Annotated in this window: 58 protein-coding genes and 1 pseudogene (1 of these 59 running past the window's edge); 36 read left to right on the top strand and 23 right to left on the bottom strand. The window is 37.9% G+C overall.

Annotated elements, in window-relative coordinates:
* A protein-coding gene (locus tag AC4NPH_RS26135; RefSeq protein WP_013055288.1) for an NAD(P)-dependent oxidoreductase crosses the window boundary here: on the bottom strand, nt 1-54 show its beginning. The gene continues 567 nt to the left of window position 1, outside the view; the window shows 54 of its 621 coding nt (coding positions 1-54); it begins with the start codon at nt 52-54; its stop codon lies beyond the left edge, outside the window.
* A 185-nt stretch (nt 55-239) separates the two neighbouring features.
* Here AC4NPH_RS26135 and AC4NPH_RS26130 point away from each other — a divergent pair, with 185 nt between their 5' ends.
* On the top strand, nt 240-1505 hold the full coding sequence (locus AC4NPH_RS26130; RefSeq protein ID WP_013055289.1) for a hemolysin family protein: 1266 nt from the start codon (nt 240-242) through the stop codon (nt 1503-1505).
* A 65-nt stretch (nt 1506-1570) separates the two neighbouring features.
* On the opposite strand, the gene AC4NPH_RS26125 is transcribed toward AC4NPH_RS26130, so the two are convergent.
* Nucleotides 1571-1789 carry an alpha/beta-type small acid-soluble spore protein gene (locus AC4NPH_RS26125; RefSeq protein WP_013055290.1) on the bottom strand — a complete coding sequence of 73 codons (219 nt, stop codon included), beginning with the start codon at nt 1787-1789 and terminating at the stop codon, nt 1571-1573.
* Nucleotides 1790-2159: 370 nt separating this feature from the next.
* Here AC4NPH_RS26125 and AC4NPH_RS26120 point away from each other — a divergent pair, with 370 nt between their 5' ends.
* A complete protein-coding gene (locus AC4NPH_RS26120; RefSeq protein WP_013055291.1) occupies nt 2160-2324 on the top strand; it encodes a hypothetical protein in 165 nt (54 codons plus the stop codon).
* A 24-nt stretch (nt 2325-2348) separates the two neighbouring features.
* Here the strand turns inward: AC4NPH_RS26120 and AC4NPH_RS26115 are convergent, their stop codons facing one another.
* The 7 genes from AC4NPH_RS26115 to AC4NPH_RS26085 form a co-directional block, all read right to left on the bottom strand.
* Nucleotides 2349-3458, bottom strand: coding sequence for an ABC transporter ATP-binding protein (locus tag AC4NPH_RS26115; RefSeq protein ID WP_029320758.1), 1110 nt, complete (start codon nt 3456-3458; stop codon nt 2349-2351).
* A 139-nt stretch (nt 3459-3597) separates the two neighbouring features.
* The gene (locus tag AC4NPH_RS26110; protein WP_013055293.1) at nt 3598-4500 is read right to left on the bottom strand and encodes a PucR family transcriptional regulator; all 903 of its coding nucleotides are present in this window, start codon (nt 4498-4500) and stop codon (nt 3598-3600) included.
* Nucleotides 4501-4529: 29 nt separating this feature from the next.
* Nucleotides 4530-4739 (bottom strand): YheE family protein, encoded by a 210-nt coding sequence (locus AC4NPH_RS26105; protein ID WP_098315379.1) that lies wholly within the window; start codon nt 4737-4739, stop codon nt 4530-4532.
* Nucleotides 4740-4805: 66 nt separating this feature from the next.
* Entirely contained in the window at nt 4806-5966 is a 1161-nt protein-coding gene (locus AC4NPH_RS26100; RefSeq protein ID WP_098315380.1) for a YheC/YheD family endospore coat-associated protein, read from the bottom strand.
* Nucleotides 5963-7312 (bottom strand): YheC/YheD family endospore coat-associated protein, encoded by a 1350-nt coding sequence (locus tag AC4NPH_RS26095; RefSeq protein WP_013055296.1) that lies wholly within the window; start codon nt 7310-7312, stop codon nt 5963-5965. The genes AC4NPH_RS26100 and AC4NPH_RS26095 overlap by 4 nt, the downstream gene beginning before the upstream one ends.
* A 4-nt stretch (nt 7313-7316) precedes the next feature.
* A complete protein-coding gene (locus tag AC4NPH_RS26090) occupies nt 7317-8396 on the bottom strand; it encodes a YheC/YheD family endospore coat-associated protein (protein WP_013055297.1) in 1080 nt (359 codons plus the stop codon).
* A complete protein-coding gene (locus tag AC4NPH_RS26085; RefSeq protein WP_041816495.1) occupies nt 8393-9739 on the bottom strand; it encodes a YheC/YheD family endospore coat-associated protein in 1347 nt (448 codons plus the stop codon). Before AC4NPH_RS26085 ends, AC4NPH_RS26090 begins: the two co-directional genes overlap by 4 nt.
* A 187-nt stretch (nt 9740-9926) precedes the next feature.
* On the opposite strand from AC4NPH_RS26085, the gene AC4NPH_RS26080 reads away from it, so the two are divergent.
* From AC4NPH_RS26080 to AC4NPH_RS26050, 7 genes are all read left to right on the top strand, one after another.
* On the top strand, nt 9927-10277 hold the full coding sequence (locus AC4NPH_RS26080) for a YlbF/YmcA family competence regulator (RefSeq protein ID WP_013055299.1): 351 nt from the start codon (nt 9927-9929) through the stop codon (nt 10275-10277).
* A 179-nt stretch (nt 10278-10456) separates the two neighbouring features.
* Nucleotides 10457-11335, top strand: a complete 879-nt coding sequence (locus AC4NPH_RS26075) for a Cof-type HAD-IIB family hydrolase (protein ID WP_013055300.1) — start codon at nt 10457-10459, stop codon at nt 11333-11335.
* Nucleotides 11336-11485: 150 nt separating this feature from the next.
* Nucleotides 11486-11644 carry a hypothetical protein gene (locus AC4NPH_RS26070; RefSeq protein WP_013055301.1) on the top strand — a complete coding sequence of 53 codons (159 nt, stop codon included), beginning with the start codon at nt 11486-11488 and terminating at the stop codon, nt 11642-11644.
* A 130-nt stretch (nt 11645-11774) separates the two neighbouring features.
* On the top strand, nt 11775-13277 hold the full coding sequence (locus AC4NPH_RS26065; RefSeq protein WP_176532969.1) for a coproporphyrinogen III oxidase: 1503 nt from the start codon (nt 11775-11777) through the stop codon (nt 13275-13277).
* Nucleotides 13278-13392: 115 nt separating this feature from the next.
* Nucleotides 13393-15006, top strand: coding sequence for a long-chain fatty acid--CoA ligase (locus AC4NPH_RS26060; protein ID WP_013055303.1), 1614 nt, complete (start codon nt 13393-13395; stop codon nt 15004-15006).
* A 5-nt stretch (nt 15007-15011) separates the two neighbouring features.
* The gene (locus AC4NPH_RS26055; RefSeq protein ID WP_013055304.1) at nt 15012-15815 is read left to right on the top strand and encodes an enoyl-CoA hydratase; all 804 of its coding nucleotides are present in this window, start codon (nt 15012-15014) and stop codon (nt 15813-15815) included.
* A 112-nt stretch (nt 15816-15927) separates the two neighbouring features.
* Nucleotides 15928-16200, top strand: a complete 273-nt coding sequence (locus AC4NPH_RS26050; protein ID WP_013055305.1) for an HU family DNA-binding protein — start codon at nt 15928-15930, stop codon at nt 16198-16200.
* A gap of 40 nt (nt 16201-16240) precedes the next feature.
* Here the strand turns inward: AC4NPH_RS26050 and AC4NPH_RS26045 are convergent, their stop codons facing one another.
* Nucleotides 16241-16426 (bottom strand): YhzD family protein, encoded by a 186-nt coding sequence (locus tag AC4NPH_RS26045; protein ID WP_013055306.1) that lies wholly within the window; start codon nt 16424-16426, stop codon nt 16241-16243.
* Between the two features lie 141 nt (nt 16427-16567).
* Here AC4NPH_RS26045 and AC4NPH_RS26040 point away from each other — a divergent pair, with 141 nt between their 5' ends.
* The 5 genes and pseudogenes from AC4NPH_RS26040 (at nt 16568) to AC4NPH_RS26020 (ending at nt 20397) form a co-directional block, all read left to right on the top strand.
* Nucleotides 16568-17467 carry an ABC transporter ATP-binding protein gene (locus AC4NPH_RS26040; RefSeq protein WP_098197352.1) on the top strand — a complete coding sequence of 300 codons (900 nt, stop codon included), beginning with the start codon at nt 16568-16570 and terminating at the stop codon, nt 17465-17467.
* Nucleotides 17460-18713, top strand: a complete 1254-nt coding sequence (locus tag AC4NPH_RS26035; protein ID WP_013055308.1) for an ABC transporter permease — start codon at nt 17460-17462, stop codon at nt 18711-18713. The genes AC4NPH_RS26040 and AC4NPH_RS26035 overlap by 8 nt, the downstream gene beginning before the upstream one ends.
* Before the next feature lie 148 nt (nt 18714-18861).
* Nucleotides 18862-19075, top strand: a pseudogene (locus AC4NPH_RS26030) (hypothetical protein).
* 132 nt (nt 19076-19207) lie between these two features.
* Nucleotides 19208-20149: a 3'-5' exoribonuclease YhaM gene (gene yhaM / locus AC4NPH_RS26025; protein ID WP_013055309.1), complete on the top strand. Its 942-nt coding sequence runs from the start codon at nt 19208-19210 to the stop codon at nt 20147-20149.
* 65 nt (nt 20150-20214) lie between these two features.
* Nucleotides 20215-20397, top strand: coding sequence for a sporulation YhaL family protein (locus AC4NPH_RS26020; protein ID WP_013055310.1), 183 nt, complete (start codon nt 20215-20217; stop codon nt 20395-20397).
* Between the two features lie 42 nt (nt 20398-20439).
* On the opposite strand, the gene AC4NPH_RS26015 is transcribed toward AC4NPH_RS26020, so the two are convergent.
* Nucleotides 20440-21363 (bottom strand): peptidylprolyl isomerase, encoded by a 924-nt coding sequence (locus AC4NPH_RS26015; RefSeq protein WP_491939243.1) that lies wholly within the window; start codon nt 21361-21363, stop codon nt 20440-20442.
* Nucleotides 21364-21670: 307 nt separating this feature from the next.
* Here AC4NPH_RS26015 and AC4NPH_RS26010 point away from each other — a divergent pair, with 307 nt between their 5' ends.
* Together AC4NPH_RS26010 and AC4NPH_RS26005 are read left to right on the top strand one after the other, a co-directional pair.
* Nucleotides 21671-21760, top strand: a complete 90-nt coding sequence (locus tag AC4NPH_RS26010; protein ID WP_078081447.1) for a YjcZ family sporulation protein — start codon at nt 21671-21673, stop codon at nt 21758-21760.
* A 36-nt stretch (nt 21761-21796) separates the two neighbouring features.
* The gene (locus tag AC4NPH_RS26005; protein WP_016762974.1) at nt 21797-21892 is read left to right on the top strand and encodes a YjcZ family sporulation protein; all 96 of its coding nucleotides are present in this window, start codon (nt 21797-21799) and stop codon (nt 21890-21892) included.
* Nucleotides 21893-21927: 35 nt separating this feature from the next.
* Here AC4NPH_RS26005 and AC4NPH_RS26000 read toward each other — a convergent pair whose 3' ends face one another.
* Nucleotides 21928-22107, bottom strand: a complete 180-nt coding sequence (locus AC4NPH_RS26000) for a hypothetical protein (protein ID WP_013055312.1) — start codon at nt 22105-22107, stop codon at nt 21928-21930.
* Between the two features lie 476 nt (nt 22108-22583).
* Here AC4NPH_RS26000 and AC4NPH_RS25995 point away from each other — a divergent pair, with 476 nt between their 5' ends.
* Nucleotides 22584-22928, top strand: a complete 345-nt coding sequence (locus tag AC4NPH_RS25995; protein WP_013055313.1) for a DUF1878 family protein — start codon at nt 22584-22586, stop codon at nt 22926-22928.
* A gap of 3 nt (nt 22929-22931) precedes the next feature.
* Here the strand turns inward: AC4NPH_RS25995 and AC4NPH_RS25990 are convergent, their stop codons facing one another.
* Together AC4NPH_RS25990 and AC4NPH_RS25985 are read right to left on the bottom strand one after the other, a co-directional pair.
* Complete coding sequence (locus AC4NPH_RS25990) at nt 22932-23528, bottom strand: HTH-type transcriptional regulator Hpr (protein ID WP_014461677.1); 597 nt, start codon at nt 23526-23528, stop codon at nt 22932-22934.
* A gap of 113 nt (nt 23529-23641) precedes the next feature.
* Nucleotides 23642-24037 (bottom strand): YtxH domain-containing protein, encoded by a 396-nt coding sequence (locus AC4NPH_RS25985; RefSeq protein ID WP_013055314.1) that lies wholly within the window; start codon nt 24035-24037, stop codon nt 23642-23644.
* A 73-nt stretch (nt 24038-24110) separates the two neighbouring features.
* Between AC4NPH_RS25985 and yhzF the strand changes: the two genes are divergently transcribed.
* A complete protein-coding gene (yhzF, locus tag AC4NPH_RS25980; protein WP_473964686.1) occupies nt 24111-24329 on the top strand; it encodes a membrane protein YhzF in 219 nt (72 codons plus the stop codon).
* A 257-nt stretch (nt 24330-24586) separates the two neighbouring features.
* On the opposite strand, the gene AC4NPH_RS25975 is transcribed toward yhzF, so the two are convergent.
* Both AC4NPH_RS25975 and serC read right to left on the bottom strand, forming a co-directional pair.
* A complete protein-coding gene (locus AC4NPH_RS25975) occupies nt 24587-25117 on the bottom strand; it encodes a tryptophan transporter (protein ID WP_098197351.1) in 531 nt (176 codons plus the stop codon).
* Nucleotides 25118-25241: 124 nt separating this feature from the next.
* Entirely contained in the window at nt 25242-26339 is a 1098-nt protein-coding gene (gene serC / locus AC4NPH_RS25970; RefSeq protein ID WP_013055316.1) for a 3-phosphoserine/phosphohydroxythreonine transaminase, read from the bottom strand.
* Nucleotides 26340-26592: 253 nt separating this feature from the next.
* Between serC and AC4NPH_RS25965 the strand changes: the two genes are divergently transcribed.
* The 3 genes from AC4NPH_RS25965 to AC4NPH_RS25955 all read left to right on the top strand — a co-directional run bounded on the left by AC4NPH_RS25965 (nt 26593) and on the right by AC4NPH_RS25955 (nt 29792).
* A complete protein-coding gene (locus tag AC4NPH_RS25965; RefSeq protein ID WP_025752934.1) occupies nt 26593-27147 on the top strand; it encodes a PadR family transcriptional regulator in 555 nt (184 codons plus the stop codon).
* Nucleotides 27148-27164: 17 nt separating this feature from the next.
* Nucleotides 27165-27608, top strand: coding sequence for a GNAT family N-acetyltransferase (locus AC4NPH_RS25960; RefSeq protein WP_098197350.1), 444 nt, complete (start codon nt 27165-27167; stop codon nt 27606-27608).
* Nucleotides 27609-27911: 303 nt separating this feature from the next.
* The gene (locus tag AC4NPH_RS25955; protein ID WP_013055319.1) at nt 27912-29792 is read left to right on the top strand and encodes an acyltransferase family protein; all 1881 of its coding nucleotides are present in this window, start codon (nt 27912-27914) and stop codon (nt 29790-29792) included.
* Nucleotides 29793-29894: 102 nt separating this feature from the next.
* On the opposite strand, the gene AC4NPH_RS25950 is transcribed toward AC4NPH_RS25955, so the two are convergent.
* Nucleotides 29895-30329 (bottom strand): HIT family protein, encoded by a 435-nt coding sequence (locus AC4NPH_RS25950; RefSeq protein ID WP_014461670.1) that lies wholly within the window; start codon nt 30327-30329, stop codon nt 29895-29897.
* Between the two features lie 689 nt (nt 30330-31018).
* On the opposite strand from AC4NPH_RS25950, the gene AC4NPH_RS25945 reads away from it, so the two are divergent.
* The gene (locus AC4NPH_RS25945; protein WP_013055321.1) at nt 31019-31762 is read left to right on the top strand and encodes an ABC transporter ATP-binding protein; all 744 of its coding nucleotides are present in this window, start codon (nt 31019-31021) and stop codon (nt 31760-31762) included.
* Nucleotides 31755-32960, top strand: a complete 1206-nt coding sequence (locus tag AC4NPH_RS25940) for an ABC transporter permease (protein WP_098197349.1) — start codon at nt 31755-31757, stop codon at nt 32958-32960. The genes AC4NPH_RS25945 and AC4NPH_RS25940 overlap by 8 nt, the downstream gene beginning before the upstream one ends.
* Nucleotides 32961-32996: 36 nt before the next feature.
* Here the strand turns inward: AC4NPH_RS25940 and AC4NPH_RS25935 are convergent, their stop codons facing one another.
* Both AC4NPH_RS25935 and AC4NPH_RS25930 read right to left on the bottom strand, forming a co-directional pair.
* A complete protein-coding gene (locus AC4NPH_RS25935) occupies nt 32997-33716 on the bottom strand; it encodes an EcsC family protein (RefSeq protein ID WP_013055323.1) in 720 nt (239 codons plus the stop codon).
* A 113-nt stretch (nt 33717-33829) separates the two neighbouring features.
* Nucleotides 33830-35038 (bottom strand): M20 family metallopeptidase, encoded by a 1209-nt coding sequence (locus AC4NPH_RS25930; RefSeq protein ID WP_025601789.1) that lies wholly within the window; start codon nt 35036-35038, stop codon nt 33830-33832.
* A gap of 224 nt (nt 35039-35262) precedes the next feature.
* On the opposite strand from AC4NPH_RS25930, the gene AC4NPH_RS25925 reads away from it, so the two are divergent.
* Nucleotides 35263-35928, top strand: coding sequence for a phosphatase PAP2 family protein (locus AC4NPH_RS25925; protein ID WP_053486804.1), 666 nt, complete (start codon nt 35263-35265; stop codon nt 35926-35928).
* A gap of 285 nt (nt 35929-36213) precedes the next feature.
* On the opposite strand, the gene AC4NPH_RS25920 is transcribed toward AC4NPH_RS25925, so the two are convergent.
* Together AC4NPH_RS25920 and AC4NPH_RS25915 are read right to left on the bottom strand one after the other, a co-directional pair.
* Nucleotides 36214-37602 (bottom strand): hypothetical protein, encoded by a 1389-nt coding sequence (locus AC4NPH_RS25920; protein WP_063670517.1) that lies wholly within the window; start codon nt 37600-37602, stop codon nt 36214-36216.
* A gap of 83 nt (nt 37603-37685) precedes the next feature.
* Nucleotides 37686-38192, bottom strand: a complete 507-nt coding sequence (locus tag AC4NPH_RS25915) for an antibiotic biosynthesis monooxygenase family protein (protein ID WP_053486806.1) — start codon at nt 38190-38192, stop codon at nt 37686-37688.
* 185 nt (nt 38193-38377) lie between these two features.
* On the opposite strand from AC4NPH_RS25915, the gene AC4NPH_RS25910 reads away from it, so the two are divergent.
* The 5 genes from AC4NPH_RS25910 to AC4NPH_RS25890 all read left to right on the top strand — a co-directional run bounded on the left by AC4NPH_RS25910 (nt 38378) and on the right by AC4NPH_RS25890 (nt 45068).
* Nucleotides 38378-40507, top strand: coding sequence for a transglycosylase domain-containing protein (locus AC4NPH_RS25910; RefSeq protein ID WP_029320805.1), 2130 nt, complete (start codon nt 38378-38380; stop codon nt 40505-40507).
* 196 nt (nt 40508-40703) lie between these two features.
* Nucleotides 40704-41747, top strand: coding sequence for a uroporphyrinogen decarboxylase (hemE, locus tag AC4NPH_RS25905; RefSeq protein WP_013055329.1), 1044 nt, complete (start codon nt 40704-40706; stop codon nt 41745-41747).
* Nucleotides 41748-41844: 97 nt separating this feature from the next.
* Nucleotides 41845-42777 (top strand): ferrochelatase, encoded by a 933-nt coding sequence (gene hemH / locus AC4NPH_RS25900; RefSeq protein WP_013055330.1) that lies wholly within the window; start codon nt 41845-41847, stop codon nt 42775-42777.
* A 137-nt stretch (nt 42778-42914) separates the two neighbouring features.
* Entirely contained in the window at nt 42915-44336 is a 1422-nt protein-coding gene (hemY, locus tag AC4NPH_RS25895) for a protoporphyrinogen oxidase (protein WP_491939238.1), read from the top strand.
* A gap of 162 nt (nt 44337-44498) precedes the next feature.
* Complete coding sequence (locus AC4NPH_RS25890; RefSeq protein WP_013081690.1) at nt 44499-45068, top strand: TetR/AcrR family transcriptional regulator; 570 nt, start codon at nt 44499-44501, stop codon at nt 45066-45068.
* A 52-nt stretch (nt 45069-45120) separates the two neighbouring features.
* On the opposite strand, the gene AC4NPH_RS25885 is transcribed toward AC4NPH_RS25890, so the two are convergent.
* The gene (locus AC4NPH_RS25885; RefSeq protein ID WP_033580639.1) at nt 45121-47298 is read right to left on the bottom strand and encodes a peptidoglycan D,D-transpeptidase FtsI family protein; all 2178 of its coding nucleotides are present in this window, start codon (nt 47296-47298) and stop codon (nt 45121-45123) included.
* Between the two features lie 281 nt (nt 47299-47579).
* Here AC4NPH_RS25885 and AC4NPH_RS25880 point away from each other — a divergent pair, with 281 nt between their 5' ends.
* The 3 genes from AC4NPH_RS25880 (at nt 47580) to AC4NPH_RS25870 (ending at nt 52400) form a co-directional block, all read left to right on the top strand.
* Entirely contained in the window at nt 47580-48869 is a 1290-nt protein-coding gene (locus AC4NPH_RS25880) for an ABC transporter substrate-binding protein (RefSeq protein ID WP_013081692.1), read from the top strand.
* A 149-nt stretch (nt 48870-49018) separates the two neighbouring features.
* The gene (locus tag AC4NPH_RS25875; protein ID WP_055991721.1) at nt 49019-50839 is read left to right on the top strand and encodes a cache domain-containing sensor histidine kinase; all 1821 of its coding nucleotides are present in this window, start codon (nt 49019-49021) and stop codon (nt 50837-50839) included.
* Nucleotides 50817-52400, top strand: coding sequence for a response regulator (locus AC4NPH_RS25870; protein ID WP_098197348.1), 1584 nt, complete (start codon nt 50817-50819; stop codon nt 52398-52400). The genes AC4NPH_RS25875 and AC4NPH_RS25870 overlap by 23 nt, the downstream gene beginning before the upstream one ends.
* A 38-nt stretch (nt 52401-52438) precedes the next feature.
* Here the strand turns inward: AC4NPH_RS25870 and yhfH are convergent, their stop codons facing one another.
* Entirely contained in the window at nt 52439-52570 is a 132-nt protein-coding gene (gene yhfH / locus AC4NPH_RS25865) for a protein YhfH (protein WP_013055337.1), read from the bottom strand.
* Nucleotides 52571-52798: 228 nt separating this feature from the next.
* Between yhfH and AC4NPH_RS25860 the strand changes: the two genes are divergently transcribed.
* The 4 genes from AC4NPH_RS25860 (at nt 52799) to AC4NPH_RS25845 (ending at nt 57049) form a co-directional block, all read left to right on the top strand.
* The gene (locus tag AC4NPH_RS25860; protein ID WP_013055338.1) at nt 52799-53530 is read left to right on the top strand and encodes an MBL fold metallo-hydrolase; all 732 of its coding nucleotides are present in this window, start codon (nt 52799-52801) and stop codon (nt 53528-53530) included.
* Between the two features lie 15 nt (nt 53531-53545).
* Nucleotides 53546-54535 carry a lipoate--protein ligase gene (gene lplA, locus AC4NPH_RS25855; RefSeq protein WP_013055339.1) on the top strand — a complete coding sequence of 330 codons (990 nt, stop codon included), beginning with the start codon at nt 53546-53548 and terminating at the stop codon, nt 54533-54535.
* A gap of 169 nt (nt 54536-54704) precedes the next feature.
* Nucleotides 54705-56237, top strand: coding sequence for a fatty acid--CoA ligase family protein (locus tag AC4NPH_RS25850; RefSeq protein WP_063670523.1), 1533 nt, complete (start codon nt 54705-54707; stop codon nt 56235-56237).
* Between the two features lie 35 nt (nt 56238-56272).
* Nucleotides 56273-57049: an enoyl-CoA hydratase-related protein gene (locus tag AC4NPH_RS25845; protein ID WP_013055341.1), complete on the top strand. Its 777-nt coding sequence runs from the start codon at nt 56273-56275 to the stop codon at nt 57047-57049.
* Nucleotides 57050-57428: the final 379 nt, after the last annotated feature.

Genomic DNA, 57428 nt, shown 5'->3' with positions numbered 1-57428 from the left:
TTTTAATAAAGACTGTCCAACTCGCCCTGTAGAGCCTAATAGTAAAATTTTCATTGGCTACACCCCTCTATAAAAGATAGTATCTGTTCTTTAGGATATACAATCTGTATACTTATTCATAATAAAAAGCATGCGTAGCATAAAGTAATACAAAGTTGATGAATGAAATATTCAACAACAAAAAAATTTGATATGATAAAAAGACAGAAAAATCAAAAAAATAGGAGAGTGAATGTCTTTTGGGAGACTTGCCTCTGAATCAAATGATGATATTAGTCGTTTTGCTTATGTTATCAGCTTTCTTTTCATCTGCTGAGACAGCCTTTTCAAGCGTAAATAAAATTCGTTTAAAACATTACGCTGAGAAAAAATATCGGGGAAGTAAAAAAGCGCTGCATATTGCTGAACACTTTGAGCAGACGCTATCGACAATTTTAGTAGGAAATATTGTCGTAAACATTGCTGCGTCCTCTTTGGCAGCTAAAATTGCCCTCGATATGTTTAAAGGAAACCTGGCACTTGTGATTAGTATCATCGTTATGACCATCATCATTTTGATTTTTGGTGAAGTCTTGCCAAAATCGTTAGCTAAAGAGCATGCCGAATCTTTTGCGCTGATGATTTCTTCCTTGTTATTTATTATTATTAAATTGTTAACCCCGATTTCCTTCTTATTTTTACAGGTGAAAAAAGGAACTTCTCACTTGTTAGCGTCTGCTCCTACACCAACGATTACAGAAGATGAAATTAAAGTGATGGTAGATTTAAGCGAAGAAGAAGGAACGATTAATAATATTGAAAAAGAGCTAGTTCATCGTTCACTCAATTTTAATGACATTGTGGTGGGGCAAATTTTAAAACCTAGAATAGATGTCACAGCAGTTGACGTAAATGCCGATATTGATTCGGTTTGTCAAATGTTTCTTGAAGAGAGATATTCGAGAGTGCCTGTATATGAAGATCATATTGATAATATTATTGGCATTTTATCAGAAAGAGAATTTTTAACCTGTTTAGTCCAAAGAAAAAAGATTTCTATTCGTGATTTGTTGAGACAACCTATTTTTGTAGTAGAATCCATGAAAATATCTGTTCTATTGCCAGAGCTCCAAAAAAGTAAGGTTCACATGGCAATTGTAGTTGATGAGTTTGGGGGAACGGCCGGTCTTGTGACCTTAGAGGATATATTAGAAGAAATTGTAGGAGAGATTTGGGATGAACATGATGAAGCTGTTAAGTATGTACACCGGATAGGAGAAAAGGAGTACGAATTTAACGCCGACATCCCTATTGATGAATTTTTAACCTATATAGCGGTTAGTTCTCCTGACAGTACGTGCCATACCTTAGGGGGATGGATATATGAGCAGTTTGATCATATTCCTGCTAAAGGAGACTTTTTCTCATATGAAGAGATATTGTTTACCATTAAGGAAGTAGAAAATCGACGTATTCGCAAAGTTTCCGTAAAATCATTTGCGAATAAGAATGAGGAAGCTGATTAAAAGAAACTAGAAAGCGCTCCAAGAAATCTTGGAGCGCTAAAGCCATAATATGAAATTAGTTAATATTAGTACTTGCCGCCTAGGTTTTGCTCAGCTAATTGTACTAAACGTTTTGTGATTTCGCCACCAACAGATCCGTTCGCACGAGCTGTTGCATCTGGTCCTAAGTTTACACCAAACTCACTAGCGATTTCGAACTTCATTTGATCGATAGCAGCTTGAGCACCAGGCGCTACTAACTTGTTTGATGAATTTCTGTTTGATGCGTTTTGATAATTTGCCATGTGTATTCATCTCCTCGTTAGATAAAATAGATTTTAATGGTTGAGTTAGCTGGAGTTGAACCAGCCGAGCAGATGCATCGATTAGATCTGCTTGCCTACCGCGGCGTAACTCAATGTTTGCGAGCTGTTGTGCTCGGTTGTTACTAGTATTATGGCGAAAGGGAAAAAAACATATACATAGAAATTTATTGGTAATTTATAGAAATTTTGTGTGGAGTTTGATAAAGAGTAAGAGAGTTTTATTCCGTGCATATTATAGGTACATATTGATCAGGTAAAGCGAGGTGTGCGGATGTCGATTTGTTCCTTATGTAATGGGTTTAGTGATGTACAAATGACGTGCAAAACATGTGGAGGAGTGCTGGGAGATATGGGAAAAGTCAGCGATTATTTCGATGATTACAGTGCTTACATGGAAATCGATCAGTTAAAAGTAGAAAATGGGTATCCTAGTGATTTAGCAAATCACCAATGTATTCATCTCTTTTACTGCTCTACTTGTCACAGTGAAGAATTGAAGCAAATACAGGAATAAAAAAAGACCCCTAGGGGTCTTTTTTTATTCCTGTTCAGCACGGATGCGCTGTTCAGATTCTGCATCAAAGAAATGCGCTTTGTTCATATCTAATGCTAAGTCTAGAGACTGAAGCGGTTTAATATCTGTTCTTGAATCTACGCGTGCTACAAAATCTTGTCCGCCAAGTTTAGAATAAAGCATGGTTTCAGCTCCCATTAACTCGGATACATCGACTTTGATTGTAACTTTTGTGCCAGGTGAAGATTCAATAAATACAGGCTCATCATGGAAATCTTCAGGACGGATGCCTAAAATAATTTGTTTGTTTAAATATCCTTGCTCGCGAAGTATTTTCATTTTACCTTCCGGAACTGCAAGAAGAGAATCGCCTACTTGAACCTTTCCGTCTTTTAACGTTCCGGTTAAGAAGTTCATAGCAGGAGAACCAATAAACCCGCCTACAAATACATTTTCAGGTTTTTCATATACTTCTTTTGGTGTACCAACCTGCTGGATAATCCCATCTTTCATAACAACTAAACGAGAAGCCATTGTCATTGCTTCGGTTTGGTCATGCGTTACGTAAATTGTCGTTGTACCCAAACGCTGGTGAAGCTTCGCAATTTCAGAGCGCATTTGCACACGTAATTTCGCGTCTAAGTTTGATAAAGGTTCGTCCATTAAGAAGACTTTAGCATCACGAACGATTGCACGACCTAGAGCTACACGCTGACGCTGTCCGCCGGATAATGCTTTTGGTTTGCGCTCTAAGTATTGCTCAAGTCCTAAAATACGAGCGGCATCTTTTACGCGGCGGTCGATTTCATCTTTTGGTAATTTACGAAGTTTTAAGCCAAAAGCCATGTTGTCATATACGCTCATATGCGGATACAATGCGTAGTTTTGGAATACCATTGCAATATCGCGATCTTTTGGAGCAACGTCATTTACACGCTTGCTGTCAATATAAAAATCACCTTTTGAAATTTCCTCTAGCCCTGCAACCATACGAAGCGTTGTCGATTTCCCGCAGCCGGAAGGCCCAACAAATACAATAAATTCTTTATCTTGAATGTGAAGGTTAAAATCTTTTACCGCCGTCACATCTTTATCATACATTTTATAAATATGTTCTAAACGTAATTCAGCCATTTCCATTTCCCCCTTGTATGTACTCTGTGAAACCGTTTTCTTAACTCTAGTGTAATTTTTTTTAATGAAACGGTAAATGGGAAACATGCACAAAAAAAAGAAAGAGTTTTCGTGCACTATTTACGAAAACCCTTTCATTTTATTTTCCATCTTGCGAATTTTTTAAAGCAAGAATGGCTAAGTAAGCAGACACAGCTCCTGTGAAGTGTTTGATATCAAGGTGTGTGCGATCAATAAACTTCTCAATTCTATACTGCAAGCTGTTGCGATGCATGTACAATTTCTTAGCAGCAAGAGATACGTTTAAATTACATTCTAAATAAACTTTAATCGTTTCTAAAAGATCTCCATCATCTTTTACTAAGTCAAGTAAATGTATCATATGATTTTGGATTGCCCCTGAAGACTCTTGCAGAACCAAATGGGGTAAAACGTCGGTAAAATGGATAACATGGTTTTGTTCGACTGTATGCTTAATTTGATAAAACCATTTCTTTTCACGCTCAAAAATTAATCGCGGTGAAGACGGAAAAAAGTGAATTTGTCCTTCAAAGAACTGAATCGAAGTTTCAAAATCATGACATAGCACCTCGATAGAATCTGATAAATTTTCAGTTAAGTCATTAGGATCATCAAAGGTTTCGATAACGATACCTGATTGTTTATCAATCCACAGCACAGTAACAGAGGTAGAATACAAGGCATGAAGCGCATTTTCAAACTCTATTTTTTGTTCAAACAAACGTTTAATTAAAAACTGGGTGAAGCGAAAAGAATGGTGCGTATGATGAGAGTGAATGACTTTTTCAGGTGCTTCAAATAACAGGTTTGACCAATACAATTGCTCTGGCGTCAGTAAAGAAACTTTCTCATCATAAGGAGTTAAAAAAGCAGAAAGTAACGCCTGCTCTTTTTGAGATAAAGCCGTGTGTTCAATTCCAATGAAGCCTTCATCACATGAAAACCATTTGTAACGTTCAAATTGAGAAGGGATTTTAGCCTTAATCATTTTATCCCCAAATAGTGTGTGCAGCTGTTTCATCTGTGCTCGTTCCCTTCGGTGAAAGCTTACTATTCATAAACGTGAAAAAGCATAAGCTCATGAATATAATCAAGTAATTGTGTTTCATCTATTTGATTAGAAAGCGCAGTTTTCCATACAATTTGTCCATCTTTTAAATAATCAGCCTCATAATAAACCCGATTCATATAAAACGAGATGTGCCAGCCTGGCATTCGATTATTTTGATACAGTGGCTTAACCTGAAAGTGTGAAACCATAAAGAAAATCTCCTTTCTCAATTAGTTATTATAAGCTTACCATGAGAAAAGGAGATGAAAAATCATTTAATCTAAAAATTTTGTTAATTTGTAAAATATGTTGCATATGTGTTTAGCACCTTGCGTTTGAATATCTGTTTCATCAAAAATCATCGGTTTTGCATTCACTTCAAACAAATAATACTGCCCTTGAGCTGACTTTGCCATATCAAGAGAAAATTCTTCAACTAGAGGGAAGGACTTTTGAAGGACTTGCCCGCACGTATTTACAAAAGACGAAAGAAAGGAAGTATCTACTTCATCTTCAAGATCTTGAAAAGGTGAAATGCTTCCGCCGTTTAAAGTATGTGTTGTAATGGATTGATAGGGACTATGTCGAATACCGACGCCGCTAATAACATATCGGCTATCTTTGTGATGCGCTAAAATACGTAAGTCATAGCGCCTGTCTTTGAATGGTTGCGTCTCAATCGCTTCTTGAATGAGATAAGCAGACCTGGGAAGGTCAATTGCTTTTAAAGAAGAAAATTCTTCTTTGCGTTTATGATCTTGGTAAATAATCGTATGCTTATGGGAAGATAATCGAAAAATTCCAGCACCTTTACTGCTGTTAATAGGCTTAAAGTAAAGGGAAGAGTGTTTTTGCAGAAGCTTAGCAATATCAATTTCTGGTGTTAAACGATAGGTTTTAGGAAGGTGAGAAGATAGTAGTGGATCCTTTGAAAATAATTGATATACTTTCCATTTTGAAAAAAAAGCGGAATTAAAAAATGGGATGTGCTTGCCTTTAATTTTTTGATGTAAAGATGTCAGCTTCTTGGTTTCTGATTTTCTTCCTGGATAACGATTATATATAACGTTTGGCAGCGGCAAAGTTGTTTTGATCCACTGCTTTTTTGCACTGTCAAAGCAATACCCTTCAAAGAAGTGATGAGACATTGTTTCTTCAGCGAATAAAGCAAGAAGCCCGCCTTTTTCTTGCAGGGTATGATGTAAGAGTTCTAATAAAGGGCGCTGTTTTACATTCAGTTTTTCCAAAACAGCTTTGTTCGTTAAAACTCCCACAATAGGACCGACTTTTTCTCCTTTTAAACGAAGAAAAGCTTGAGTAGAAGAAATGTTTTGAGTAAAGGGAAGTTCAATTTCTTGAACTCCCCATGTGTAAGATGCTGAAGGGTTATGATGAAACCACTGCTGCTTTTCTTTGTGATAGTAAATTGTAATCATATGCTGATGCCTTCAGGTGTATTTAGATAGTATCCAGATAAGTAAATCGCATATTCTAGAGAAAGTTTTCTAGTTTGTTGATCTGCTTTTCGTAAGGCAGGGTGTGAAAAAATAGAGCGACCGGGCTTAGAGTTAGCTTCAAACAGCCATACATTTCCTTGATAATCCACTCCAAAATCGAATCCAAGCTCTCCAATTAATCCGTTCAACTCCTGTTCAAGCACATGACTAATTGAGATAGCGGCATCTTTTAGCTTATTTTCAATTTCTTTCTTGTAAGAAGGGTTGGTGAATATTTTGGCTGTAGCTTCAATTTCTCCGCCGTAATCAAGATGCGTAGTGATGCTGTTGGGACCGGCTACTTTAGCAGCTAAAGCAGTAAGCACCCATTGGTTATTCCCGTCTTTATTCGTATGCACGCGAAAGTCTACACAGCGCTTTTCTTTTTTGATTAATGAAATACCTTGCTGAGCAATGTAGGAAGGATTAGTAAGTAAATATTCAAATTCTGATAATAGATCCTCTAAGGTTTCTTTTTCTCGAACATGAAGACCTTTTTCTCCTTTATAAGTCAGCGTGTACAGGGAATCCTTAAAAGATAGGGTATAAATGCCCCGGCCTAAGCTTCCGTTTTTCGGTTTTAAATAAACGGTTTGATGAAGAAGCAGAAGTTTTTTTATTTGCTCACACGAAGGACTTTCAACTGTGTAAGGTAACAAATAGGCTGTCTGCTCGTTCAGTTTTAAAAGCTCATGAATTTCCCACTTGTTGAAAAAATCAGGATTAAAAAATGGAATGCCGTAATCAGTCATCATCTTTTCTTTAATGAACTTAAAAGGAGCTAACCCCTCTGTTTTTCGATTTGGCAAACGATTATATACAACGTTAGGAAGCGGGATTTCATGCTGTGTCCAGCCGCTTTCTTCATAAAAATAGCCGTTTATGGTCCCGGTTTCCCAGTTGATATGATGAGTTCCAAAAATAAAAGGCAGTCCCCCTGTTATACTTGCAGTAGAAAGAAGTTTAGCTAAGTGAAGGGAACGCTTTCCAATTGGCCGCAGCAGAGAACCAGTAAAACCAGCGGATAACACACCGATTAAAGGTCCTAAGTGAATGGTCTCATTCACAATAATAGGTTGCATCATATGGGCGAAAGGAATTTGAAGTTTTGTCATTAGCTCAGCTGAAATCTGAATTTCTTCACGTTCTGAAGATTGTATAAGGCATGGAGCTGTCATTGTTCCAAAAGCTGCTTGTTTCAAGGAGTCTTTGTAAAGAGATGCAGGAACAGAAAGATCGCAGCCTAGCTGCTCTACTATAACAAGGCGAGTGAGAGTTTTTTTCATAGCATTACTCCTTACGATACGATAGTGTGTTAGCTAAATAGACGCAGTAAGACAGGATATTTTTATACATGACTTCTTTTTGTTCAGGTGCTGTCTCCATTACTATTTTTCTTCCCGGTTTCGAATTTAGATCTAGAATCCAGATGCTGAAGTCTCTCGAGATACATAAATCAATACCTAATTCAAAAAGAGAAGGAAAGTGATTTTCCAGTACGGACGGAATCGTTTTACAAATGGTGTTGATTTCATCCATTACATATTGACGATGAACGCGAGGGATGCGAGGCAGCAAGTTCTCAAAGGGTACAATAGATGCTCCTGAACTTACATTTGTTACGATGGAGTCCCGTTCACCTTGTCTAATTCCTCTTCCAATTTCTTTCCAAGCACCATCGCTTCCTTTTTGTAATAGCAGTCTTATATCAAAAGGAGTGCGTTCATAAGGGAAAAATGAAATATGGGGCTGAGCAATATACAGTACATCACGGGTCGTTTTCGTAAACCAGTTCTTAAACTCCTGAAAAGAGGAAAATAGAATGGTGTTTACAATGTCATTTTGTTGATAAGAAGCTTCAATTTCACGTCCGCGCTGTCTTAATTTCACAATCCCTTTACCTTGTGAGCCGTTGGCAGGTTTAATCATTAGGCTATCGTTTGTTCGAAGCAGCTGAACAAGTTGCTCTACACTTTCGATTGGAGTGGTAGGAGGAATATATGAAGATAAATAGCTATCTTTTTTAATTACTTCATAGACATCTAGCTTATTGGGTAATCCATGGCCTAAAAATGTAACATCTTCCCGCTGTTTAAGCCAGTTTACAATAGGGCGAGCCTTTTTAGACAGAGAGTCTTTTCGATAAAAGCAGCGATCGTAAATAAACGAAGGAAGTAAGAAGGAATCTTCTATCCATTTCTTTTGTTGTAAATCGTAGCGGAAGCCTTCAATATTTTCGGTGTTAGGATGAATGTTAAAAGGAGTAAAACGGTATATTTCAATCGAAAACTCAGAAGCATGTTTAGCAATTTCGGTCACGTACTCCACTTCTTGCTGTGGGTGAATCGTTAAAAAGCCTAATGAAATCATCGTAAATCCTCCTTGGGAAATTGAAAATTCGTTGCATGCAGACAATAATCAAGCAGTGCTTTTGTTGATGGACGGACGGAGAAAGCGCTTGAATCGGATTGTTTGGAAGGTTTAACATTTACTTCAATAATCCAAGGCTTTCCTTCTTGGTCAATCGCTAAATCAATACCGAATTCTGCATAAAGTTCAGACGGATGAGAAAGCTGCGTGCAAATTTCAATGGCAATCTCTTTTAAAAGTGAAAGGATATGGCGCGTAGTTTTTGAATCATAGAGCTGAGTTAACACTTGCTGAGGAGGATGAATATCTCCTCCACGGGCAAGATTTGAGACGAAATTGCCGGGTTTTGATACACGTGTGACAATGGACGTGATTTTCCACGTCAAGTCGTCTTTTTTATGACAGAGAATGCGAAAATCAAAAGGGCACTGTTTGTATGTCTGCAGTGAAATTCCTTCTTGGATGAGGAATCCTTGCCTTTTTAATTGACTATAAAGCGTTTCAAATAAGTCATAAAGAGATTCATATTCTTTTTCATACGTCTGCGTAAACGTTGTATAGTCTAAAATATATTTCTCTTTTTTGGAAATTTTAAAAATGTTTTTTCCTTGGCTACCATGAACAGGCTTCAAAAAAACATCGTCATGAAGTTCCAAAGCGTCAAGAAGATCTTGACGTGAACGAAGCTGATACGTTTTTGGCAAATATGGAAGCAAGTATACGACGTCTTTAAGCTGTTGAAAAACCGTCCATTTATTTAAGTAGCGTGCGTTAAAGAAAGGAACGTCATGTTCTTTTAAAAATGTTTTAAAGGTTTGAAAATCAGCGGTTTGCTCCGTTTTCCTGGCATGAATCCGATTGTGTACGATTCCAGGAAAGGGAACTTCTGAATAAACCCATCGATCAGCGCGATAAACATATCCTTTAGGGGATAATGACTTCACGTCGCTTAATTTGCTCACATAGCAAAAACACCCTAACTCCTTGCAAGCTTGAACAAATTCCTTACAAAATACAGAAATGGAGCCAAAGAGTTCTTCATCTTCTCGAACTTCTGTTACGATGCTAATTACGGGTCCCAACCTAAACGTGTTCTCTTCATAAATGCCTCTCAGCTGATGCGTTTCATAGGGAAAGCGAAAGTCTGTAAATAGAGCTTCTGACATCATGAAACAGCATTCTCGATGCTGAAAAACGGTGGCTTCGACTTTTTTCGTGATGGAGCCTACTGTTAACGTAAACTCGTGCTTGCACTTCACACGGGAGAACAGAGCAGAACTAATGTAAATGTCGCTGCTCATATGGTTCTCTAGTGGTTTTAGAGAAATGGTAAAAGTATTCATAAACGAATCCTCTTTTTCTTTCCTTTAGTAGGCGAATGCTGATATATACTATGAGGAATTAGCCCAATCTGTGAAGAGAATTTATCGGTTTCTGAGAAAATAAAGGTCTTAAGCTGAATTTTATATAATAATTTGTTATAGTTAGGGAAGTCAAGAAATTATAGAACTTAATTAGGAGGAACTTAACGTGTCTGTAAACTTACATGATGTAGCAAATGATTTAGAAAAAGCAATTCGTCAAAGCGACGATTACACAAACTTAAAAAACTTATATGCAGCAGTAAACGCTGATCAAGGTTCAAAACAATTATTTGAGCGTTTCCGTACAATGCAAATGGAGCTGCAACAAAAGCAAATGATGGGCCAAGAAATCACTGAAGAAGAAGTTCAGCAAGCTCAACAAACAGTTGCAATCGTTCAACAAGATCAAAATATCGCGAAGCTAATGGAAGCTGAGCAGCGTATGAGCATGGTAATTGGTGAATTAAACAAAATTATCATGAAGCCACTTGAAGAACTTTACGGTGCGGCTGAATAAGAGATAGAGGATAGAGGAAAAGAGAAATCTTTTCCTCTTTTTTTATGCGGAAATTCCTTCTAATTGTGCAGTTCTGCTCATAAGCTTAGTAACAAGGCTACACATGCCGACTATCATGAAAAGGTCATTTATAACCGTATCCTAACGGATTAGACATCTATGAAAGAAGGGGTTCTCATATGGCTTATCGATTGCTAGCGTTGAATATTGATGGAACCATTTTAAATAGCCAAGGGCGCGTTACAAAAGAAACGAAAGACGCAATTCAATTCGTGAAAAATAAAGGGGTTTACGTTACGTTAGTAACAAACAGGCATTTTCCGTCTGCTAAAAAAATTGCTCGGTCACTTAAAGTTCATCCAGCAATGCTAATTACTCATAGCGGTGCCTTTATCGGAACATCGATAGACAAACCGATACTAGATAAGAGAATTAGCGAGGAAAAAACATTTAATCTCATTCAGCTTTTTGAAAATTTTAATTGTCATGTCCGCATTTTACATGAAAGGTTTTCAATTGGAAATCGTGTAAAGCTTCCCAATAATATTGTAGCTAAAAGCGTGTTAAAAACGGGAGAACCGCTCTTTTATCCCGTGCAGTTCGTAGATTCATTAGGAGATACGCTTCGTGATGAACCTGTTTCTACGCCAAAAATAGAAGTGTATTTTGCAGATCGTAGAGAAAAAGAATACGCCGAGCAAACAATTGCTAGTGCAGTTCCGGATATTGAATGGTTTTCGTATCCAAATGAAAATAGATGTTATATTACGCCAAAAGGAGCCACAAAAGCTGCCGGCGTTCGTTATGTAGCAAATCGTCTAGGGATACCAATGGAAGACGTAGTAGCAATTGGAAATTGCTATGATGATTTAGAAACGATTGAACATGCAGGAATGGGTGTGGCCATGGGCAATTCACCAACAGAATTAAAAATGCTTGCGGATTGGGTTACTCGTTCTAATAATGAAAATGGTGTAGCCTATATGGTGAAAGAATTATTTAGAAAGCAGCAGCGCCTTGGTTATCTTCATCAAATTGACAGCTTTCGTTTAAAATAAATAAAGGAAAAAAGAGGCTAGAACAAAAGCAGTTTAGCCGAAGGAAGATCCGAACGATGAATCGAGATTCTTGATAGAGAATCCAATTCGTTCGGGTTTTTTTATTGGTAGGGTGAACGTAGGTTTCATATATGTAGGTGCTTCTAGCTGTTGATTGGAGGGCAAGGCGAAGGCTTCTGCGGGAAAAGCGCAAGCGACGAGAAGGCTCATCGGCCGCTCGCGGAAAGCAAAACCTTGCACGGAAATCAACAAAGTGTAACAAGCGGTTCAGCTCATGTGTCTCATTTGTTCGTCTTTAGATTGAATTAATGTAGTTATGGCTCAATCTCTTTTTCCGTTTGTTTCCTGTCTGCGCATTCCCTTGAGCTGAGCACCTTGACCGGACATACGTAGGTTTTGTAAACTGATTACTTAGATAGAATTGATTTGAAAGGTGATTATATTGAACATTTATATAAAAGGTATAGAAGATGAGCGTTTTTTACGTCCGCTTCACCGAATTTCAGATTTGTTTTTTGAAGAAAGCAACGTCTCCTTTGAGGATGATAACGAAGCTCAGCTGAAGGTCGAAGTAGAGCTAAAAGTTCATGAAGAAATTTATGCGAAAGCAGTGCTGCATGACGCTGAAACGGACAAGGTGTTTACAGAAGAGCTTGCTAAATCGTTTACGCCGTATGAAACAGAAAAAGAAAAATTTAAGCAAATAAAAAATGTGGTGCTTCGCGTCTACTTATCTGTACTACAGGAGTATACAAGCATTGTTCAAAAATGGGGTATTTTAACTGGTATACGTCCGACGAAGCTGCTTCATATGAAACTGCAGTCAGGCAAAAGTAAAGAACAAGCGCATCGTGAGCTAAAGGAAGAATATTTAATCACCGATGACAAAATTAATTTAATGCAGCATATTGTGGATCGTCAACTAGCAGCTATTCCCGATTTACATGAGTTAAAGAACGAGGTAAGCATTTATATAGGCATTCCGTTTTGTCCGACGAAGTGTGCATACTGTACATTCCCAGCCTATGCGATTAACGGACGTCAAGGATCCGTTACGTCATTTTTAGGCGGCTTGCATTATGAGATGCGTGAAGTAGGAAAATGGCTAAAAGACAATAACGTCAAGATTACAACCGTCTATTATGGCGGAGGCACACCAACGAGCATTACCGCTGAAGAAATGGATATGCTGTATGAAGAGATGTATGAATCGTTCCCGGATGTACAAAATATCCGTGAAATTACGGTAGAAGCAGGAAGACCCGATACGATTACGGAAGAAAAGCTAGCTGTTTTGAACAAATGGAATATTGACCGGATTAGTGTAAATCCGCAGTCTTATATTCAAGAAACCTTAAAAGCTATTGGACGTCATCATACGGTTGAAGAAACTATTGATAAATTTCATCTTTCTCGAAAAATGGGGATGAATAACATTAACATGGATTTAATTATTGGTCTTCCAAATGAAGGTGTAGAAGAATTTCAGCATACGCTAGACGAATCTAAAAAATTGCTTCCTGAATCTTTAACTGTTCATACGCTATCGTTTAAACGCGCGTCTGAAATGACTCAAAATAAACGGAAATACAAAGTGGCAGATCGCTATGAAATTGGTAAAATGATGGATTTAGCGACTGAGTGGACTCAAGAACAAGGGTATGAACCTTATTATTTATATCGCCAAAAAAATATTTTAGGTAATTTAGAGAACGTTGGATATTCATTCCCTGGTCAAGAGAGCCTGTACAATATTATGATCATGGAAGAAAAGCAGACGATTATTGGTCTGGGATGCGGGGCATCCAGTAAGTTCGTGCATCCAGAAACAGGCATTATTACAAGGTTTGCGAATCCAAAAGACCCAAAATCGTACAACGATGGATTCGAGCACTACACCCAAGAGAAACTCAAGATTTTAGATGAATTGTTTAGGACATAAAAAGGTCACTTTTTAGTGATCTTTTTTTATTTTCAGCAGGGAAATGTCGGAATCTGTTGAATATATAAAAAAGTTGTAAGCGTTTTCTTATTATGGCGATGCGAGGTGCCGCTTAATGATGAATGTACAGTTAACCGTACCATCTATGATGGAAAGAGCTGAAAAGCTGTTTGGTAAAAAAGAAGTGGTTTCTAAATCTTCAAAAGGAATTCAGCGTTTAACTTATAATCAGTTAATAAAACGGACTCGGCAGCTCTCTAGTATGCTAGAACGAATTGGAGTGAAGCGAGGAGAAAGAGTCGGAACGTTTGCATGGAATCATCATAAACATCTAGAAGCTTATTTTGCTGTGCCGGGAATAGGCGCTGTTCTTCACACAATTAATATCCGGTTAGATTCTGAGCAAATTGTATACATCATTAACCATGCACGCGATAAAGTCATTTTACTTGATGAATGCTTTTTACCTTTATTCGAAAGCATTCATCAAAAGCTTCCACATGTTGAAGCCTATATCATTATGTCAGATGAAGATAAGCTGCCAGAAACAGACTTGCCAGTTTATCATTACGAAAATTGGATTCAGCAAGGGCATGCATCGCATTCCTTTGTTCAAGATTTAAACGAAGAAGAACCAGCAGGCCTTTGTTATACCTCTGCTACTACAGGAGAGCCAAAGGGCGTTGTATATTCTCATCGAGCTATTTATCTGCACTGTATGGCGCTAGGGCTTGCTGATAGTGCTGGATTATCAGAAGCAGATACCGCTATGCCTATCGTTCCAATGTTTCACGTGAACGCATGGGGAATTCCTTTTGCTGCCGTTTGGTTTGGAACAAAGCTCGTGCTGCCGGGTGCTTTTTGTACTTCAGAGACGATTGCTTCTCTGATTGAACAAGAGAAAGTAACTCTGGCTGCAGCAGTACCTACCGTTTGGTTAAACTTTTTACAAGAGATAGAAAAAAGGCCTTACGCAGTCGATAGTTTGCGAGCTATTTTATGTGGCGGATCAGCGGCCCCAAAAAGCGTCATTCGAGAATTTCAGGAAAAATATCAAATTGAATTTATGCATGCATACGGAATGACGGAAACAAGCCCTGTGGTGACCGTCTCCCGTTTAAAAAGCTATCAGTACAGCGAAGACTTTGAGTATCAGCTCAACGTAAAAGCGAAGCAAGGTTTCTTAGTTCCTGGCGTTGAAATGAAAGTAATAGGTCAAAATGGAGAAATTGCTTGGGATGGAGTGGAAATGGGTGAGCTATTACTAAAGGGCCCATGGGTAGCTTCTGAATATTACAAGGATAAAAGAACAGAAGATACGTTTAAAGACGGCTGGCTGTATACCGGAGATATTGTGACGGTTGACGAAGAGGGAACGATCAAAATCGTAGACCGAACAAAAGATTTAATTAAAAGCGGAGGAGAATGGATTTCATCGGTTGATCTAGAAAACGCGCTTATTGCCCATGAAGCTGTTTTCGAAGCCTGTGTCATAGCAGTCCCTCATAAGATGTGGCAAGAGCGTCCAATTGCTTGTGTCGTGTTAAAAGATGCATACAAAGGCATCGTTTCGTCAGAAGAGCTGCTGGAATTTTTAGCGCTGCAGTTCGCGAAATGGTGGCTTCCAGATGACATTTTATTTATGGATGAGATCCCGAAGACAACGGTAGGAAAGTTCTTAAAACGTACGCTTCGTGAACAAGTCCTCAATCATTATCAGAAAGGGTGAGTAAGATGACCGTCGAATTAAAAGTAGTAGAACTAGTTTTGCAAGAGCGTATCGCCACAATTTCGTTTAACAGGCCGGATGCGTTAAATGCATTAAACGAAGAAGTGCTAGAGCAGTTTATTCAATGTTTAAAAGTTGTCGAAGAAAGTGAAGCCGACTTTTTAATAGTAAAAGGAAACGGAAAAGTATTTTCAGCAGGCGGAGATATTAATATGATGATGTCACCTTCACAATCAGAACGTTTTGAGCAGGTAATGGATTTGATTAATGAAGCCGTGCTGACTTTATACAGCCTCCCTCAAATGACGATAAGTGTACTGCACGGTGCGGCAGCAGGACTAGGGCTGAGCATCGCGCTTGCTTCTGATTATATTATTGCAGAAAGACACACAAAAATTGCCATGAACTTTATCGGCATTGCTCTAATTCCAGACGGAGGCGGTCACTTTTTACTAGAAAAGCGCATCGGTGCTCATCGTGCAAAACAGCTAATTTGGGAAGGAAAGACATTAAAAGCAGAGGAAGCTCATCAATTTGGCATAATTGATGAAATAAAAGAAGGAGATTTGGCGAAGCATGTAGAAGATTATCTCTCATATTGGCTAAAAAAACCTTCACGTGCTTTGAAGGAAACAAAGCGAATTTATGTGGAGACATCTGTTTCACAATTAAAGCAAGTGCTTGCGCTTGAGAAAAGAAGTCAGTTTGCTATGAGCCAAAGTTCGGATCATAAGGAAGGTGTACGTGCGTTTCTGGAAAAGCGAGCGCCTGTTTTTAATCAAAGTGAAAAAGATATTTCCGAAAATTAAGTGAACTAGTTTAAAAGCCAATATTTTTGTCTATCATATTGATAGAGCATGTTTAAAAGTTGCAAAACAGTGGTAACACAAGATAATGTAGAAACTAATGAGGTGATTGGAAATGAACAAAACAGATTTAGTAAACGCAGTGGCAACAAAATCAGAGTTAACAAAAGCAGATGCATCTAAAGCAGTTGATGCATTACTAGAAACAATTTCATCAACGCTAGGTGAAGGTGAAAAAATTCAGTTAATCGGCTTCGGTACATTTGAAGTACGCGAGCGTGCTGCTCGTACAGGCCGTAACCCTCAAACGGGTGAAGAAATGCAAATTCCAGCATCAAAAGTACCGGCATTTAAAGCTGGTAAAGAACTAAAAGAAGCTGTAAAGTAATATAAAACGCCGGAAAGCTAAAACTTTCCGGCGTTTTGTATTAACGATGAAACAATACAAGTTTTCCGCTAGAGCTAACGCATCGATGCGTTTTTTCTAAATAGGAAAGCTCTTCTAACTTCTTGGTGCCGATAGTCTTTGCTTCTGTCTCAGAAGCTGCTTCAAAACTTTCATCTATTAATTTTTCTCCAGTCTTTTCAAAAGCGGTTAATGTGTAAGTACTCATAAAATCTACTCTCCTCTTATAGTATAATTGTAAGCGTATTCAACATATTTCTCGTCCTATTCCTCTAAATCCTGCTAAGGTTTACAGATATCATTTTTTTCCATACAATAAACGTAGGTTTATTTACAAAGGAGGAATTAAATGTCTCTTTCTATCCGTGAAGTTTCAAAAAGGTACGGTGAATTTACAGCTGTAAACGAGCTATCCTTGCAAATTCCAAAAGGTGAAGTGTTTGGTTTTTTAGGTGCAAACGGTGCTGGCAAAACGACGACGTTTCGAATGATTTTAGGGCTCATTGAACCAACCTCAGGTCACATCCAATGGAATGATAAATCTTTAACTTACAGTAGAAGTCATCTAGTTGGCTACCTTCCAGAAGAAAGGGGACTGTATCCGAAATTAAAAGTCAAAGATCAGCTTGTATATCTTGGACGGTTGCGCGGAATGAAAAAAGCGAACGTGCTGCAAGAAATGGAACACTGGTTGTCTCGATTTAATATTCCTCAATATGCTTCCAAAAAAGTAGAAGAGCTATCCAAAGGGAATCAGCAAAAAATTCAATTTATTGCCTCCGTTATTCATCGACCCGAGCTGCTTATTTTAGACGAACCTTTTAGCGGCTTAGATCCTGTAAACGTAGAGGTATTAAAAGAAGCGGTGCTTGATTTGAAAAAACGCGGAACGACGATTGTTTTTTCAAGTCATCGAATGGAACATGTGGAAGAACTTTGTGAATATTTATGTATTATGCATCATGGCACGCCTGTAGTGTACGGAAGGCTCCCGGAGATTAAACGTTCATTTGGAAAGAAAAACGTCATTGTACACGGAAAAGGTCCGTTTGAGAGAATTACAGAGCTTGAAGGCGTTGTAAAGGTGAAAAAAACGGTTGAAGGCATGATTATTCAAATTCAACATGAATCCGTATCACAACTCATTTTTCAAGAACTTAAACACTTTTCATTTGTATCTAAATTCGCAGTGGAAGAGCCTTCATTAAATGATATTTTCATTGAAAAGGTAGGTGCTTCCTATGAATAAATTTTGGGTCATTGTCTTTCATACATATCTTAATAAATTAAAAACAAAATCTTTTATTATTACGACGATTATTACTGCTCTTATTCTAGTTGCTCTTACAAATATGGAAAAAATTATCGACGTTTTTAATTCAGACGATAATGGAACAAATGTGGGTGTCATCTATGACGTGGAAAGCGTATATACTTTGTTCAAACAAAATGTAAATGTCATGGATAAAGACATTCATTTAAAAGAATTTACGTCTGAGTCTAAGGCAAAACAAGCGGTAGAAAGCGGGGAGCTCGATAGCTATTTACTTTTATCTTTAAACGATAAGCAGCTGCCTCAAGCTGTGTACAAAGCTAACTCTTTGGCCGAATCAAACCTTTCTTCTACCTTAGAACAGGCGGTACAGCAAACAAAAGTGGCTATGGCTACAGTGAAAATCGGTTTAGAAGAAAAGCAAATTGATCAGCTTTACAGCCCTGTTTCATTTAAAAAGAAAGCGTTAGTTGAAAATGCCAAAACAGAACAAGAGCTAAATCAAGCAAGAGGTCTTGTGTATGTGCTGCTGTTTGTTATTTATTTTGCCGTTATCATGTATGGGAGCATGATTGCGATGGAAGTAGCTACTGAAAAATCATCCCGCGTTATGGAGATCCTTGTATCGAGCGTATCACCTATTACACAAATGTTTGCTAAAATCATTGGAATTGCACTGCTCAGCTTAACGCAGCTTGCAGTGATACTGAGCGTGGGCTACACATCGTTAAAAGCCAGTGTGGAAACAAATCATAACGGTATCTTTTCTTATCTCGGATTTAATGATGTTCCGCTGACTACATTCGTGTATGCATTTGTCTTTTTCATATTGGGGTACTTCCTTTTTGCTACGCTCGCGGCTTTTTTAGGTTCTCTTGTGAGCCGTATTGAAGATGTACAGCAAATGATTACGCCTATGACCCTTGTGATTGTGGCCGCTTTTTTAATTGCTATGTTTGGACTTGGTGATCCTGAAACCACAATCATTACGGTCACATCTTTTATCCCGTTTTTTGCTCCGATGATTATGTTTTTGCGTGTAGGTATGTTAAATGTTCCTGTATGGGAAGTGAGTGTATCGATAGGGATTTTAGTTGTGACGATTACTGCTTTAGCTATATTTGGTGCCCGTGTGTATAAGGGAGGAGTCCTTATGTATGGGCAATCTACCTCTTTTAAAGATATTAAAAAGGCGCTGCAGCTAACGAAAAAAGAAACATAAAGAAGTGAGAGGCTGAGACAAAAGTAGTTTAGTTGAAGGAAGATCCGAACGAACAACCTAGATTCTTGATGGAGAATCCAACTCGTTCGGATTTTTTTATTGCTATGGTGACCATAGTTTTCATATATGTGGCTGCTTCTAGCTGTGTATTGGAGAGCAAGACGAAGACTCCTGCGGGAAAAGCGGAATAGGTGAGACCCCCGCAGGAGCGGAAGCGACGAGGAGGCTCAGTACCCTCCCGCGGAAAGCGAAGTCTTGCACGGAAATCAACAGCGGTGTCTCAAGCAGTTCAGCTCCTTTATCCAATTTGTTCGTCTTTAGATTGCATTGATTTTGTTATGTCGCAATCTCATCTTGTATGAAAAAGCGTCTACCCCGTGCATTCGGTGCCAAGCGATGGTAAAATGAAATGTAAAGAGCTGTAAATAAGCGGACGAAGCGATAAGAGCTTTGCTATCAAATACATAGAATGAAGTAGTAAGGAGGAAAAGATCATGACAAAAGGAATTGCTCAATACGAAGTAGGAGAGCAAGTTGATCTTTATTTTTTAATTAAATCCTCAACGAGAGGAATTGCAAGCAATGGAAAGCCATTTTTAACGGTAATCCTGCAGGATAAAACAGGTGATATTGAAGCCAAGCTGTGGGATGCTTCCCCAGATGACGAGGAAAATTATGCTGCTCAAAAGATTGTGCGAGCTGCTGGAGAAGTAATGAATTACCGCGGGCGCAACCAGCTGAAAATACGCAACATTCGTCCTGCACAGCCGCAGGACGGAGTGCGCACATCTGACTTTTTAGAAGTGGCGCCTTTATCTCAAGAAGAAATGGTCGAACATATTACAAAGAGTATATTCGAAATGAAAAATTCGAATGTCCAGCGCATTACTCGCCATTTGTTTAAAAAATATCAAACGGAATTTCTAGAATATCCGGCAGCAACTAAAAATCACCATGAGTTTGTATCGGGACTTGCCTACCATGTGGTGTCTATGCTGAAGCTGGCTGAGTCATTTTCAACCCTTTATCCAAGCTTAAACCGCGACTTGCTGTACGCTGGAGTTATTCTTCATGACCTTGGCAAAGTATTTGAACTTTCAGGTCCTGTTTCGACGATATACACAGTCGAAGGGAACCTGCTTGGCCATATTTCGATTATGGTGAATGAAATTGGAAAAGCGGCAGAAGAATTAGCGATCGAAGGAGAAGAGGTTATGCTTCTTCAGCACCTTGTATTATCGCATCACGGTAAGGAAGAGTGGGGAAGTCCGAAAAAGCCGTTAATTAAAGAGGCTGAGATGCTTCATTTGATTGACAATGTAGACGCTAAAATGAATATGCTGGACCGAGCATTAACAAAAGTGAAGCCCGGTGAGTTTACAGAGCGTATTTTTGCACTTGATAATCGCTCATTTTATAAACCAACGATTGATTAAAAAGGTATAAGTCTTTCTTCCTTCGCATATAGTGGTTGTAAATAACTGTGATGGGGGATCAATATATGGTGACACTACCAATTTGGATTTATTTAGTTGTAGCAGGCATTTTCTTTAGTGGATTTATGGCGATTCGTGCTGCACAACATGATAAGCAAGTGGATGATTCGTTTATTGAAAAAGAGGGACAAGTCTTCATCGAAAGAATGCAAGTGGAAAAAGAAAGACGCAACAGCGATTCCATCTGATTATATAAAAGAGCCTGTCACATGAGTGACAGGCTCTTAGCATTACTGCTGAGGAGTTTCTACGCCAGATTGACTATCTGTCGCACCTTCTTCGAAAATTGGTTTTACATTTTTGTCTTTCACTTCTACTTTTGCTTTATCAAGCTCTTTTTGAATCTTCTTGTTTGCTTCTGCTTGATCTACTTTTGAACGTTTGATTTGCTGCTCAAGTTCGGGTTTCTTTTTCTCAAACGATTCTACTTTCTTTTTATCGACTAGTTTAATGATATGGTAGCCGTACTCTGTTTTGATTGGTTTACTTACTTCACCTTTTTTCAGCTTGTAAGCCGCTTCTTCAAATTCTTTAACCATTTGGCCTTCACCGAAGTAGCCTAAATCCCCGCCGTTAGCGGCAGACTGCTGATCCGTTGAATATTCTTTTGCCAGACTAGCAAAGTCCTCGCCTTTTTTGATTTTCGCTTCCACTTCGTTTGCTGTTTTCTCGTCTTTTACTAAAATATGACTTGCGCGAATTTGAGGTTTTTGAGCTTTATACTCATCATAGGCTTTTTTCAGTTCTTTGTCCGATACTTTAATGCCTGCTGTAGCAGCTTTTTCACGGAGAATATCAACTTTTAGCATATCTTTGACTTCTTTTTCGCCTTTTTGCTTAATAACTGAATCCACCTGATCACCGTATTGTTCTCTTAGAATGTTCAGCTGCTGATCAAGCTCTTTATCCGTTACTTTATATTTTTTACTCAATACTTTTTCTTCGGTAACGCTTCGTACGAGTGTATTAAATTGGTCTTGTCCGATTGTATCTTTCATTTGCTTATACAAATCACCTTGAGCGATATTGCCTGCTTTTGTTTCTACAATTACTTTTGAAGAATCGTTTGCATTTGAAGCATCATTTCCCCCACTGCATGCTGATAAAGCAACGAGACTGGCTGCCGTTGTTAGTGCAACTAAGCTTTTTTTCATACGTAAACACTCCTACTCATCATTTTTACTTATGTAGCTTGACTCAAGATTTACTATATCACATTTCCTGATGTTAGCAAATGAAGTTAAAACCACGTAAATTTACATTTATTTTCCACTAAGCATGGAGTGATTATACGCTTATGATAGCTTTTTTATAAAGCGTTTTCAAAATGGTGGACAAACTCACAGAGTAATCTCCAAACGAGAAGCAAGAGAAATAAATTATGGAGTTTGGGCTAAAAGCCTAGACGTTTTTTGAGCTGATGCATAAGATGCAGTATTAGTAAACAAAGGGGGTGCTCAAATGAGCGGATGCGGACATGGAGGCGGTTTTGCACTATTAGTTGTACTGTTTATCTTATTAGTCATTGTTGGTTGTGCATGTTACCACTAGGAAACAGATGAATATAAAAGGAAAGGGGCGATAGATATGGGTTCTTACGGATGCGGATACGGCAGTGGATTTGCGCTATTAGTCGTATTATTCATCTTATTAGTTATCATCGGAGCTAGCTGTTTTTGCTAAGCCTATAAAAAAGCGGTGAGACATCTCACCGTTTTTTATGTAAATGATACTTCAATATAAGATGAAACTAATAAAATGGTAATTAATACATTAATCGTACGAAAAACTTTAGGCTGTTTTTCAGCTGGAATTTCTTTTTGAATACACAATGTATTTGTTAGTGCATTGATGTAGAATAAAATGAATAGTGCAAATACAATAAAGAATATGTACATAAAAATCCCCCTAACAAAATCAGTGTGACGAAGACAAAAAGTCTTATAGTCATTTATATAGTACAGCTTTGTATGAATTTACAAATATCTATATTAACATTACCAAAAAAGCGGTAAAATAGATAGTTATATATACAGTTGAGCAAAGAATTTCAAAAGGTATTTACACAGAAATGCGGTTTTTATTTTATAAAGGGTAGTTAAGAAGTTGAGAAATAGGTTTTAAACGAAATAGCAAAGTGAATGGATAAGAAATGAGTAACAATTAGCCATTGTGCAAAAGGATTGTTAAAAAGGACAGAGGGATTTATATTAATATATGCAGTGAGTACATAATCAGTATATGAAAATCTTTATAAGGTGCTACTCAAACAGGAAATGTGAATGACGAAGAAAGAATTATTTGGAAGAACATGAATGAATCATGTACAATATGGAGTAGAGGTATATGAACGTTGAAGGAGTAGGGGAAGCGGATGGAAACTTTAGAATCTCGAGTATCACGTTTAGAATATTACATAAAACTGTTATCTGGGACATCTGAACAAGAAGCTAAACCATTTATTGATTTAGTGGTAAGAAATCAGCTTACAAAGAAGGAAGTAGAGGAAATTTTAATTCTGTGTGAAGATACAAAAAACGAATATATTGAGCAAAAAGCGGAAGGTCTAACAGACTTTGTTCCGCTTCTTACACAATTTGTTGGCATGCTGAATTATAAATTAAATCCTAGAGAGACGGTCGAATCGCTTCGTTATCAACCTTCTTATCAAGATGTGATGAATGAATTTTTTGAAATTATTCAATGGATAAGGGACTAACCATTAAGAGTTTGAAATAGTCTCCTGGTGGTTCTCTTTATCTTTCTTGACAAGCTTGCCATCTTCTTCAGTGAATTCTTCTTCGATATGATGGAAAGATCGCTCGAAGATATCCATAAAATCTTCACCGTAAATTTTGCGGATGACGGTCATTAGTTCCATAAACTCAGGGAATTTGCCGTACAAGTCGCGCAACGGAAGTGCACCGCTGAACACTGAATTATTAGAAGGTTCGTAATGTTCCATTAAATCTAATAAAATGGCCTCGCCTTTATCTGTCAGCTGAATGTACGTATTTCGCTTGTCGCTTTCTTTTTTAGAAAACTCAAGTAAACCTCGTTCTTCTAGTTTTTTGGAGAAGTTAAATGCAGTAGAAACATGCATAACTCCAAACTTGGCAATTTCGGAAATGGAAGCCCCGTTTAAATGATATGAAATCCATAAAATATGATGCTCGTTAATATTAAGGTCATAAGGCTTAATCCATTGCTGCCAATCCTTCTCTACGGTTTTCCAAAGGGCTTTACTTAATTGGGCAATGCGTTGGCTAAATAGAAGTGCTTCTTTCAAACTGTAATCTTGATCACTAGTCTTTTTCATCTTCTCCCACCTACTTAGTCTCTTTTTTTATTTATCTTCTATTATGCCAATAAAATAAAAAATTATAAAGATATAAATTTACAAAATTTTAAAAAATTAAAAAAGAAGGCGTTCTAACCTTCTTTTTTGTCAATTTTTTCATTGGGATTTTTAGTTGTCTGTACATGTTCCTCTAGGTTTGACAAAGAATTTTGGATTTCTTTCAAATGATGCTGAAGGGATTCCTTATGAGGGACAATTTCTTCTTTAAACTGACCAAGGGTAGTAGAAAGGTCACTTGCGATATTTTTCACTATAGTATTTCCTTCTCTGGCGGTCATTTGTACTTGTTGAGAAACAGCTTTTATTTTTGTTGAGAGCTCTTGTTGTGAAGCGTTAACTCGGTCTTTTCGAGAGCTGACACGCTGTTTAAGTTCTCGTCCTGAATATGGAGTAACAAGAAGCGTTGTAATAGCGGCTACGGTGCTTCCGATTGCTGCTCCAGCTGCTAGTTTTTTCATTCTGCTCATTATTTATTTCCTCCTATATAGTAAAGTAATTGCTAACACTTCCTTCTGACATAATCATAAAAAAATAGCATAGATTTATACAAAAGAAGGAGGTTATCAACATGGGGTAGCTTTATTCATTCTTTTGATGATTAGCCTGAGTTTTTTTCTGGCTGCCTTTAAATGGTTTAGCCTTACGACTAGAACGGCATCATATCCACCTAAACATGTGCTGAAACAAAAGTCTCTTACATGTGCGACAGTGGCTTTTGCGAGTTTTTTATTGGCGCTTATACTTTATTATGTAACCTAGGATGGGGAACTTAAACCTTTATTACATAGTAAGTCTTCATACCTATTGTATGAGCTGCAAATGAAATTTAAGTGAAAAGCATCCTGTACCATTTCTTTTTAAACAAAAAGTTAAGAGTCGAACTTTAGGCTGTCTCTAAAAGATCAGCAACATACTATAAATGAACCGTTTTATCTAAAGGTCCGCCACGCTTTGGCGGGCCTTAGCTTTTGGTGTAAAAAAAGAGCCTGATTCTTAATTAAATCAGGCTCTTGACGTTACGATAATTTTGCTTTGATGCTTGTGCGTTTTAGAACGGATTGAACAATTGGATAAATAACGACCATAACGATTGTATTTACTACTGTTGCAGGTAATACAACCGCAGCAACAAGCGCCATGACGCTGTTTCCGCCCGGTAAGCCGACGATTAGCGCGGCAGCTGACAAGAATACGGTTCCTGATACGAGTGTGCCAACAGCTGTTAAAGCAGCGGCAACTGGTGTTTTAATGCCTGTTTCTTTTTTCACAAGCATAAATAATGCAAAGAAAACAAATGCTGTAATTGGTTTATCAACTAAGTTTGCAATTTGTCCGCCAGGAAAGCTTGTTGTTAAAGCAGAAATAGCTGCTGTTGTTAGGGCAACTAACCCAACATTTTTTACGCTAGGAAACAACAGGATTGCCAAAAACATCATTGTTAACATCATATCTGGCTTCATTCCAAATAAAATAGGAGGTACCACCGTGTGGAGAACCGCTCCAATTCCGACTAATAACGCTAAAGAAACTAAAACTTTTGTATTCATTTCTCATCTCTCCTCTTCTAAGCTAAGCTCGAAATATACCAATAGTGCGTCTATGCCCATTGCATATATTTACATACTGATTATAACATATTTATGTGAAAAAAGAATCAGCTGATTCTGCCAATTATACGTTTGCCTGTGCAAATTCATCCATAAAGACGGCAAGAGCTTCACACGCTTCAAGCGGTACAGCATTGTAAATAGAAGCGCGGCATCCGCCGATTGAACGGTGTCCAGCTAATCCTACGAAGCCTTTTTCTTTTGCTTGCTGTAAAAACGCAGTCGTTAACTCATCGGTTGGTAAAGTAAACGTTACGTTCATAATTGATCGGCTTTCCTCTGTAGCGTGAGGGGTATAGAAACCATTTGAACGTTCCATGCTTGTATAGAGTAACTTAGCTTTTTTATGATTTTGGGCTTCAATTGCTTTAACGCCGCCTTGTTCTTTAATCCAATCTAAAACAAGTGAAAGCATATAAATGCCAAACGTTGGAGGAGTGTTGTAAAGAGAGTTGCTCTTTACGTGTGTCTCATAATTCAGCATTGTTGGTAAACCTTCAGGAATACGTTTAAGCAATTCTTTCTTCAAAATGACAACCGTGACACCAGATGGTCCGAGGTTTTTCTGAGCACCAGCATAAATGAGTGAGAACTTAGATACATCAATTTGACGGCAAAGAATGTCGCTTGACATGTCGGCAATTAAGTCTACTCCTTCAATAGAAGGATAGTCAGCCCATTGTGTACCAAAAATGGTATTGTTGGACGTGATATGCAAGTACCCAATCTCTTCTTTTGGAAGCTTTACATCATCTAAAGCTGGAATAGAGCGGTAGTTCTCTTCTTTAGTAGAAGCAACCACTGCTGTTTTTCCAAGTTTCTTTGCTTCTTTTAATGCTTTTTCTGACCATGATCCAGTTAGTACATATGCACCGACTTGATCGGGAGCTAAGAAGTTCATTGGAATCATAGAGAATTGCAGGCTTGCTCCGCCCTGCAGGAATAAAATTTCATGTGTATCTGGAATATTAAGCAATTCCGTGAGTGTTTCTTTAGCATGTGTTAATACATCTTCAAACTCTTTGCTGCGATGTGATAATTCCATCACAGACATACCCGTATTTTTAAAATTAACTAGCTCCTCTTGAGCAAGTTGTAAGACAGGTAGGGGAAGCGCAGACGGACCTGCATTAAAATTATAAGCTCTGTTTAACGTAATCACATTAATTCCTCCTCAAATTAGTTCGAACACTCATCATACAAAATGGCTAATGACTGATGTCAGAAAGAATATCATTATACTATCATGAAAACCATTGATTGTGGAGGTAACTTTTCAAAAATTTAAATTAATCTGTAAAGAGAAAATAATAGAAAAAAGATAAATAAAAAGTATACGCAAACATGTTTTGGCAAACATGTAAATGAAATGTTTATATGCTATACTGATGGAAGAAATAATGTGGAGGAACAGAATGAGAGTATTAAAATATGCAATATTAGGGCTCTTAGATCAGAAGGAGCTCAGCGGGTATGACATTACCAGACTTTTTAAAGAAGAGGTCGGTAATTTTTGGAGTGCTAAGCACAGCCAGATTTATCCCGAGTTAAAGCGATTAACAGAAGAGGGATTTATTCGCTATGAAACCGTGATTCAAGGCAAGAAATTAGAAAAAAAGATGTATTCGATAACGGAAGAAGGAAGGGCCGAGTTAAGCAAGTGGCTCACTACAATTGATCCTATTCCTGAAACAACTAAAGATGAATTTATGTTAAAAGCTTATTTTGCCTCATCTATGTCAATAGAAGAGTTAAAGCAACAAATAGATAATCAACTCTCAAGCAGGAAAGTGAAGCTAACTTTTTTAAAGAAACGAATGGATGACCTTTTGGAACAAGTTAATCATCACATTACCGTTTCGTCTCCTCAATTTGGTCATTATTTGGTGCTTTCTCGCGCTCAAGACCGGGAGACAAGCTATATCAATTGGCTTGAACGTACGCTGAATTTAATTGAAAAAGAACAATAAGAAAAGGTGAGCGGATCATGACTTGGTGCATAAAATCATTTCAAGAGCTGACAAACGATGAGCTTTATGAAATTCTACAGGTTCGCACCGCTATTTTTGTTGTCGAACAGAAGTGTGCTTACTTAGAAGTAGATGGAAAAGACAAACTTGCTTATCACTTGTTCAAAAAAGAGAATGAGAAAATTATCGCATACCTTAGAGTTTTACCAAAAGGAATTAGCTATCGGGAGGCTTCTCTGGGGCGCATTATTGTGAAACAAGCACAGCGCGGTACAGGTCTCGGAAGAGAGCTAGTAGCAAGAGGAATTGATTTTTTAGAAAATGAGTTGCACGAGAAGATAATTAAAATTCAAGCTCAAAGCAGACTTCAAACATTTTATGAATCGTTTGGTTTTAGACCTATTTCCGATATTTATTCAGATGAAGGGCTTCCCCACGTAGATATGCTAAAGACACCTTAGAAACTTCACCAATTGTGTGAAGTTTTTCTATTTCTGAAACGGGTAAGGTGAAAGAAAGATGTTAGGCTTTAGTACTGCGCAGATAGAATCGATATGACTACTACTAAATTAGTAATTTATGAATAAGATAGATAATGAATTTGTTTCTTTTTGCTTATTCTTTGATTTTAAGTAAGTGATATATTGAAGAAAGTAATAATATTGTATATAATGATTTTTGTAACAAAAATGTAACAATTACGTAATATTCTTAATGTTGATTGGGAAAGAAATTTGTTGTACATATTGCTTGGAGGCATTTTTATGAGTGCAAAGGAAAAGAAAAATAGGTATATATATAGTTTGGATGGACTTCGAGCTTTCGCTGTTATGTCTGTCATTGCATATCACTTAGGATTTGGATGGGCATCTGGAGGATTTCTAGGAGTTGACGTTTTCTTTGTATTATCAGGGTATTTAATTACCTCGATTTTACTGGTGCAATCTTGGGAAAATCCTTTGAAAAATTTGAAGCATTTTTGGATCAGCCGAACGAGAAGACTTCTTCCAGCTGTGTATGTGATGGTAGTATTAACTGCAGCTTGGGTTATTTTATTTAACCGACCATTGTTAACAACGCTACGAGGCGATGCATTATCGTCTATTTTTTATATGAGTAACTGGTGGTTTATTTTTCATAAAGTTTCATATTTTGATAGTTTTGGGTCACCGTCACCATTAAAGAACTTATGGTCACTTGCTATTGAAGAGCAGTTTTATATTGTGTGGCCACTTGTTTTATTGTTGGGTTTAAAATTTATCAAAAAGAGAGGAATTCTTTCTCTATTCATTTTAGCTGGAGTAATGGCCTCAGCTATTCTAATGTCTTTTTTATATGAGCCAGGAGGAGATCCTAGCCGCATTTATTATGGAACCGATACTCGGCTGTTTGCCCTTTTAATCGGCTGTTTACTTGCATTTGTCTGGCCGATGTATCGTTTGTCATCAAAAAATCTTCCAGCCGTAGGCAAGCAAGTATTAAACGCGGTAAGTATAGTGAGTTTCTTTATATTTATTCTCTGCGTATGGAGCGTTGATGAGTATACTCATGCATCTTTTCTTTATCAAGGTGGAATGCTGCTGATTTGTTTAAACGCTGCTGTACTGGTTGCAACGATTAGTCATCCTAGTAGTTTTTTAGGAAAAGCTCTGTCGTTTAAACCGCTTCGCTGGCTTGGTACTAGATCATACGGTATCTATTTGTGGCATTATCCGGTTATTGTTCTTACAACACCTGTATCCGAGATTGGCCGCCCGGTCTATTGGCATGCGCTGTTACAAGTAGGCCTTACATTTATCATTGCTGAACTTTCTTACCGTTACATCGAAGTGCCTATCCGCACACGCGGCTTTCGCTATTATTTCCGGCACTACCATCCGAGAGAGCTTTTTAAATGGCGTAATCTCTCTCGTTCGAGACAAGCGGTTTTGGGCAGTCTCATTTTCTTTTTGGCGCTGTTTACAGCGGATATGACAAGCTTTGCTATTAGTACGCAGCAAAAGGATGAAACGACAGCAAAAGAGACAGAGGTTAAAATTCAAACGAATCATAAAGAAAATGCTTCAACTTCTGTCAAAGACAAGAACAAAGCGGATGATAAAAAAGCAGAGAACGCGGAAGAAAAATCTGATGCCAAAGAAAAACAGCAGCCGAATTCTTACAGAGATGTTCTTGCGATTGGAGACTCGGTCATGCTGGATATTGCTCCAAATCTTAAAGAGATGCCGCTTAGTATTACGATTGACGGAAAAGTAGGAAGGCAGCTCAATGAAGCACTGCAGCTAACTCCTAGCTATCAAGCATTTAATAATCCGAACAGCGCAGTGATTATTGAGTTAGGAACAAACGGCTATTTTACAAATGAAGAACTTGAACAACTGGTAAAAGCTTTTTCACACGCGGACGTTTACTTAGTGAATACGCGCGTTCCTCGTTCGTGGGAAAGCACGGTGAACAAGAACTTGAAAGCTGCCTCTGAAAAGTTTGGTCACGTCACGCTCGTAGATTGGTACTCAGAGGCTTCTAAGCACCCTGAATACTTTACATCAGATGGTGTCCACTTGGTACCTGAAGGATCAAGAGCATTAACAAAATTGATTGAAGAACGTATGAATTTAGAAGTTAAGGCGGAAAGTCGTTCATAATAAGTGAAAAGCCGTACGATGTTTTATATCACAAACTGATTAAACATGTGTCAAATGAATAGATAAAACAAAAAAAGCTTACATGTGTAAGCTTTTTTTGTTTCAAGAAAGGCGAGAAGAAATATTGCCAGCGATTTCTTGAAGTTTTTCAGGCGTGTATTCGCTTGTATGCTCTTTCCATACAGCACCGAATCCATCCCCTTCCCCATAGCGAGGAATAATGTGCATATGATAATGAAACACGGATTGACCAGCTTTTTCACCATTATTATTTAAGATGTTTAAGCCGATTGGGCTGTATGTTTCTTTAATTGCATTTGCGATTTGAGGAACCACTTCAAACAAATTGCGCGCAATTTCCGGCGTTAGTTCGTGAATGTCTTTTTTATGTACTTTTGGAATCACCAGCGTATGACCTTTTGTTACTTGACTAATGTCTAAAAAAGCTAATACATGTTCATTTTCAAATACTTTTGCACCTGGGATTTCACCGCGAATAATTTTGCAAAAAATACAATTTTCATCATGTGTGCTCATTATGTTCACCTTCCGTTACCAATATAAATGTATAGGTATACATGTACGTTTATTTTACCACAAAGTAGAAATGCAATCAGCAGGCAAGAAATAGCTACTGGCATTTTATACACAAAAACGGGATGCAAACGATTATGCATCCCGTCATGTGAAGAAGGAAAAAATAGCTTTTAATGCAGCATATGATCTTTAAGGAACACCTCATTTACGTAATTGCATTGCCTAATGAAACAGTAACTTGAAAAAGTATATTCTCTTTAACAAACACCTCATTTAAGCATTGAGCTAAAAAATATACAATGTGAACGAAATCGTTCTTGGTCTTTGACAAACACCTCATTTACACAGTAATAAATGAACATTATTGTCTACCCATTATATATATTCTTACTACGTTCATGACTACCATCCCCTTATGAATCAAACATACATCGATTTACAATAAGGTTTTCTGAAATATGCCTGCTGTAGACACCTCATCCCAAATGTAAGAAGCTTTGTAATGATTAGTTGTAATCAATAACTTGTTTTCCTTCTTCCCTATATAGAATGTCCTGATATTTCGATTATATTCTGGAAAAATTAACCGAAAAAAATGAAAACAATGTGAGGAAGAAAAAGATTTGGTACAATAGAGCAAATAGCGCTTGCGCTTGAAGACAAAAAAGAACAAATAAAAGGAGATCGTGATGGGTTCTTTATTGCAAATTAACAATATTACAGGGGGATATACAAAAACTCCCGTCTTAAAAGATGTATCGTTTGATGTAAATGCAGGTGAATTAGTCGGGTTAATCGGGTTAAACGGGGCCGGCAAAAGTACAACGATTAAACATATCATTGGATTAATGGAAGCAAAAAAAGGAAGTGTATCCATTAATAATAAAACCTTTCAACAAGACCCAACAGGTTATCGAAGTCAGTTTACGTTTATTCCAGAAACTCCTGTGCTATACGATGAATTAACATTAAAAGAACATTTAGATATGACAGCTATGGCTTATGGACTTGAGCCTCAAACATATGAAGCCCGTCTGCAGCCGCTTTTAAAAGAATTTCGTTTAGACCGGAAGTTAAAATGGTTCCCTGCGCATTTTTCAAAAGGAATGAAGCAGAAGGTTATGATAATGTGCGCTTTTTTGGTTCAGCCGTCTCTTTATATTATTGATGAACCTTTTTTAGGTTTAGATCCGCTTGGTATTCAATCTTTACTTGATTTGATGACGGATATGAAAAAGCAAGGTGCAGGCATTTTAATGTCCACACACATTTTGGCGACCGCGGAACGCTACTGCGATAAATTTGTTATTTTACATAACGGAGAAGTAAGAGCGCAAGGAACGCTTAAAGACCTTCAAGAAGAATTTCAGATGCGCAATGCTACTCTTGATGAAATTTATATTGAATTAACAAAGGAAGAAGGCTATGAGTAAGATTGATGCATTATGGAAGCAACGGTTTCAGCAGTATTTAGTGGATGTAAGAAGATATACAAAATATATCTTAAATGACCACATTAAATTAGTGTTAATTTTTGCGATTGGCGGTTTGGCCTACTATTATCAACAGTGGTTGAGTACATTAATACCTGCGTTTCCTTCGGCTGTAGTGATTGCGATACTTATGGGATTGATTTTAACCATGGGTCAAATTCAAACGTTTTTAAAACGACCTGATTTAGTCTTTTTACTTCCTTTGGAGACGAAGCTGCAGCCTTATTTTAAAAAATCTTTTTGGTTTACCTTTACGATTCAGCTTTATATTTTATTATTTGCAACTGGTGCAGCAGCACCTCTTCACGTAAAGGTAATGCATGATTCTTACTCAAACGTTTTTGTGTTTTTTCTGCTATTACTCATCTTGAAAGTTGTAAACTTAGGCATGTCTTGGTGGGCTGTATGGTTTGAAGAAAAGTGGGCGAAGTGGACAGATTATATCGTCAGGTTTTTCTTGAACGCAGTTTTTACGTACTTCTTATTTTCGCATGCATACGTATTGTTTACAGGAGTCGTAGCGGTGATTATGATTGCGCTAGCCATTTATTATCGCTCCCTTACAAAAAGAAAGCCGATCAAATGGGAAAAGCTAATTGACTTAGAAGAAAAGCGCATGGGCTATTTTTATCGATTAGCTAATTTATTTACGGACGTTCCTCAGGTGAAAGAGCGAATCAAACGCCGTAGATATTTAGATTGGCTATTAGCACGTATTCCATTTCGTCAAAGTGCCACTTACCATTACTTGTACACCAGAACATTTTTGCGATCAGGAGATTATTTAAGTTTGCTCGTTCGCTTAACTGTCATTGGCGGATTTTTAATTGTAGCTGCTCCGTTTCAATACGGCAATATAGTGGTTGTTTTATTTGTTGTATACATGACGGGTTTTCAATTACTCCCGCTTTGGAAGCAGCACAAACAGATTTTATGGCTTTCTCTTTATCCGGTTGAAGCTAAAGAACGGAAAAAGGCATTTTTGGACGTATGGAAAAAAGCGCTGTATGTACAAATTCTTGTGCTCGCCATAGCGGTGGCTTTTTCTAATATAGTTGCTGCACTGCTTTCCGTGGCAGCAGGTGTTATATTTATTCACTTATTTGTAAATGCATATGTAAATAAAAAATTAACGTAAAAAAAGCTCCGAATGGAGCTTTTTTACGTTTTTAGACTACTTTGGAGACGAAGATAATATACGGAAGCGATAGACGTTCATTGCTACTTTTGTGAGATGGTCAAGAAGCTGATAATTAGCATATGCACCTATAACAGCTCCAATTCCCGGCATAAGCTGAAACATTTTTACAACATCAATGTAATCGCGGTATTCTTGTTGAAAAGCTTTCCAATCAAGCTCAAGAAGTTCCTCTTTTTTTTCTTCCCAGTTTTCTACTACTTCGAGCAGCTTCGTTCTATGGTCGTCGCTGCAAAAGGCAAGATGAAAAATATACAGCATATAAATGCGTTCTTCTTTTTCTTTTACATCAAAACCATACGTAGCGGCAATGTCAAATAAGCACTTCATTTTTATGGAAAGAAGAAGCGGGAAATCTGCTGCACCTAAAAGGATACCGCCTGCACCAGTACCAGCTCCTTCTACAGCAGCAGTTTTTTTGTACTTAGGTATGAGCTCCAAAATTCTTTTCTCTTTTTCTTCAAACGAAAGACCGCTGACATCTCTTTTTTTAGTGGTGAAATCGGACCCAACAAGCGTGGTTTCCACCATTTTTTTTATGCTTTCAGTCATAATCTTATGGACTTTAGCAGGGATTTTTTCATTTATTTTAAGTTGTAAAGATTTTGCGGTCCGTTGAAATTTAGAAGGTCGTTTCAACATGCTGAATTTCCAATGTTCAGCTTCTTGTAACACTTTTTCTTCATACGTATTCAAAAAAATCACCTCATTTCAGTCGATATAAATACTACGTTTTAAGTGAGAAAAAGGTTCCTAAAATAAAACAACAAGCACTCGTCTGCTTATCCGTACGAATGCTTGCTGAATGATTAATTCGCTTTTATTACGTTTTTAGAAGGAGCTTGTTCTCTTAAATACTCAACAGCAGCCGTACCAAGCGTTTTAGCTGCGATAAGCATTGCTTTTTCGTTAAAATCAAATTTAGGATGATGATGAGGATACGGAGCATCTACACCTTCTGGCTGAGCTCCTGTAAAAAAGAACGTTCCTTTAATATGCTGCAAATAATAAGAGAAATCTTCCCCAGTCATGTGAGGCTCCGTTTCTTCGACTGTATGAACTTCATCGATTTGAGAAGCAGCAGAAGCAAGAAAGGCCGTTTCTTCCGGATGGTTGACGACGGAAGGATAGCCGCGAGTATAACTCAGTTCATAAGAAGCATCAGCTGTTAAGCATGTACCTTGGACAATTCGTTCGATTTCTTTTTCGACATCATTTCGCACATCTTCATTAAATGTTCTTACCGTTCCAATTAGTCGAGCAGAATCAGCAATAATATTAAATGCATTTTCCGCTACAAAAGAACCTATGCTCACAACCGCTGAATCAATTGGATTTACACGTCTACTTACAATTTGCTGTAAATTAACAACAAGCTGAGAGGCGATGACGATTGAATCTTTTGTTTTGTGGGGCTGTGCACCGTGTCCGCCTGCTCCTTTGATCGTAATTTCAAAGCGATCAGCAGCAGCCATAATAGGACCCGTTCGATATTGAACCACACCAGTCGGAGTTAATGACCATAAATGTGTTCCAAATATCGCGTCCACACCGTCTAAGCATCCGTCTTCAATCATGGACTTGGCGCCTCCGGGAGCGTACTCTTCGGCGTGCTGATGAATGAAGACGATTTTACCATGGAGAGAATCTCTTATTTCAAAAAGCGCTTTAGCAAGGACTAAAAGAGTAGCCGTATGACCATCGTGACCACACGCATGCATCACACCCGGAACAGTTGATTGATATGGTACATCTTTTTCATCTTGAATAGGAAGGGCATCAAAGTCGGCTCTCAAAGCTACAGTAGGACCAGGGTTTCCTCCTTGAATGCTTGCTACAATACCATTTCCTCCTACATTTGCTCGGTAAGAAATACCGATTTTGTCATAAAAAGATCGAATGTAGGCAGCGGTTTGAAATTCTTTAAAAGACGGTTCTGGATACTGATGCAGATATCGGCGGATTTGAACCATTTCATCAAATTTTTCTTCAAGTAAAGTATGTAGCTTGGAATTCACGTGACCATATCCTTTCTGTATAAGTTGAATAAAGTTTTGAATTTTTTGACATTTTAATCATTATATCATTATCTATTAAAAAGAAAAGAATGTAAGCGTTATTATTGAAAAAAGTAATTGAATCATGAAATATTTTATATACATAATAGATACATAAGGTGAGGAATAGGGATAAAGAATGAGTTTTTTACCAATTTTCTCATGAGATAATAGGAGGTAACGATATGGTAGATTCACAAACTGTATCCCTGTACAAAAAATTGATGTGGATGTTTGGGGTTGCAGGTCTTGTTTTTTTAGGAGTGTTGTTTGTTGTGTCGACAGATTCTTTTCAAGGAGACCACTGGCTTGTTTCAGCTATAGATGACAGCACTATTCTTCAGTCATCGTCATCTGTTTTTCATGGCTTGTCTTTTTTAGCTTCAAAAGTGATGATTATGGTTCTTTTAGCTGTACTTCTCGTTTTTTTATTTTTCAAAAAGGACTATATCGGTATGATATCAGCATTTTTACTTATTTTAAGCGGTGATATTATTAATAAAGCAGTTAAAGATGCGGTAGAACGAGGACGTCCTCTTCAAGGCATCGAAGGCTACAGTTTTCCAAGCGGCCATGCGATGATGGGAATTCTTATCTACGGTCTGATTATCTTTTTTCTCACAAAGCATATGAACAGTCAAAAGGTAGCCAAGCGGTATCAGCTTGCAATTACTTTAATCGTTTTATTAATAGGTGTGAGCCGTATTCTATTAAGAGAACATTTTTTAACAGATGTCTTAGCTGGCTACAGCTTAGGGATTATGTGGCTTATTGTAGGCATTTTCTTCTATACGCTTGTTTATGCGTATGTAAGGCCTTCAGCGGAAAAAGAGCTTCCAAAAGGCATGTAAAAAATATATACATATGGAGTCTGGAAAAAAGTAGTATAGCCGAAGTGAAAAACGAACCACTAATCAAACTGTTCGATTAGTGGTTCGTTTCTTTTTGTTACAGTGAACATAGATTTTATCTGTTTCGTTGCTTCTAGCAGTTGATTGGAGGGCAAGGCGGAGACTCTCGCGGAAAGCGAAGCCTTGAACGGAAATCAACTGCGGTCGAGCAAGCTGTCCAGATTATATATCCAGCTTGTTCGTCTTTGGATGGAATTCATTTCGTTATGTCCCAGCCCCTTTTGTTTAAACTAAGAACATCGCGACAATTGTTGTAACGACCAATCCAATCGCTACAGGTTTTAAATTACGTCTGGCGAGTTCAAACGGACTGACTCCGCAAATTGCAGCAGCTGGAATCAATGCCCATGGAATCAACGTGCCTCCCCCAACCCAAATCGCAGCAATTTGCCCTAAAGCAGTTAGGGTGGCAGCGCCCGATCCTAAAGCAGATGCAAATAAATGAGAGACAGAGCCTACAAGTGAAATGCCTGAAAATCCTGAACCGTCTAATCCGGTAATAGCTCCTAGAGCAGTTATCGTTACAGTAGCAACCTGTGCGGTTAACGGCACAGTGGAAGCAAGCGCAACGCCTAGGTCATTTACAAGTCCATGTGATCCTTTCGGAAGAAAGTCACCAATGATTGTTGTGAATCCAGCATCTCCTAAATAGAAAAAAGCTGCAATGGGAATAACGGGACCGAATACTTTAAAACCAAACTGCAAGCCTTCAATCAAGTAGGAAGTTGTTTGTTCGAGACCTTTTCCTTTGTGAGCAATAAGTGAAACCACCACTAAAATAAACAGGGCTGTGCCGCCAACGAGAGCAGTCGCATCTCCTCCCTGTAAATGAAGGGCGAACATTGCCCATACGTCTATAGCAAAGAAAAGGGGAACTATAATGGCTAAAGCCCGGCGTACTGAAGAAGAAAGAGGTGTGGATTGGACAGAAGAACTGTTTGTTAACATTGTCGGTTGAACGTGAATTCTATTGTGCTTCATATCTTGTTTTAAAAAGTAAAAAGCAGAGAGTGTCGTAACAACTCCCATCACAATGACCAGAGGGACGCTTGCTTGAACCACCTCGTGAACTGGAAGACCTGCTGCGTCAGCTGTTATCTTAGGAGCAGCTTGAATAACAAAGTCTCCTGAAAGCGCAACGCCGTGGCCGAATAAATTCATCGCTACAGCTACGCCTATAGCTGGAAGCCCTACGCGGATGGCCACTGGTAAAAGCACGGCTCCAAGTAAAGCAACGGCTGGAGAAGGCCAGAAAAAATAGGAGATGGTCATCATAACTAATCCAATAACCCAATAGGCAAGAGCAGGAGTTTTAATGAGGCGAGCAAAAGGTGAAATCATCGATTCATTTATTCCTGTAGTCATTAAGACTTTACTCATGGATACAATGATTGAAATAATTAAAATGGTAGGAAGCAGTTCTGTAATGGCATAAATGAAGCTGGAAAAAACAGCGCTGACGGAGTGGCTTAACGAAGAGGTAGCCGTTAAGGAAAGCAAAAAAATCCCGAGTATACAAAGGATACTCGTATCTCGCCGCATAATCATAAAGCCGATAATGAAGGCGATAAAAAGGACATACATCCAATGAAGAGCTCCAAGCTCTATGCCCATAAAAATTCCTCCCAATAGGTGATGTAGTATACAATATGACGTTTGTGCCTATTGTGATACTCGCCTACTAGGAGGATGTTTGCTTATTTAACTACGTGGTATGAGGTCACATAAGAAGGGCGAGAGAAAATCGATGGCTGTTGATCCACGCCTTCTGACGTACCGCGTTTTTTGTGTGCTTCATTATAGGCTTTTGAAGACTGCCAATCGCTAAATGAACTTTCATCTTTCCATCCTGTAAAGATAATGTATGTGTCATTTTGCAGTGGACGAAGCACACGAATAGCTGAGAAGCCTGCTTCATTTTCAATTAAACGAGCTCGTTGGCTAAATCGCTGTTCAAACAAAGGACGGCCTTCATCTGTAACTGAAATATTATTTAGTACAGCAAATCCGCTATCTGCAAGATTTCCAGAAGCATCTAATACTTCATAAGCATGTCCTTCTTTAAAAATTGTATCTCCATCTGTTTCGTGGACTAGTGCAAATTGATCGTCATCTTTGTGAAGCAGTAACAAACGTTCACTCGGATGTTCGTCGATCAACTTCTGAAGGTAAGGGCCTGTTCCGTAAGTAATAAAGATCTTCATGGATTATACTTCCTTTCTAATTGGGAATTGCATACAATTTACAATTGTAAATCATACTAAAATTATAAAATTTTACACACAAAAATTCAAAAATTGTGAACTTCTAATGAAGATGGTAAAGTAAAACATTGATGAAGTTGTTTTCCATATTATCAAAAGTTTAGCGAAAGAAAAGGGGTGGCACGATGTACAAAAAAGGCTTATACGCAATTGCTGCCTTAGTTGGAATTTTTCTATTAGGACTGATTGGATATATTATCATCTTGTTTCTTGGAAACTATGTAATTGATGAGAAAAAGATCGTCATGGACTCGGCTACGAGGTTAGTGGACGAAAATGGAGACGAATTAACAAAGCTCTATGTGAAAAATCGGGACTTGGTTTCAATTGATAAGATTCCAAAGCATGTGCAACAAGCATTTATTTCAATTGAAGACGTTCGTTTTTATGAACACCACGGAATCGATTTTAAATCTATTGGCCGAGCATTATACCGAGATATATTGGCTGGAGGAAGTGTTGAAGGAGGAAGTACTTTAACACAGCAGCTGGCTAAAAATGTGTTTTTATCTAATGATAAAACGCTGCTTAGAAAAACAAAAGAAGTAGTGGTGGCCATTAACTTGGAGCAGCGTTACAGTAAGCAAAAACTGCTTGAAATGTATTTGAACCAAATATACTTTGGACACGGAGCCTATGGAATCCAAGCTGCATCCAAGCTTTACTTCAATAAAGATGTCTCCGAATTAACGGTAGAAGAAGGTGCACTGCTTGCTGCACTGCCAAAAGCACCGAATTCTTATTCTCCTATTTTACATCCAGAAAAAAGTATAGAACGTAGAAATGTTGTGTTAAATGCCATGCAAAAAGCAGGTTATTTATCAGCTGAAAAAAATGTCCGTTTGCAAGGAAGAACGCTGGGGTTGAACGTAAAGGAACAGGCTAAAAACCCAGCATATTTAACCTATATCGATATGGTTATTCAAGAAGCAGAGAAGAAATACAGCATTTCGAGCAATGAGCTTCTGCGCGGCGGTTATACGGTCAAAGTACCGATGAGTACAAAAGTACAAGAAGCCGCCTACGAGCTGATGAAAGAAAATCGTTATTTTCCAGGTACAGATAACAGTGCCCAAGGTGCTTTTGTATTAGTCGATAACAAAAGCGGAGGAGTTTTATCTGTTATGGGAGGACGAGATTATGTACAAAAATCGCTCAATCGCCTAAATGTCAAAAGACAGCCAGGTTCTACGATGAAACCTATTGCAGTATATGGCCCTGCGTTAGAAGAAGGTCAATTCAAGCCTTATTCTTTGCTGCAAGACAAGCTTACAAGCTACGGGGGATACACACCTAAAAATGTAGACGGCCAATATGCTAAAAAGGTAACGATGTACGATGCCCTAAAAGATTCTAAAAACGCAGCTGCTGTCTGGACATTGAATCAACTAGGAGTTGAAACAAGTAAGCAGTACCTCACAAAGCTAGGAATTCCTTTAGAAGATAAAGGGCTTGCGATTGCTCTTGGAGGATTAAAGGAAGGAATTACACCGCTTCAATTAGCAGGAGCGTACCGGGCATTTGCTGAAAACGGAGAAAACATCCAACCGTACTTTATTCAAGAAATAAAAGATCAAGACGGAAAAGTAATTGCAAAAGCTGTTCCCGACACTCACAAAGCATTTTCAAAACAAACGGCTTGGTATATGACAAAAATGCTTCAAGGAGTTGTTAAAGAAGGAACGGCAAAAAAAGGAGAGTTTAAAGGAGAGTTAGCAGGAAAAACAGGGTCTACTTCGTATACGAATGTTAAAGGAGCCACAAGGGATGCTTGGTTCGTTGGATATACGCCAGATGTTGTAGGAAGCGTGTGGATGGGATATGATTCTACAAATGACCAGCATTATTTAACAAAAGGAAGTTCTTATCCGACTCTATTATTTAAAGACATTCTCACAAGAGCGGGTTACGACGAAGCTGCATTTCAAAAGCCAGCAGGCGTTAAAGATTTGCCAAAACCAATACGCTTAGAGCAAGTTAAAGACTTAAAACAAGAATTAACATTTCATCCATTTGGTTTGCTAACGGTAAATTTATCGTGGACACCTTCACCTGATAAAAGAGCTGTTTATTATGTTTATGAGAAAAAAGGAGATAAAGCCGAAGTAATTGGTAAAGTGAAGGGAAAAGGAGCGTTTGAAAAAGAGCGTGTGAATCTGCTCGACAGTCCTACTTATTATGTAGTTCCTTACAATTCCCAAACAAAACAAAAAGGAAAAAAATCCAACGAAGTAACACCTGCTCTTTTTCAATAAAAAAAGGAAGAGTAGGGCGAATTTTTGACATTTTTAGCAGGTGGCTATACAAGTCGTAAAGAAATGGGTATAGTGACAAGTAGAGAATATAACGTGAAACTTTAATCAGTAGAGGAACCGGTATGTTCCTTTGCTGATTATTGTCTGTCTAATCGAAGAAAATACGGATGGAAGACAATCGAGAAAGGTGGAAATTATGAGTCAAGGAACGTTTAACGATACTTTTTTAAAAGCCTGTAGAGGGGAAAAAACGGATCATGTTCCGGTTTGGTATATGCGCCAAGCAGGGCGTTCACAGCCGGAATACCGAAAGCTAAAAGAGAAGTACTCTTTATTTGAAATCACTCATCAGCCGGAGCTTGGGGCATACGTAACACGCCTGCCCGTTGAACAGTACGGAGTGGATGCAGCTATTTTATATAAAGATATAATGTCACCGCTTCCTTCAATTGGAGTGGATGTTGAAATCAAGTCAGGAATTGGTCCCGTAATTTCTAATCCAATTCAATCTTTAAGCGATGTAGAAAAACTAGGAGAAATTACGCCGGAAGAAGATGTTCCGTATGTATTAGATACCATTAAGCTGTTAACAACAGAACAGTTAAACGTACCTCTAATTGGCTTTGCGGGTGCTCCTTTTACAGTGGCAAGCTATATGATTGAAGGAGGACCTTCAAAAAATTACAATAAAACAAAAGCATTTATGTATACGGAACCTAAAGCATGGTTTGCACTAATGGATAAGTTAGCAGATATGACGATTACATATGTAAAAGCGCAAATTGACGCTGGGGCAAAAGCCATTCAAATCTTTGATTCATGGGTAGGTGCTTTAAATGTAGCGGATTATCGTTACTTTATAAAACCTGTTATGGAGCGAATTTTCACCTCTTTACGTGAAAAAAATGTACCGCTCATTATGTTTGGAGTAGGGGCAAGTCATTTGGCAAAAGAATGGCATGATCTGCCGCTGGATGTAGTGGGATTAGATTGGAGAACACAGCTGGATGAAGCACGTGCATTAGGCTTAACAAAAACACTGCAAGGAAACTTAGATCCTGCTATTTTGTTAGCTCCATGGGAAGTTATTGAAGAACGTGTAACAGAAATATTAGATAAAGGGATGGCCAGTCCTGGTTACATCTTTAACTTGGGGCACGGCGTTTTTCCACAGGTTCAGCCGGAAACGTTGAAGCGTTTAACAACCTTTATTCATGAATATTCTGCGAATAGACAATAAATTGTCAAATGATTTGGAGCGCTAAACTTTGAATTTTTCTTTTTATTCATGGCAAAATGAAGACAAGTATTGAATCTAACAAAGAGGTGTCGAACACATGAGTAAAAAAGTAATGGGATTACTTGTAATGGCATATGGAACGCCATATAAAGAAGAAGATATTGAACGTTACTATACACATATCCGCCGCGGACGTAAACCTTCACCGGAAGCCTTAGAAGATTTACAAAACCGCTACGAAGCAATCGGGGGCATTTCACCTCTTGCAAAAATTACGCAACAGCAAATGGAAAGTCTGGAAAAGCGCTTGAATGAAGTGCAGGATGAAATTGAATTTAAAGCGTATCTTGGCTTAAAACATATTGAACCGTTTGTTGAAGATGCAGTAGAAGCCATGCATAAAGACGGAATTAAAGAAGCGGTCAGCATTGTGCTTGCACCTCATTTTTCAACGTTTAGCGTAAAATCCTATAATGGGCGCGCCAAAGAAACGGCTGAAAAATTAGGAGGACCAATCATTCATTCAGTAGAAAGCTGGTACAGTGAGCCAAAGTTCATTCAGTACTGGGCTACACGTGTTAAACAAACGTTTGATTTAATAGACGAAGAGAAACGCCAAAAAGCCGTGTTGATTGTTTCTGCGCATAGCTTGCCGGAAAAAATTATTGCAGCAGGAGATCCATATCCAAATCAGCTTCAAGAAACAGCGGATTTAATTGCACAAGCAGCTGGTATTGAACATTACGAAATTGGCTGGCAAAGTGCTGGAAATACGCCTGAGCCATGGATAGGTCCTGATGTCCAAGATTTAACAAGAGAATTGCATGAAGAAAAAGGTTATACATCGTTCGTGTATACTCCGGTTGGATTTATCGCAGACCACTTAGAAGTTCTTTATGATAACGACTATGAATGTAAAGTGGTGACGGATGAAATTGGGGCTGATTATTACCGCCCTGAAATGCCCAATGCACAGCCTGAATTTATTGATGGATTAGCTACAGTTGTGTTAAAACAGATTGCCCGTTAAGTCAGTATAGATTCTTTGTACATTGAATAGGGACGAAAAGTAACTTATAATCAATATAAAGAAAAGTAAGAAGCGAGCTATGGATTTCCATAATCGCTTCTCTTTATATTGAATTTTACAGAAAAGGCGATGATAACATGACGGATAGACGAAAAAAGGTTGTCATCATCGGTGGAGGAATAACAGGTCTTTCAGCTGCCTATTATTTGCAAAAAAAAATAAAGGATCATCAGCTGCCAATTGATCTTCAACTAATAGAAGCGACGCATCGGCTTGGTGGAAAAATTCAAACGGTCAAACGAGACGGGTATTTATTTGAAAAAGGTCCTGATTCATTTTTAGCGCGTAAGCTAGCTGCTACAAAACTGGCAAAAGAAGTAGGGTTAGGTAGGGAGCTAGTCGGAAATGAAAAGGGAAAATCCTATATTCTAGTAAAAGATACACCGCATGCGCTGCCTGATGGTGCTGTAATGGGGATACCAACCAAGTTATCTCCTTTTATCACAACAGGGTTATTTTCACCTGTTGGCAAGCTGCGCGCAGCAGCTGATTTTTTTATACCGAAGACAAAAAATCAGGATGACCGTTCGCTAGGCGTATTTTTTAGAAGACGGTTTGGTGATGAAGTTGTTGAAAATTTAATTGAGCCTCTATTATCAGGAATTTACGCAGGAGACGTTGATCGTTTGAGTTTAAGATCAACATTTCCACAGTTTTTGCATGCTGAACATAAGTACAGAAGCTTAATTGTTGGAATGAAAAAGCTAAAAGAAATTCACCCACAGCACGGTGATGATTCGGAGTTTAAAAAAAATAGTGTCTTTTTAACATTAAAAGAAGGTCTTCAATCGCTAGTAGATGGGGTAGAAAAAGCAATAGATGCTGATATTATTACAAAAGGAATAAAAGTAGAGAAAATTTATAAAGAAGATACCACATATGAATTATCGTTAAATAGCGGGAAAGTCATAAAAGCAGATAGCGTTATTGTAACTTCTCCTCATGCAGCTGCTCAGTCTATGCTTTCGGAATATAAAATATTCGAGCCGTTGAAGCATATGCCTTCCACTTCAGTAGCTACTGTTGTGATAGCCTTTGCACAAGAAGCGCTGCAAGACAATCTAGATGCAATGAACATCGCCGTTTCAAGAAATAGCGATTACACGATTACGGCGTGCACATGGCTAAATAAAAAGTGGCCGCATGCGGTTCCGGAAGGAAAAGTGCTGCTGAGATGTTTAGTTGGACGAACCGGGGATGAAGCTGTGGTGGATCAGCCTGACGATGAAATTTTCAAAATTGTCCTGGAGGATTTGAAGAAGCTCATCACCATTTCTGCTGAGCCTGAATTTTACGCGGTAACGAGATGGAAGCAGTCAATGCCTCAATATACGGTCGGACATCACGATATGCTAGATACGATGAACGAACAGCTTGAAAAAGAGCTGGCCGGTCTTTATGTAGCGGGAAGCTCATACGAAGGTCTGGGTATACCAGAATGTGTAGAGCAAGGAGAAGATGTGGCTAAAAAAGCAGTTAAATATGTGCAGCAACTGTAGAAGTGGAGCGGTGAATCAATGCTCCGCTTTTTTGTCTACTACCTGTAGAGAAAGGTTATACTAAGAGAAGAGATTGTGGTTGAAAAGCAAAAGAAACTTATGCTATAGTAAAACCGTACTTGTTGACTGAAATATTCATTTGGTCAGAAAGAAGGGGATAACGTGGCTATAGACCGAAAGCAATCAGTTGTGGATGCAGCGTCAAAATCATTTGCGCTGTTTGGATATAAAGCAACGACTATGGAGCAAGTGGCGAAGCTTGCAAATGTCGGAAAAGGAACGATTTATACTTTTTTTAAAAACAAAGAAGAGTTATTCGATGAAATTGTTACACGAATGATTCGAGAAATGACAGATGCAGCTGAAACTGTCATTGATAGCAACCGTCCTTTTTTTGAAAATGCCCAAGCAGCCATTTTTCGAATCTTAGAATTCCGCACTGAGCATCAGCTCATGCTGAAGCTGGTACAGGAACAGCAGTTAGGCACTACAGCAGTGCAAGAAGTGCTGGTGCGAGTAGAAGAAGAGATTTTGACTTATATAAAAAACAAAATCGAAATTGCGATTTCTAAAAAAGAAATCAAACCGTGCAACCCGGAGCTCACAGCTTTTTTACTATTTAAAATGTACATTGCACTCGTCTATGATTGGGAAAAACGGCATGAGCCGCTTTCAGAAGAAAAAATTGCTGAATTAATTGAACTATACTTTTTACGCGGTCTGTCTCAGTGAGATGGGCTTTTTTCATAGAAAAAACAAAAAAGGTCTCATGACGAGACCTTTTTTATTGTTCATTATCATCTTTTTTTACGCCGTTTAATTCTGTATTTCCTGTTTTTGCATCTTCTTCTTTTTGTTCTACTTCTGTATTTCCTTGCTTTTTAAGTTTGAAGTAGGCATCAATAACATCACCTGTAATAGTTTTACTTTGTCCGCCAGAATTCGCTCCAGCAACATACGCAGAAGGAATAACAACTGCTACGGCTACTTCAGGATTGTCATAAGGTGCATAAGAGACAAAAGTGGAGTTACGTACGCTTACGCCTTGATTATAGGTTTCAGCTGTTCCTGACTTGCCTGCTATATTATATTTTCTGTATTTTGGATTTGTATACAAGGCGTGTCCAGTACCACCTTGAGCAGTAACAACACGACGAAAACCACGTTTTACAATGTCAATTTGCGACTGATTCATTGTAATACGGTTTAATACTTGTGGTTCCACGGAACTTTGTATACTTCCTTTTAGCTCACTGTCAAGTTCAGGCTCACGAATTTCTTTCACAAGGTGAGGTTTCATTCTGTATCCACCATTGGCAATTGTTGAAATGTATTGAACAAGCTGAAGCGGTGTATACGTATCGTATTGACCAATTGCAAAGTCGAGAGCTTTACCAGGTTCGTTTGTCACGGTGTTACGAATACCGGTTGATTCGTTTTCTAAATCAATTCCCGTTGGAATTCCAAGGCCAAACTGACTGTAGTATGAACGCATTTTATTAAAAATAGAAGGCGAGATATGCAATGATCCGCCAGGTCGATAAGTTTCACCAGCCATGTTTAGAATTGTTCTATACATAAAAACGTTAGAAGATTGCTCGAGAGCTTTTTCGATACCTGTAGCTCCCATATTGTGAGAAGATTTCTTCGGTTTAGTACCAGCAAACTTCATTGGTGCGTCATAAAAAACAGTACCAGGCTGAATTGCACCTGAGTCAAGTCCGGCTAGAACGGTCGCTCCTTTAACCGCGGAACCTACTTCATAAGAAGTTGTAAGATTTCCAAGCGCGAAGTCTTGAACTTTGCGTGCTCCTGTTTGTTTGTCAGTAACAAGCTGTTTTCCTCCCATTGCTAAAATGTCTCCCGTATGTGGGTCCATCATAATAGCAAACGCTCGGTCCATTAAGCGGTTCCTCGCAGAGCCTTCAAGTACAGCTTTCGTTAAAACATCTTCGACTTGTTTTTGCAGTTCCATATCAATCGTTAAAATTAAGTCACTGCCGCGCTGACCTTCAGTAACGGTCTCTTGACTCACTAAGTTGCCGGAGCGATCGGTTACGTTTTGTATGCGCGCTTTTTGACCGCGAAGAACGTCTTCGTACTGCTTTTCTAAATAACTTTTTCCTACTCGGTCATTTCGGCTGTAGCCGTGGGACAAGTAGTACTGTAAGTTTTCGCTTGGTAACCCTTCGTCTGCCGATGTGATTTTACCAAGCAGCGTGCTAAGTAAGTCATCGTATGTATACATACGGTCCCAGTAAGTCGTCGTATCGACGCCAGGCAAGTCACTCAGCTGCTCACTAATAACGGCAAGCTCTTTATCAGTTAAGCCGCTTTTAATAATTTGAGCAGTTAACGCATACCCGCCTTCCATCTTGCTTTTAATGGCAATCACTTCAAGGTCGTCTTTCACCGATAAAAGTTCATTTTTAGTGATGCGCTTCAGCTGAAGAGGATACAAATCATCTTCAGAAATTTTTTCTTCTTTTACTTTTTGCTTATCTGCTGCGGTAATTTTTTTCGCTGCTGCTTTTGGATGAGTTGCAATCCAATAATCTTTTAAGTCGCGTTCTGTTAGCTTAATCGTATTTTTATCTTTCTTTTTATCCGATTTGCCAAACACGTCTGTTGTAACAGGAACATCAATAAGAGTGGCAAGCTTTTTAGCTACTTTTAGCTTGTCTTCTTGAGTGACGCCTTTCAAACGCGTGTACGTGACAGCGTTCAACGGTTTATTATCCACGATAACGCGGTCATAGCGGTCTAGCATCTTTCCGCGAGGAACCGGTGAATCTACCGTTTCATCTTCTGTTTTTTCAACTTCTCGTTTATAGTTCTCTCCGTACACGATCTGTACGAAGCCTAATCGTAAAATGAGTGCAGAAAAAAGCAGGAAAACCACAATAAACAGCCAGTTAATTCGAAATGAGACATGTGTTTTTTTGCGCTTTTTAGTTTTCATGTAAACCCCTTCACTTTGTTTATACAAGTTAAAAAAATTCATAAATTTTCTTATGAATCTATCACTCTACATATTAACATAATTTTGTCTATAAATGTTATTAGGTGGAATAAAACAGCCAAAAAATTTATAGAAATTTTTGCGGAAGAAGAGAGACCTGTCGAAGGGTGCTGAAGGAGGGTGTTCAATATTTTCCACTCGGTTGTTCAATATTGTTACCTGTTCAAATGTCCTAGAATCGGTAAAATAAAGAGAGATAGATATCAAGGGGGGCAAAACGAATGAAAATGAAAAGGCTTTCAATAATGTCTGGCGTGTTAGCAACATCACTTTTATTTGCGACAGCATGTTCAAACTCAGGTACGGATTCAAAAGCAAGTAAATCAACAGGCTCAGGTGATCAAGTTGTTATTGATATGTTCCAGTTCAAAGTGGAAATTGCAGATCAGCTGAAAGAATTAACGGATGAATATACAAAAGAACATCCAAACGTAAAGTTTAACATCCAAACAGTCGGCGGAGGCGCGGACTATGGTGCAGCATTAAAAGCACAGTTTGCCTCTGGAAATGAACCTGATATCTTTAACAATGGAGGGTTCCAAGAAGCGCAAACGTGGAAGGATAAATTAGAAGATTTATCTGATCAGCCGTGGGTAGATAATCTGTATGATATCGCCAAAGAACCGATGACAATGGACGGGAAAATTTATGGTCAGCCGCTAAACTTAGAAGGTTATGGTTTTATTTATAATAAAGATTTATTTGAAAAAGCAGGCATTAAAGAATTACCTAAAACGCTATCAGAATTAGAAGCAGCTTCTAAAAAGCTTAAAGCAAAAGGCATTACGCCATTTTCTAATGGATACGGCGAGTGGTGGGTGCTAGGCAACCACTTATTTAATATTCCAATGGCACAGCAAGACGATCCAGATGCGTTTATTAAAGGTCTAAACGAAGGAAAAGCAAAATTTGAAGGCAATGAAACGTTTAAGCAATTTATGAATCTGTTCGATTTAACGTTAAAGTATGGAAATAAAAATCCACTAACGACAGACTACAATACACAAGTTACTCAATTTGCTTCTGGGGAAACAGCAATGATGCAACAAGGTAACTGGACGGTAAATATGATTACGAAAATTAATCCGGACATGAAAATGGGCTTTATTCCAATGCCAATCAGCAACGATGCAAAGAAAAATGATAAACTAGCAATCGGAGTTCCAAATAACTGGGTAGTGAACAAAAATGCGCCAGATGCAGATAAAAAAGCAGCGAAGGAATTCTTAAATTGGATGGTTTCTTCTAAAGAGGGTCAAAAATTCTTAGTTGAAAAGTTCAAGTTCATTCCAGCGTTCAAAAACATCGATGGAAAAGGAATCGATTCTTTATCTGATGATATCTTAAAATACTCTGAAGAAGGTAAAACATTATCTTGGAACTGGTTTAAGTATCCGGAAGGAACGGTTCAAGAAGTCGGCGCAGCAATGCAGTCTTACGCAGGCAAGCAAATGACAGAAGAAGAGTTTATGAAGAAATTAGATACAATTTGGGCAAAAATGAAAAAATAACCAAAAAGTCCGCGTGGAAAACGCGGACTTTTTGGTGTGAAAAAATAGCTGGTTAGATTCATAGTTATGAAAAAATAATAGTTAATTGAAAGCGCTTTTAATGTATAATAATAGTCATAATGTATGACATTAGTCAAAGGAGGTTATTTGTGAAAGGCTGGAGCATACGCAAGAAATTAATTTTGTTTTTCTTATTCGCAACGGTTATTCCATTTTTAATTTCGACGATTTTTACGTATCAATACACAAAAGAAACGGTTAAGAACCGATTTATTTCTACCAACTATCAAGTTATTAAAAATGGAAGCAATGATTTGAGCGATTACTTAAATGAAATTGCTAATATTACAAAAAGGCTGTACGGCTACCACCCATTTATTAAAGTGTTAGATGAAGGTGTATCAAGTGACTTAGGAGCCAATCAACTGGAAATATCACGAACTCTTCTTTATTTATATAATACTCGTCCAGAGATTGAACAACTCCATCTTTACATTGAAAACGGGCATGACTCATATACAGCTTATAATTCGAAAGTGAGCAGCAGAGGGAAGTACGATGATATTTACACTCAGCCTTACTATTCTTATTTAAATAAAAATCATAAATTTCTTGTGATTGAGCCTACCCATGAAATTTATAGCTACAATAATTTATCAACGTTAATTGATTCACTGCCGAATCAAGTTATTAGCTTTCATCAGCGGATTGATGAGATTCCATCAGACAAGTTGTTAGCTTATCTATCTTTAGACATTAATATGACACAAATTCAATCTATATCGCAGCGTCTATATAATGAAGAGTCAGAAGATTTTTATTTAATGAACAATAAAGGGAAGGTTTTGTATTCCTCTGATTCAAAGGTTATTGGAAAAAATGAAAACTACGCGTGGGTGAAGGCGCTCACTTCCCAAAAAGACCATAGCATGGAATGGGAGGATAAAAGCTTCTCAGGCGTATTAATGTATGAAAAGCTTAAACAGCCCTTTGAGGACTTGTACATTGTGAAACGAATTCCTTACAGTGTTTTATATGAGGATGCAAGAAAGACAGCACTTATGAATGTATTAATTGGCCTGCCATTTCTGTGTATGCTCGTTATCGCTACGCTTTTTATATCAGTACGTTTTACACAGCCGATTAACGTATTGATTCGCAATATGAAAGAAGTGGAAAAAGGATCATTTGAGGTGCGGTTTAAATCGCTTGGAAACGATGAATTTGGTGTTTTAGGAAGGCATTTTACCTCTATGGTAGAAACAATTAATGACTTGATTGAACGTAAATTTCGATTGGAATTAGAAAATAAATCAACGCAGCTAAAAGTGCTGCAGTCACAAATTAATCCGCATTTTTTATACAACGCATTTCAATCGATTGGAACTCTTGCTCTTAAGCATAAAGCAGTTGAAGTATATTCTTTATTAACCTCACTTTCGCACATTATGCGTTACAGCATGAATATGAAAGAGGATATCGTTAGCTTAAAGCAAGAAGTCGATCACGTAAAAGCTTTTTTAAGTCTGCAAAAGCAGCGGTTTGGTTCAAAGTTTGAGTATGAGTTAAATATTGAAAAAGAGGCAGAGCTTATGCGAATACCGAAAATGATTTTGCAGCCTCTTGTTGAGAATTCTTTTAAGCATGGATTCGAAACCCGCACAGGAAGCGGAAAGCTGTTGATTTCAGCGGGTTTGAACGGCGAAGAACTGATTCTAACTGTTTCTGATAACGGAAAAGGGATAGGGCAACAAGAGTTGAATCAATTAAAAACGAGACTTCAGCAATCGTATAATCAAACAGATGAGCATATTGGGTTGCAAAACATTTATGAACGACTTCGCATCTACTATGGAGATCATGCTTCAATGCAAATTAGCAGTCAAGAAAATCACGATTTTACCGTTGTCATAAAGCTAACAACAATTGAAGAAAAGAGGGATAGTGATGAAAGTATTAATCGTGGATGATGAAGAGCATGTAAGAGAAGGAATAAAGCTGCTTGGACAGTGGGAAGAGCATGAAATTACAGATGTGATAGAAGCTGATAGCGGTGAGCAAGCGATTGCGCTTATCGAGGATCAAGGACCGGAAATCATTTTTACTGATATGAAGATGCCTAATATCGATGGAATTGCTTTGTTGGAGTGGATTAAAGAGAATTCGCCTTCTAGTAAAACGATTGTGGTAACAGGGTATGATGATTACCACTATATGCGTAAAGCTATTCATTTTGGAAGTACGGATTATATTCTAAAGCCAGTGGATCCTTCGGTTTTAAACGATACCCTTGTACGAGCTGTAACCCAATGGAAGAAAGAAGAAGAGTCCAGAAAAGTCCATAATAGCAGCTATCGTTTAATTAATGAAATGAAGCCGATTTATCGAGATCGAAAACTGACGCAGTTAATGAACAATTATTTGCTAAATCAATCAATCTATGAAGAGTTTGGTTTCCATCTGACTAGAGAGTATGAAGTGGGGATTGTACGTGTAGATGAATCCATCATTCGTTCTTTTGGCGGTGACCGGGATTTAGCCTATTTTTCAATTTTAAATGTAATCAATGAAATGCTGATGGCAGAAGAAAATGGGGTAGCCTTCCGTTATTTATCAAATAAGTGGGAAATTATCATTATATTTTGGAATGATTTTGAACGTATAACCTCTTTGCTGACGGCTTTACATACAGCAATTCGCCGTACGTTAGACGTGAGCTGTCGGATTGCAAGAGGGTGCAAAGTCTCTTCTATTGATCAGCTAATGAACTCCTATGAAGATGCGAAAAACTCGCTTTTATTAAGCAATGTTCTTGATCGAAATAAAGTGAAGGTCTACGGCAAGCAAGACGTTTTAGCAAGTGCTTTATTAATAAATATGATGGACTATAACAGTAAAATTGAAGAAGCGCTGCAAGTCGGGAAGTTTGAAGCCTTTTTGCCGGTATTCAACGAAATTATCACAGCTTTTGAAGCGCAAAATTATCTCTCATTAAAGCAAATTCTGCATTTTGAGCAGGAATATCAGCTGTTAAGCCAGCATTGGTTAAAAAGATATCACATTCCTTATACGATAAATAACGGTCCTGAATATGTTCTTTCTTTTTTCTATAACCAAGATGGGCAGTTTCAGCTAGCAAAGTATGTAGAGAGAAAGAAGCGTGAAGTAAAGCGCTTTTTAAAAGTAGTAAAAAGGTATAGCAAGCAAAACAATCGCGACGTTATTTATGAAATCGAACAATATTTGCAGCAAAATTTTCATCGAGATGTGAAGCTTCAAGAAATATCGGAACGTTTCTATCTAAGCCGTGAATACATTTCGAGAAAGTTTAAGCAAGAATTTCAAGAAAACATTTCAGATTATATGGTGAAAGTCAGAATGAATAAAGCCAAATCACTTTTACTAAATGAAGAACTAAAAATCTATGAAATTGCGAATATGATTGGATATCATGATGATAAATACTTTCGAAAAGTGTTTAAAAAAGTAGAAGGCATTACGCCAAACGAGTATCGCAGTTTGACCGTATAAAAAAGCTGAAACTGTTTTATAACAGTTTCAGCTTTTTTTTATTTCATGATATCTAGACAGTGATCACATTTGTTTCCGTAGCATTCATGCTGTTCCTCGATGTCGTTTCCGCATTCTACGCACTTTTTATTGGGTAATCTTTTGAAAAATTCAGTCATTTTTTCTAACATTTTAAATCCCCTCCGTTGTTTTTGTTACTAACATTGTATTATAACAGATGATAAAATGTCAATTATGTTTTATAACAATTTAGCCTATTTTGCTATTCTAAGTGGTTATTTGTTGTATAACAATGAGTTATTTCGATAAAATGGCCGAAACGAGTGCCTTTCAGTTAGTTTTCAAAAAAAAGTAGGGTATACTGAACCTAATAAAAATAGTACGAAAGGGTGATTGAAATGAAAATAACTGTTATTGGTTTTTGGGGAGGATATCCCGCTGTTTCAGAAGCTACTTCTAGCTATTTAGTGGAGCACGATGGATTTCAGCTGCTTGTTGATTGTGGAAGCGGTGCATTGGCTCAGCTGCAAAAATATGCAAAGCCAGAAGAAATAGATGCTATGATTTTATCTCATTATCATCATGATCACGTGGCTGATGTCGGAGTATTTCAATATGCACGCCTCATTCAGACTCATCTAGGAAACGCTGTTAAGGAACTTTCTATTTACGGACATACATATGATCAGGAAAGCTTCAACAAACTTACTCATAAAGGAATTACTAAAGGGGTAGAGTATGATCCGAGTCAAAAGCTTGAAATTGGGCCTTTTACCATCGAATTTATGAAAACGAAACATCCAGTCGTTTGTTATGCCATGAGAATAAGCGCCGGCAATCAAACTGTCGTGTACACAGCGGACTCTAGTTATTTAGAAGAGTTTGTTTCCTTCTCAGAAGAAGCAGATCTTCTTATTTGTGAATGTAATTTTTATGCCAATCAAGATGGAAGAGGCGCTGGACACATGACAAGTACAGAAGCCGGTACACTTGCTTCAAAAGCAAGTGTCAAACACCTCATGCTTACTCACCTTCCGCACTACGGAGAACATCAACAGCTAGTAGAGGAAGCCGCTGCTCATTATAGAGGTACGCTTACGTTAGCTGAATCAGGATATGTATGGGAATAACAAGGAGGAAAATGAATGTTATTTATTGATAATCAAAAAAATTATGATCCCCGAATTAACTTAGCAATTGAAGAATATGCGCTCAAGCATCTAGACATTAATGAGACATATCTGCTGTTTTATATTAATGAACCTTCTATTATTATTGGCAAAAACCAGAACACCATTGAGGAGATTAATACAAAATATGTTGAAGATCAGCAAATTCATGTAGTGAGACGTCTATCTGGAGGCGGAGCCGTTTATCATGATAAAGGAAATTTAAACTTCAGCTTTATTACGAAAGACGATGGAAATAGCTTTCATAATTTTAAAAAGTTTACCGAGCCGGTCGTGGAAGCGTTAAAGAAATTGGGAGTTAATGCTGAGTTAAGCGGACGAAATGATTTAATGGCGGAAGGACGGAAAATTTCTGGAAATGCTCAGTTTTCAACGAAAGGGAGAATGTTCAGCCATGGAACTCTTCTTTTTGATTCAGAGATTGAAAACGTCGTATCAGCGTTAAAAGTAAAAAAAGATAAAATTGAATCCAAAGGCATTAAGTCTATTCGAAATAGAGTAGCAAATATCAGCGAATTTTTAGAACAGAAAGTAACGGTGGAAGAATTTAGAGAAATGCTGCTTCGGTATATCTTTGACGGAGAAGAAAATATAACAGAATATAAACTAACGGAAAAAGATTGGGAAACGATTCATCAAATTTCTAAAGAGCGCTATCAGTCATGGGATTGGAACTATGGAAAATCACCTAAATTTAACTTACAGCACTCTCACCGCTTTCCTGTGGGACAAATTGACGTTCGTTTAGAAGTGAATAAAGGAAAAATCGATGCTTGCACCATTTATGGAGATTTCTTTGGAGTGGGGGATGTCCAGGAAGTACAGGAAAAATTAACAGGTGTTCGTTATGAAAAAGCTTCTATTGAACAAGCCTTAGAAGACATCGATATTCCACATTATTTTGGTAATATTACAAAAGAAGAGTTTGTTGAATTAATCTATTAAGAAAAAAGTCTGCTACATCAGGCTTTTTTTCTTTTTAAACAGATGAGTCTTGTCAATAGAACAGCAGTAACATTATAATAGAATAGAAGAAGTTAGAATTTTTACATTATTATGACTTAATAATGAATGGTTGTTCATTCATTCGTTATTAAAAGGAGGAAGTTATGAGATGAATTTGTCAGCACAGCTTCATAAAACAGCTGAGCAATTTCCACAAAAATCGGCATATGTTTTTATGGACCAAGAAACATCTTATGCAAATCTTGATGCATCGGTATCTAAGTTTGCTAATGGTCTGAAGCAATTAGGTGTAAAAAAAGGAGATCATATCGCTTTGATTGTCGGCAACTCGCCTCATTTTGTTATTGGATTGTACGGTGCTCTTCGAGTAGGAGCTACTGTTATACCCATTAATCCTATTTACACAGCGGATGAAATTAACTACATGCTTCAGGATGGAGATGTAAAAGCAGTTATTGCGGTTGATTTACTTCTCCCTATTTTAAAGAAAATCATTGGAAACACTCCATTTTTGGAACACGTTATCTTATGTGAAACGACAGATACAGTGGGAAATATACCTTCTTATTTTCACACGTTTTCCCAAGTTGTAAACAGAGGGGAAGCTACATATGATTTTCTTGAGTTAAAAGAAGAAGATGTGGCCATCATTCTGTATACGTCAGGAACGACTGGAAAACCAAAAGGAGCTATGCTTACACATAAGAATATTTATTCAAATGCCCAAGACGTAGCAGATTATTTAAGTATAAATGGGAATGACCGAGTCGTAGCTGCTTTGCCGATGTTTCACGTATTTTGTTTAACTGTTTCATTGAATGCGCCTTTAATGAATGGAGGAACGATATTAATTGAACCAAAATTCAGTCCATCTTCTATATTTAAATTAATTCAAAATCGACAAGCGACTATTTTTGCCGGCGTTCCCACAATGTATAATTTCTTACTTCAGCATGACAAAGGGAAAAAAGAGCACTTTCACACGGTAAGGCTTTGTATATCAGGCGGGGCATCAATGCCGGTGGCACTTCTAACCAATTTTGAACGTAAGTTTGGGGTAATGGTAGCAGAAGGGTATGGCTTATCTGAGGCTTCTCCTGTGACGTGTTTCAATCCGATTGACCGAGAGAGAAAAGCCGGTTCTATAGGCACATCTATTATGAATGTTGAAAATAAAGTGGTAAACGAACTAGGAGAAGAAGTAGAAGTAGGACAAGTTGGCGAACTTATCGTCAAAGGCCCTAACGTGATGAAAGGGTATTATAAGCTTTCCGAAGACACGGAATATGCTCTCCGAGATGGTTGGCTGTATACAGGTGACTTAGCAAGAATGGATAAGGAAGGTTATTTTTATATCGTTGACCGTAAAAAAGATTTAATTATTGTAGGAGGATATAATGTTTATCCTCGCGAAGTAGAAGAAGTGCTATATGCGCATCCAGATATTGTAGAAGTGGCTGTTATCGGAGTCCCTGATCCTTCTTTAGGTGAATGTGTTAAGTGTTACGTGGTTTGCAATAATCAAGAGATAACGGAAGAGAAGCTTATTGCCTACTGCAAAGAGCACCTTGCTAAATATAAAGTGCCAAGTGAAATTGAATTTTTAAAAGAACTTCCTAAAAATACAACGGGAAAAATTTTACGGCGTGCACTGAAGCAACAAGTATCTCAGGAGCGATAAAATGAAAGCGATTCCAAGTTGGAGGTGGTAAAAGGATGTCATCTATTTCTTATGAAATGAAGGGACACGTCGCCCATTTGATACTGAACCGTCCGGAAGCGATGAATGCTTTTAATTACGATATGCTTAAAGAATTGGAAGAAGTAATTGAAGGAATTCGTATTCAAAAAGATATTCGAGTTGTGACGTTTAAAGGGGCAGGTGAAAAGTCTTTTAGCGTAGGGGCCGATTTAAAAGAACGTAAAACCCTCTCTGATCAAGAAGTAAAGCGCAATATTTACAAAATAGGAGAAGTGTTTTCGAAGATAGAGCAGCTTCCTCAGCCAACGATAGCAATCATCAATGGATATGCATTTGGTGGAGGAATGGAGCTGGCTTTAGCATGTGATTTCCGGATTGCTTCAACCGAAGCGCTTATGGGTTTAACGGAAACAAGCTTAGCAATCATACCAGGCGCAGGAGGAACACAGCGTCTCCCTCGGTTAGTTGGGGAAGCAAAAGCAATGGAACTAATTTTAACAGCTCAGCGTCTCTCAGCATCAGAAGCGAAAGAATGTGGTCTAGTAACGAAGGTGGCTCCCGGATATGAAATAGAAGAAACAATAGATATTTTTATCTCTCTTTTATTGAAAAATGGGCCAATTGCACTTCAGCAAGCAAAATTTGCTATCAAAGAAGGAATGAAGGCCGATTTGCAGACTGGTTTGCAAATTGAACGAAAAGCATATGAGTTAACGATTCCGACAGAAGATCGTCTCGAGGCGCTTCAAGCATTTGCTGAGAAGAGAAGACCTAGTTTTAAAGGGAAATAAGAAAGGGCTGTCTAATGGACAGCTCTTTTTTAGTTTCTTCTATAAGAATAATAAAAAAGAATATGTAAAAGCGCAGGAACAAAGAAGGCAAAGTTACAGCTGGCTTTTGTCTATAATACGTTGCAGTAGTCGTTGTTCAAATCTATAAATAATAGTTTTTAATTTTTTCTTTAAAAACCGTTGACTTTAGTTAAAATATATTTTATTATTATAAAGCGTCGTTGAGACATACCGTTAACAACGAAGCTAAAAAAAGAATTTTAAAAAGTTGTTGACATTACGTTGATAACTTGATAAGATGATAAAGTCGCTTAAGAGCGGCGGTTGAACTTTGAAAACTGAACAAAGCGACAAACGTCAACGTTAATTTTTATTTTTT

Source organism: Priestia sp. MDV22-iso46, assembly GCF_058629175.1.
This window is presented reverse-complemented; position numbering and strand designations above follow the sequence as displayed.

What these genes read in the sequence shown, in the direction of transcription:
- AC4NPH_RS26125 (WP_013055290.1), bottom strand. Translation starts at nt 1,789, where the DNA reads ATGGCAAATTATCAAAACGCATCAAACAGAAATTCATCAAACAAGTTA.
- AC4NPH_RS26120 (WP_013055291.1), top strand. Translation starts at nt 2,160, where the DNA reads ATGGGAAAAGTCAGCGATTATTTCGATGATTACAGTGCTTACATGGAA.
- AC4NPH_RS26115 (WP_029320758.1), bottom strand. Translation starts at nt 3,458, where the DNA reads ATGGCTGAATTACGTTTAGAACATATTTATAAAATGTATGATAAAGAT.
- AC4NPH_RS26110 (WP_013055293.1), bottom strand. Translation starts at nt 4,500, where the DNA reads ATGAAACAGCTGCACACACTATTTGGGGATAAAATGATTAAGGCTAAA.
- AC4NPH_RS26105 (WP_098315379.1), bottom strand. Translation starts at nt 4,739, where the DNA reads ATGGTTTCACACTTTCAGGTTAAGCCACTGTATCAAAATAATCGAATG.
- AC4NPH_RS26100 (WP_098315380.1), bottom strand. Translation starts at nt 5,966, where the DNA reads ATGATTACAATTTACTATCACAAAGAAAAGCAGCAGTGGTTTCATCAT.
- AC4NPH_RS26095 (WP_013055296.1), bottom strand. Translation starts at nt 7,312, where the DNA reads ATGAAAAAAACTCTCACTCGCCTTGTTATAGTAGAGCAGCTAGGCTGC.
- AC4NPH_RS26090 (WP_013055297.1), bottom strand. Translation starts at nt 8,396, where the DNA reads ATGATTTCATTAGGCTTTTTAACGATTCACCCACAGCAAGAAGTGGAG.
- AC4NPH_RS26085 (WP_041816495.1), bottom strand. Translation starts at nt 9,739, where the DNA reads ATGAATACTTTTACCATTTCTCTAAAACCACTAGAGAACCATATGAGC.
- AC4NPH_RS26075 (WP_013055300.1), top strand. Translation starts at nt 10,457, where the DNA reads ATGGCTTATCGATTGCTAGCGTTGAATATTGATGGAACCATTTTAAAT.
- AC4NPH_RS26060 (WP_013055303.1), top strand. Translation starts at nt 13,393, where the DNA reads ATGATGAATGTACAGTTAACCGTACCATCTATGATGGAAAGAGCTGAA.
- AC4NPH_RS26055 (WP_013055304.1), top strand. Translation starts at nt 15,012, where the DNA reads ATGACCGTCGAATTAAAAGTAGTAGAACTAGTTTTGCAAGAGCGTATC.
- AC4NPH_RS26050 (WP_013055305.1), top strand. Translation starts at nt 15,928, where the DNA reads ATGAACAAAACAGATTTAGTAAACGCAGTGGCAACAAAATCAGAGTTA.
- AC4NPH_RS26045 (WP_013055306.1), bottom strand. Translation starts at nt 16,426, where the DNA reads ATGAGTACTTACACATTAACCGCTTTTGAAAAGACTGGAGAAAAATTA.
- AC4NPH_RS26040 (WP_098197352.1), top strand. Translation starts at nt 16,568, where the DNA reads ATGTCTCTTTCTATCCGTGAAGTTTCAAAAAGGTACGGTGAATTTACA.
- AC4NPH_RS26035 (WP_013055308.1), top strand. Translation starts at nt 17,460, where the DNA reads ATGAATAAATTTTGGGTCATTGTCTTTCATACATATCTTAATAAATTA.
- yhaM (WP_013055309.1), top strand. Translation starts at nt 19,208, where the DNA reads ATGACAAAAGGAATTGCTCAATACGAAGTAGGAGAGCAAGTTGATCTT.
- AC4NPH_RS26020 (WP_013055310.1), top strand. Translation starts at nt 20,215, where the DNA reads ATGGTGACACTACCAATTTGGATTTATTTAGTTGTAGCAGGCATTTTC.
- AC4NPH_RS26015 (WP_491939243.1), bottom strand. Translation starts at nt 21,363, where the DNA reads ATGAAAAAAAGCTTAGTTGCACTAACAACGGCAGCCAGTCTCGTTGCT.
- AC4NPH_RS26010 (WP_078081447.1), top strand. Translation starts at nt 21,671, where the DNA reads ATGAGCGGATGCGGACATGGAGGCGGTTTTGCACTATTAGTTGTACTG.
- AC4NPH_RS26005 (WP_016762974.1), top strand. Translation starts at nt 21,797, where the DNA reads ATGGGTTCTTACGGATGCGGATACGGCAGTGGATTTGCGCTATTAGTC.
- AC4NPH_RS26000 (WP_013055312.1), bottom strand. Translation starts at nt 22,107, where the DNA reads ATGTACATATTCTTTATTGTATTTGCACTATTCATTTTATTCTACATC.
- AC4NPH_RS25995 (WP_013055313.1), top strand. Translation starts at nt 22,584, where the DNA reads ATGGAAACTTTAGAATCTCGAGTATCACGTTTAGAATATTACATAAAA.
- AC4NPH_RS25990 (WP_014461677.1), bottom strand. Translation starts at nt 23,528, where the DNA reads ATGAAAAAGACTAGTGATCAAGATTACAGTTTGAAAGAAGCACTTCTA.
- AC4NPH_RS25985 (WP_013055314.1), bottom strand. Translation starts at nt 24,037, where the DNA reads ATGAGCAGAATGAAAAAACTAGCAGCTGGAGCAGCAATCGGAAGCACC.
- AC4NPH_RS25975 (WP_098197351.1), bottom strand. Translation starts at nt 25,117, where the DNA reads ATGAATACAAAAGTTTTAGTTTCTTTAGCGTTATTAGTCGGAATTGGA.
- AC4NPH_RS25965 (WP_025752934.1), top strand. Translation starts at nt 26,593, where the DNA reads ATGAGAGTATTAAAATATGCAATATTAGGGCTCTTAGATCAGAAGGAG.
- AC4NPH_RS25960 (WP_098197350.1), top strand. Translation starts at nt 27,165, where the DNA reads ATGACTTGGTGCATAAAATCATTTCAAGAGCTGACAAACGATGAGCTT.
- AC4NPH_RS25955 (WP_013055319.1), top strand. Translation starts at nt 27,912, where the DNA reads ATGAGTGCAAAGGAAAAGAAAAATAGGTATATATATAGTTTGGATGGA.
- AC4NPH_RS25950 (WP_014461670.1), bottom strand. Translation starts at nt 30,329, where the DNA reads ATGAGCACACATGATGAAAATTGTATTTTTTGCAAAATTATTCGCGGT.
- AC4NPH_RS25945 (WP_013055321.1), top strand. Translation starts at nt 31,019, where the DNA reads ATGGGTTCTTTATTGCAAATTAACAATATTACAGGGGGATATACAAAA.
- AC4NPH_RS25940 (WP_098197349.1), top strand. Translation starts at nt 31,755, where the DNA reads ATGAGTAAGATTGATGCATTATGGAAGCAACGGTTTCAGCAGTATTTA.
- AC4NPH_RS25925 (WP_053486804.1), top strand. Translation starts at nt 35,263, where the DNA reads ATGGTAGATTCACAAACTGTATCCCTGTACAAAAAATTGATGTGGATG.
- AC4NPH_RS25920 (WP_063670517.1), bottom strand. Translation starts at nt 37,602, where the DNA reads ATGGGCATAGAGCTTGGAGCTCTTCATTGGATGTATGTCCTTTTTATC.
- AC4NPH_RS25915 (WP_053486806.1), bottom strand. Translation starts at nt 38,192, where the DNA reads ATGAAGATCTTTATTACTTACGGAACAGGCCCTTACCTTCAGAAGTTG.
- AC4NPH_RS25910 (WP_029320805.1), top strand. Translation starts at nt 38,378, where the DNA reads ATGTACAAAAAAGGCTTATACGCAATTGCTGCCTTAGTTGGAATTTTT.
- hemE (WP_013055329.1), top strand. Translation starts at nt 40,704, where the DNA reads ATGAGTCAAGGAACGTTTAACGATACTTTTTTAAAAGCCTGTAGAGGG.
- hemH (WP_013055330.1), top strand. Translation starts at nt 41,845, where the DNA reads ATGAGTAAAAAAGTAATGGGATTACTTGTAATGGCATATGGAACGCCA.
- hemY (WP_491939238.1), top strand. Translation starts at nt 42,915, where the DNA reads ATGACGGATAGACGAAAAAAGGTTGTCATCATCGGTGGAGGAATAACA.
- AC4NPH_RS25885 (WP_033580639.1), bottom strand. Translation starts at nt 47,298, where the DNA reads ATGAAAACTAAAAAGCGCAAAAAAACACATGTCTCATTTCGAATTAAC.
- AC4NPH_RS25880 (WP_013081692.1), top strand. Translation starts at nt 47,580, where the DNA reads ATGAAAATGAAAAGGCTTTCAATAATGTCTGGCGTGTTAGCAACATCA.
- AC4NPH_RS25870 (WP_098197348.1), top strand. Translation starts at nt 50,817, where the DNA reads ATGAAAGTATTAATCGTGGATGATGAAGAGCATGTAAGAGAAGGAATA.
- yhfH (WP_013055337.1), bottom strand. Translation starts at nt 52,570, where the DNA reads ATGTTAGAAAAAATGACTGAATTTTTCAAAAGATTACCCAATAAAAAG.
- AC4NPH_RS25860 (WP_013055338.1), top strand. Translation starts at nt 52,799, where the DNA reads ATGAAAATAACTGTTATTGGTTTTTGGGGAGGATATCCCGCTGTTTCA.
- lplA (WP_013055339.1), top strand. Translation starts at nt 53,546, where the DNA reads ATGTTATTTATTGATAATCAAAAAAATTATGATCCCCGAATTAACTTA.
- AC4NPH_RS25850 (WP_063670523.1), top strand. Translation starts at nt 54,705, where the DNA reads ATGAATTTGTCAGCACAGCTTCATAAAACAGCTGAGCAATTTCCACAA.
- AC4NPH_RS25845 (WP_013055341.1), top strand. Translation starts at nt 56,273, where the DNA reads ATGTCATCTATTTCTTATGAAATGAAGGGACACGTCGCCCATTTGATA.